The 56571-nt window shown below is 67.6% G+C and carries 54 protein-coding genes, 2 tRNA genes and 2 pseudogenes (1 of these 58 only partly in view); 25 read left to right on the top strand and 33 right to left on the bottom strand.

Annotated elements, in window-relative coordinates; all coding sequences use genetic code 11:
* Window positions 1–393: the start of a mycothiol conjugate amidase Mca gene (mca, locus tag A5709_RS21490; RefSeq protein ID WP_067949961.1), read on the bottom strand. 480 nt of this gene lie to the left of the window's left edge; the window shows 393 of its 873 coding nt (coding positions 1–393); the start codon lies at window positions 391–393; its stop codon lies off the left edge, out of view.
* 115 nt (window positions 394–508) lie between these two features.
* Between mca and A5709_RS21485 the strand changes: the two genes are divergently transcribed.
* Together A5709_RS21485 and greA are read left to right on the top strand one after the other, a co-directional pair.
* Window positions 509–952, top strand: a complete 444-nt coding sequence (locus A5709_RS21485; protein ID WP_067949958.1) for a DUF4307 domain-containing protein — start codon at window positions 509–511, stop codon at window positions 950–952.
* A gap of 213 nt (window positions 953–1165) precedes the next feature.
* A complete protein-coding gene (gene greA / locus A5709_RS21480; protein ID WP_007168983.1) occupies window positions 1166–1660 on the top strand; it encodes a transcription elongation factor GreA in 495 nt (164 codons plus the stop codon).
* Between the two features lie 57 nt (window positions 1661–1717).
* On the opposite strand, the gene A5709_RS21475 is transcribed toward greA, so the two are convergent.
* The 4 genes from A5709_RS21475 to A5709_RS21460 all read right to left on the bottom strand — a co-directional run bounded on the left by A5709_RS21475 (window position 1718) and on the right by A5709_RS21460 (window position 6282).
* Entirely contained in the window at window positions 1718–2878 is a 1161-nt protein-coding gene (locus A5709_RS21475; RefSeq protein ID WP_068122270.1) for a cystathionine gamma-synthase, read from the bottom strand.
* Between the two features lie 48 nt (window positions 2879–2926).
* On the bottom strand, window positions 2927–3637 hold the full coding sequence (locus A5709_RS21470; protein ID WP_067949954.1) for an RDD family protein: 711 nt from the start codon (window positions 3635–3637) through the stop codon (window positions 2927–2929).
* Window positions 3638–3739: 102 nt separating this feature from the next.
* Complete coding sequence (locus tag A5709_RS21465) at window positions 3740–5146, bottom strand: cystathionine beta-synthase (protein ID WP_067949952.1); 1407 nt, start codon at window positions 5144–5146, stop codon at window positions 3740–3742.
* A 68-nt stretch (window positions 5147–5214) separates the two neighbouring features.
* Complete coding sequence (locus A5709_RS21460) at window positions 5215–6282, bottom strand: alpha/beta hydrolase (protein WP_067949950.1); 1068 nt, start codon at window positions 6280–6282, stop codon at window positions 5215–5217.
* 243 nt (window positions 6283–6525) lie between these two features.
* Between A5709_RS21460 and A5709_RS21455 the strand changes: the two genes are divergently transcribed.
* Both A5709_RS21455 and A5709_RS21450 read left to right on the top strand, forming a co-directional pair.
* On the top strand, window positions 6526–7488 hold the full coding sequence (locus A5709_RS21455) for an SGNH/GDSL hydrolase family protein (RefSeq protein ID WP_156673429.1): 963 nt from the start codon (window positions 6526–6528) through the stop codon (window positions 7486–7488).
* A gap of 83 nt (window positions 7489–7571) precedes the next feature.
* Window positions 7572–8789, top strand: a complete 1218-nt coding sequence (locus A5709_RS21450; RefSeq protein WP_067949948.1) for an acetyl-CoA C-acetyltransferase — start codon at window positions 7572–7574, stop codon at window positions 8787–8789.
* Between the two features lie 137 nt (window positions 8790–8926).
* On the opposite strand, the gene A5709_RS21445 is transcribed toward A5709_RS21450, so the two are convergent.
* Window positions 8927–9778, bottom strand: a complete 852-nt coding sequence (locus A5709_RS21445) for a Bax inhibitor-1/YccA family protein (protein WP_067735063.1) — start codon at window positions 9776–9778, stop codon at window positions 8927–8929.
* Between the two features lie 210 nt (window positions 9779–9988).
* Between A5709_RS21445 and A5709_RS21440 the strand changes: the two genes are divergently transcribed.
* Genes A5709_RS21440 through A5709_RS21430 form a run of 3 tightly spaced genes read left to right on the top strand, consistent with a single transcriptional unit; the run spans window position 9989 to window position 13591 of the window.
* On the top strand, window positions 9989–11026 hold the full coding sequence (locus A5709_RS21440; RefSeq protein WP_068122267.1) for an enoyl-CoA hydratase/isomerase family protein: 1038 nt from the start codon (window positions 9989–9991) through the stop codon (window positions 11024–11026).
* Window positions 11027–11040: 14 nt separating this feature from the next.
* Window positions 11041–11823: an enoyl-CoA hydratase gene (locus A5709_RS21435; protein ID WP_068122262.1), complete on the top strand. Its 783-nt coding sequence runs from the start codon at window positions 11041–11043 to the stop codon at window positions 11821–11823.
* A 7-nt stretch (window positions 11824–11830) separates the two neighbouring features.
* Window positions 11831–13591 (top strand): alpha/beta-hydrolase family protein, encoded by a 1761-nt coding sequence (locus A5709_RS21430; RefSeq protein WP_068012274.1) that lies wholly within the window; start codon window positions 11831–11833, stop codon window positions 13589–13591.
* On the opposite strand, the gene A5709_RS21425 is transcribed toward A5709_RS21430, so the two are convergent.
* Both A5709_RS21425 and A5709_RS21420 read right to left on the bottom strand, forming a co-directional pair.
* A complete protein-coding gene (locus A5709_RS21425; RefSeq protein ID WP_068122260.1) occupies window positions 13592–14041 on the bottom strand; it encodes a rhodanese-like domain-containing protein in 450 nt (149 codons plus the stop codon).
* Window positions 14041–14637 carry a cysteine dioxygenase gene (locus A5709_RS21420; protein WP_068122257.1) on the bottom strand — a complete coding sequence of 199 codons (597 nt, stop codon included), beginning with the start codon at window positions 14635–14637 and terminating at the stop codon, window positions 14041–14043. Before A5709_RS21420 ends, A5709_RS21425 begins: the two co-directional genes overlap by 1 nt.
* A gap of 112 nt (window positions 14638–14749) precedes the next feature.
* On the opposite strand from A5709_RS21420, the gene A5709_RS21415 reads away from it, so the two are divergent.
* Window positions 14750–15193 carry a lipoprotein LpqV gene (locus A5709_RS21415; protein ID WP_068122254.1) on the top strand — a complete coding sequence of 148 codons (444 nt, stop codon included), beginning with the start codon at window positions 14750–14752 and terminating at the stop codon, window positions 15191–15193.
* 90 nt (window positions 15194–15283) lie between these two features.
* On the top strand, window positions 15284–16363 hold the full coding sequence (locus tag A5709_RS21410; RefSeq protein WP_068122284.1) for a patatin-like phospholipase family protein: 1080 nt from the start codon (window positions 15284–15286) through the stop codon (window positions 16361–16363).
* A 37-nt stretch (window positions 16364–16400) separates the two neighbouring features.
* Here the strand turns inward: A5709_RS21410 and A5709_RS21405 are convergent, their stop codons facing one another.
* The 9 genes from A5709_RS21405 to A5709_RS21365 form a co-directional block, all read right to left on the bottom strand.
* Window positions 16401–17270 carry a patatin-like phospholipase family protein gene (locus tag A5709_RS21405; RefSeq protein ID WP_068122279.1) on the bottom strand — a complete coding sequence of 290 codons (870 nt, stop codon included), beginning with the start codon at window positions 17268–17270 and terminating at the stop codon, window positions 16401–16403.
* 30 nt (window positions 17271–17300) lie between these two features.
* Complete coding sequence (locus A5709_RS21400) at window positions 17301–18185, bottom strand: class II glutamine amidotransferase (RefSeq protein WP_067949936.1); 885 nt, start codon at window positions 18183–18185, stop codon at window positions 17301–17303.
* 20 nt (window positions 18186–18205) lie between these two features.
* Complete coding sequence (locus tag A5709_RS21395) at window positions 18206–18646, bottom strand: SRPBCC family protein (RefSeq protein ID WP_231987029.1); 441 nt, start codon at window positions 18644–18646, stop codon at window positions 18206–18208.
* Between the two features lie 74 nt (window positions 18647–18720).
* The gene (locus A5709_RS21390) at window positions 18721–20352 is read right to left on the bottom strand and encodes a long-chain fatty acid--CoA ligase (RefSeq protein WP_067945025.1); all 1632 of its coding nucleotides are present in this window, start codon (window positions 20350–20352) and stop codon (window positions 18721–18723) included.
* A gap of 148 nt (window positions 20353–20500) precedes the next feature.
* Window positions 20501–21562, bottom strand: a complete 1062-nt coding sequence (locus A5709_RS21385; RefSeq protein ID WP_068122251.1) for a YncE family protein — start codon at window positions 21560–21562, stop codon at window positions 20501–20503.
* 378 nt (window positions 21563–21940) lie between these two features.
* On the bottom strand, window positions 21941–22684 hold the full coding sequence (locus A5709_RS21380) for a DUF427 domain-containing protein (protein ID WP_082974328.1): 744 nt from the start codon (window positions 22682–22684) through the stop codon (window positions 21941–21943).
* 23 nt (window positions 22685–22707) lie between these two features.
* Window positions 22708–22983: a DUF6295 family protein gene (locus A5709_RS21375; RefSeq protein WP_067945019.1), complete on the bottom strand. Its 276-nt coding sequence runs from the start codon at window positions 22981–22983 to the stop codon at window positions 22708–22710.
* A 12-nt stretch (window positions 22984–22995) separates the two neighbouring features.
* Complete coding sequence (locus tag A5709_RS21370) at window positions 22996–23751, bottom strand: dienelactone hydrolase family protein (RefSeq protein ID WP_068122245.1); 756 nt, start codon at window positions 23749–23751, stop codon at window positions 22996–22998.
* A 60-nt stretch (window positions 23752–23811) separates the two neighbouring features.
* A complete protein-coding gene (locus A5709_RS21365; RefSeq protein ID WP_068122243.1) occupies window positions 23812–24594 on the bottom strand; it encodes a hypothetical protein in 783 nt (260 codons plus the stop codon).
* A 202-nt stretch (window positions 24595–24796) separates the two neighbouring features.
* Between A5709_RS21365 and A5709_RS21360 the strand changes: the two genes are divergently transcribed.
* Window positions 24797–25789 (top strand): chemotaxis protein CheB, encoded by a 993-nt coding sequence (locus tag A5709_RS21360; RefSeq protein WP_067945027.1) that lies wholly within the window; start codon window positions 24797–24799, stop codon window positions 25787–25789.
* On the opposite strand, the gene A5709_RS21355 is transcribed toward A5709_RS21360, so the two are convergent.
* The 5 genes from A5709_RS21355 to A5709_RS21335 all read right to left on the bottom strand — a co-directional run bounded on the left by A5709_RS21355 (window position 25786) and on the right by A5709_RS21335 (window position 28683).
* Window positions 25786–27012 (bottom strand): methyltransferase, encoded by a 1227-nt coding sequence (locus tag A5709_RS21355; protein WP_068122238.1) that lies wholly within the window; start codon window positions 27010–27012, stop codon window positions 25786–25788. The genes A5709_RS21360 and A5709_RS21355 overlap by 4 nt on opposite strands.
* 84 nt (window positions 27013–27096) lie before the next feature.
* Window positions 27097–27462, bottom strand: a complete 366-nt coding sequence (locus A5709_RS21350) for a DUF732 domain-containing protein (protein WP_067945013.1) — start codon at window positions 27460–27462, stop codon at window positions 27097–27099.
* A 35-nt stretch (window positions 27463–27497) separates the two neighbouring features.
* Complete coding sequence (locus tag A5709_RS21345) at window positions 27498–27800, bottom strand: hypothetical protein (protein ID WP_067945010.1); 303 nt, start codon at window positions 27798–27800, stop codon at window positions 27498–27500.
* Window positions 27801–27950: 150 nt separating this feature from the next.
* Window positions 27951–28421, bottom strand: coding sequence for a hypothetical protein (locus A5709_RS21340; RefSeq protein WP_068012266.1), 471 nt, complete (start codon window positions 28419–28421; stop codon window positions 27951–27953).
* 188 nt (window positions 28422–28609) lie between these two features.
* Window positions 28610–28683 (bottom strand) — tRNA-Leu (locus tag A5709_RS21335).
* A gap of 357 nt (window positions 28684–29040) precedes the next feature.
* Here A5709_RS21335 and A5709_RS21330 point away from each other — a divergent pair.
* The 4 genes from A5709_RS21330 to A5709_RS21315 all read left to right on the top strand — a co-directional run bounded on the left by A5709_RS21330 (window position 29041) and on the right by A5709_RS21315 (window position 31935).
* The gene (locus A5709_RS21330) at window positions 29041–29934 is read left to right on the top strand and encodes a PE domain-containing protein (protein ID WP_067947592.1); all 894 of its coding nucleotides are present in this window, start codon (window positions 29041–29043) and stop codon (window positions 29932–29934) included.
* Window positions 29935–29993: 59 nt separating this feature from the next.
* Complete coding sequence (locus tag A5709_RS21325) at window positions 29994–31148, top strand: PPE domain-containing protein (protein ID WP_067947590.1); 1155 nt, start codon at window positions 29994–29996, stop codon at window positions 31146–31148.
* Between the two features lie 161 nt (window positions 31149–31309).
* Complete coding sequence (locus A5709_RS21320; protein ID WP_007771418.1) at window positions 31310–31606, top strand: WXG100 family type VII secretion target; 297 nt, start codon at window positions 31310–31312, stop codon at window positions 31604–31606.
* A gap of 44 nt (window positions 31607–31650) precedes the next feature.
* Window positions 31651–31935, top strand: coding sequence for a WXG100 family type VII secretion target (locus tag A5709_RS21315; protein WP_046182844.1), 285 nt, complete (start codon window positions 31651–31653; stop codon window positions 31933–31935).
* A gap of 77 nt (window positions 31936–32012) precedes the next feature.
* On the opposite strand, the gene A5709_RS21310 is transcribed toward A5709_RS21315, so the two are convergent.
* Window positions 32013–33347: a PPE family protein gene (locus A5709_RS21310; protein ID WP_068122235.1), complete on the bottom strand. Its 1335-nt coding sequence runs from the start codon at window positions 33345–33347 to the stop codon at window positions 32013–32015.
* Between the two features lie 427 nt (window positions 33348–33774).
* On the opposite strand from A5709_RS21310, the gene A5709_RS21305 reads away from it, so the two are divergent.
* The 8 genes from A5709_RS21305 to A5709_RS21270 all read left to right on the top strand — a co-directional run bounded on the left by A5709_RS21305 (window position 33775) and on the right by A5709_RS21270 (window position 44437).
* Window positions 33775–34548, top strand: coding sequence for a response regulator transcription factor (locus tag A5709_RS21305; protein ID WP_067942858.1), 774 nt, complete (start codon window positions 33775–33777; stop codon window positions 34546–34548).
* Window positions 34545–36071: a cell wall metabolism sensor histidine kinase WalK gene (locus tag A5709_RS21300; protein WP_068122232.1), complete on the top strand. Its 1527-nt coding sequence runs from the start codon at window positions 34545–34547 to the stop codon at window positions 36069–36071. Before A5709_RS21305 ends, A5709_RS21300 begins: the two co-directional genes overlap by 4 nt.
* A 166-nt stretch (window positions 36072–36237) precedes the next feature.
* Window positions 36238–36438 (top strand): potassium-transporting ATPase subunit F, encoded by a 201-nt coding sequence (locus tag A5709_RS28540; protein ID WP_068122229.1) that lies wholly within the window; start codon window positions 36238–36240, stop codon window positions 36436–36438.
* Window positions 36438–38108, top strand: a complete 1671-nt coding sequence (kdpA, locus tag A5709_RS21290) for a potassium-transporting ATPase subunit KdpA (RefSeq protein WP_068122227.1) — start codon at window positions 36438–36440, stop codon at window positions 38106–38108. The genes A5709_RS28540 and kdpA overlap by 1 nt, the downstream gene beginning before the upstream one ends.
* The gene (kdpB, locus tag A5709_RS21285) at window positions 38108–40258 is read left to right on the top strand and encodes a potassium-transporting ATPase subunit KdpB (RefSeq protein ID WP_068122223.1); all 2151 of its coding nucleotides are present in this window, start codon (window positions 38108–38110) and stop codon (window positions 40256–40258) included. Before kdpA ends, kdpB begins: the two co-directional genes overlap by 1 nt.
* 1 nt (window position 40259) lies before the next feature.
* Complete coding sequence (locus tag A5709_RS21280) at window positions 40260–41180, top strand: potassium-transporting ATPase subunit C (RefSeq protein ID WP_068122220.1); 921 nt, start codon at window positions 40260–40262, stop codon at window positions 41178–41180.
* A 12-nt stretch (window positions 41181–41192) separates the two neighbouring features.
* Window positions 41193–43760: a sensor histidine kinase KdpD gene (locus tag A5709_RS21275; protein WP_068122217.1), complete on the top strand. Its 2568-nt coding sequence runs from the start codon at window positions 41193–41195 to the stop codon at window positions 43758–43760.
* Entirely contained in the window at window positions 43757–44437 is a 681-nt protein-coding gene (locus tag A5709_RS21270; RefSeq protein ID WP_067942843.1) for a response regulator, read from the top strand. Before A5709_RS21275 ends, A5709_RS21270 begins: the two co-directional genes overlap by 4 nt.
* 34 nt (window positions 44438–44471) lie before the next feature.
* Here the strand turns inward: A5709_RS21270 and A5709_RS28965 are convergent, their stop codons facing one another.
* From A5709_RS28965 to mfd, 9 genes and pseudogenes are all read right to left on the bottom strand, one after another.
* Window positions 44472–44801: a hypothetical protein gene (locus tag A5709_RS28965; protein WP_082953278.1), complete on the bottom strand. Its 330-nt coding sequence runs from the start codon at window positions 44799–44801 to the stop codon at window positions 44472–44474.
* 101 nt (window positions 44802–44902) lie between these two features.
* A complete protein-coding gene (locus A5709_RS21265) occupies window positions 44903–45847 on the bottom strand; it encodes a Ppx/GppA phosphatase family protein (RefSeq protein WP_068122214.1) in 945 nt (314 codons plus the stop codon).
* Window positions 45841–46329, bottom strand: coding sequence for a DUF501 domain-containing protein (locus A5709_RS21260; protein ID WP_068122210.1), 489 nt, complete (start codon window positions 46327–46329; stop codon window positions 45841–45843). Before A5709_RS21260 ends, A5709_RS21265 begins: the two co-directional genes overlap by 7 nt.
* Complete coding sequence (locus A5709_RS21255) at window positions 46322–47011, bottom strand: septum formation initiator family protein (RefSeq protein WP_156673192.1); 690 nt, start codon at window positions 47009–47011, stop codon at window positions 46322–46324. The genes A5709_RS21260 and A5709_RS21255 overlap by 8 nt, the downstream gene beginning before the upstream one ends.
* A 1-nt stretch (window position 47012) precedes the next feature.
* Window positions 47013–48302 carry a phosphopyruvate hydratase gene (gene eno, locus A5709_RS21250; RefSeq protein WP_068122207.1) on the bottom strand — a complete coding sequence of 430 codons (1290 nt, stop codon included), beginning with the start codon at window positions 48300–48302 and terminating at the stop codon, window positions 47013–47015.
* A gap of 68 nt (window positions 48303–48370) precedes the next feature.
* Complete coding sequence (locus A5709_RS21245) at window positions 48371–49099, bottom strand: lytic transglycosylase domain-containing protein (RefSeq protein ID WP_156673195.1); 729 nt, start codon at window positions 49097–49099, stop codon at window positions 48371–48373.
* Between the two features lie 142 nt (window positions 49100–49241).
* On the bottom strand, window positions 49242–50228 hold the full coding sequence (locus A5709_RS21240) for a nucleoside triphosphate pyrophosphohydrolase (RefSeq protein ID WP_068122204.1): 987 nt from the start codon (window positions 50226–50228) through the stop codon (window positions 49242–49244).
* 26 nt (window positions 50229–50254) lie between these two features.
* Window positions 50255–50329 (bottom strand): annotated as a pseudogene (locus tag A5709_RS29295) (hypothetical protein); the annotation flags it as partial.
* Complete coding sequence (mfd, locus tag A5709_RS21235) at window positions 50326–53988, bottom strand: transcription-repair coupling factor (RefSeq protein WP_068122201.1); 3663 nt, start codon at window positions 53986–53988, stop codon at window positions 50326–50328. The gene mfd and the pseudogene A5709_RS29295, both read right to left, overlap by 4 nt.
* A 107-nt stretch (window positions 53989–54095) precedes the next feature.
* On the opposite strand from mfd, the pseudogene A5709_RS21230 reads away from it, so the two are divergent.
* Window positions 54096–54782, top strand: a pseudogene (locus A5709_RS21230) (diaminopimelate decarboxylase); the annotation flags it as partial.
* 69 nt (window positions 54783–54851) lie between these two features.
* Here A5709_RS21230 and A5709_RS21225 read toward each other — a convergent pair.
* Window positions 54852–55445 (bottom strand): TetR/AcrR family transcriptional regulator, encoded by a 594-nt coding sequence (locus A5709_RS21225; protein WP_156673196.1) that lies wholly within the window; start codon window positions 55443–55445, stop codon window positions 54852–54854.
* A gap of 168 nt (window positions 55446–55613) precedes the next feature.
* Between A5709_RS21225 and A5709_RS21220 the strand changes: the two genes are divergently transcribed.
* Together A5709_RS21220 and A5709_RS21215 are read left to right on the top strand one after the other, a co-directional pair.
* A tRNA-Gln gene (locus A5709_RS21220) sits at window positions 55614–55685 on the top strand.
* 131 nt (window positions 55686–55816) lie between these two features.
* On the top strand, window positions 55817–56571 hold a 755-nt coding region (locus A5709_RS21215; RefSeq protein ID WP_156768120.1), incomplete at its 3' end, for an NTP transferase domain-containing protein.

Below are 56571 nucleotides of genomic sequence, written 5' to 3'. Positions count from 1 at the left end.
GTAGGTGGTGATCACGTGCGGCCGGAACTCGCGGACGACGCGCACCAGCGACTCGACCGACTCGTCCAGCGGCACCAGCGCGAAGCATCCTTCGGGGAGCGGGGGCGGTGGGTCGCCCTTGGGCAAGCCGGAGTCGACGAAGCCCAGCCAGGTGTGTTCGACACCGAGGATCTCGGCGGCCTTCGCCATCTCGTCGCGCCGGATCTCGGCAATGTGGCCGTGCACCTCCGGCAGGTCCATCGCCGGGTTGAGGATGTCGCCGCGCTCGCCGCCTGTCAGCGTCACCACCAGCACCCGGTGGCCCTCGTCGGCGTAACGGGCGAGGGTGGCAGCGCCCTTGCTGGACTCGTCGTCGGGATGGGCGTGCACCGCCATCAACCGCAGTTCGCTCACGTGCCCCCTTGTCGGTCTGCTGGTCGCTGGATGCGAACCTATAATTCCAGTTCTTCAGATCGTTGCATGCTGCAGGCCGCTGTCCGGCAGCCGACCACTCCAGGCATACCCAGGCATGACGGAAACTTCCCCTTCGCTTCCGGAGGCCCGCTATGGGCGCGCCGGGCGCCCGCGCGTACCCCGGCGTTGGGTGGTCATCGCGCTGGGCGCGCTGGTGGTCGCGGCCGGCCTGCTGATCGCCGTCGTCGGCTACCACCGGTTGGGCAGCAGTCCCGTGACGGGCACGCTGGGCAGCTATCGGGTCATCGACGACGAGACGGCATCGGTAACGATCAGCGTGACGCGATCGGATCCGTCGCGGCCGGTGGACTGCATCGTGCGGGTCCGGGCCAAGGACGGCAGCGAGACGGGCAGGCGGGAGGTGCTGGTCCCCCCGTCCGATGCGGCCACGGTGCAACTGACCACCACGGTGAAGTCCAGCAAACCCCCGGTGATGGCCGACATCTACGGCTGCGGCACCGACGTGCCCGCCTATTTGCGGCCCGGCGGGACCCCGTAACAACAGCCGAACTGCGAATTTGGGGTCATCAATTGTTTGCGCGGTGGTAACATGGGTGAATGCACGGTTCCTGATGGGACCGTGTATTGCTGCATTAAGGCCGTGAGCAGAACGGATCGGCAGCACACGGGGAGCAGACCCGGATACTCCCGGCGGCGGGGTTAAACAGGCTTACGCGGGTACGCGGAACGACAACATGAGGAGCACGACGAGATGACCGACACTTCGGTGACCTGGCTGACCCAGGAGTCACATGACCGGCTGAAGGCGGAGCTCGATCAGTTGATCGCCAATCGTCCGGTGATCGCCGCGGAAATCAACGATCGCCGTGAAGAAGGGGATCTGCGCGAGAACGGCGGATACCACGCCGCCCGCGAAGAGCAGGGCCAGCAAGAGGCCCGCATCCGCCAGCTGCAGGACCTGCTCAACAACGCCAAGGTCGGCGAGGCGCCCAAGCAGTCCGGCGTCGCACTGCCTGGTTCGGTGGTGAAGGTCTACTACAACGGCGACAAGTCGGACACCGAGACGTTCCTGATCGCCACCCGCCAGGAGGGCGTCAACGACGGCAAGCTCGAGGTGTATTCGCCCAACTCACCGCTGGGCGGCGCCCTCATCGACGCGAAGGTGGGCGAGACCCGCAGCTACGTGGTGCCCAACGGCAACACCGTAGAGGTCACGCTGGTCAGCGCGGAGCCCTACCACTCCTAGCCGGCTAGTCGTGGTGGCGACCCGCATCGCCCGGCTACGCCGCGCTAGCGATCGCCACTAGTCCAGCGCCTGGTCGAGGTCGGCCAGCAAGTCGGCGATGTCTTCGATGCCGACCGACAACCGCACCAGGTCGTCGGGCACTTCCAATTGCGAACCGGCCGTCGAGGCGTGCGTCATGGCGCTCGGGTGCTCGATCAATGACTCGACGCCGCCGAGCGACTCGGCCAGGATGAACACTTCGGTGCGGGCGCACAGATCCTGTGCGGCCTGCCGGCCGCCTCGCATGCGGACCGACACCATGCCGCCGAAGCCGTGCATCTGCCGAGCGGCGATCTCATGCCCGGGGTGGCCGGGCAGACCGGGGTAGAACACGGTGCTCACCGCCGGATGGCCGGAGAGGAATTCGGCGACGGCCGAAGCGTTTTCGCTGTGTCGCTGCATCCGCAGCACCAGGGTCTTCAGGCCGCGCATGGTCAGGTAGGCGTCGAACGGGCTGGGCACCGCACCCGCGCCGTTCTGCAGGAAGGCGAAGGCCGCGTCCAGCTCCGCGTCGTTGGTGATCAACGCCCCGCCCACCACGTCGGAGTGCCCACCGATGTACTTCGTGGTCGAATGCAGCACCACGTCGGCACCCAGCTTCAGCGGCTGCTGCAGTGCGGGTGAGGCAAATGTGTTGTCCACCAAGACCTTTAGCGAGGACCGCGCGCCCAGTTCGGCGAGGGCCGCGATGTCGGCGATGGACAGCAGCGGGTTGGTCGGTGTCTCCACCCAGATCAGCCGGGTTTGGGGCGTGACCGCGGCGCGGACGGCGTCCATGTCGGACAGCGCCACCGGCGTGTAGCTGACGTTCCACTGCGTGAACACCTTGTCGATCAGCCGGAAGGTGCCGCCGTAGGCGTCGTTGGGGATGATCACGTGATCGCCGGGCCGCAGCATCGCCCGCAGCGCGCAGTCGGTGGCGGCCATACCTGAGGCGAACGCGCGCCCGTAGCTGCCCTCTTCGACGGCGGCGAGCGAGGCCTCCAGCGCGCTGCGCGTCGGGTTGCCGGTGCGCGCGTATTCGAACCCGCCGCGCAGCACGCCGACTCCGTCTTGGGCGAACGTGCTGCTGGCATAGATCGGGGCGTTGACCGCGCCCGTCGCCGGGTCCGGCCGGTAGCCGGCGTGAATCGCTTTGGTGGCGAGTCCGGTGAAGTGTCCGGTGTGGTCGTCGCTCATCGACGACCAGCCTAGGTGACGACCGAGTCGGCTACCGCGCCCGCACGGCTAGCTCGGCTGTTGCTCGGTCCCGTCGAGCGGCAGACAAACCGTCGTCATGATCTTGTCCGCCAACGTCTGCCGCTTCGAATCCCACAGCGGGAAAAGGAAACCGATGAAGCAGATGATGGCGTCGACGAAGTGCGCGAGGGAACGCACGATGGACATTCCGAAACCGAGGGGCTGGCCGGTGACCTCGCTGACCACCTTGAACTTCATCACCGATTTGCCGACGCTCGACCCGGTGGTGCCCTGGCGGTAGCCGTAGTTCCAAATCAGATAGATCAGTCCGACCAGCGACGCCAACCACTGCGCGGCCAGGCCGATGGTCGAGTTCTGCGTCACGCAGTACTGGTTGACGGCGTACTGCGTGACATCGGTGATGCACGACGTCTGCTGGGTGGCGACCAGGATCCCGGTCCCGATACCGTGCACGACGGCGTACGGGAGGATGTCGATGATGAACGCCACCAGGCGGGTCAGCCACGGCGTGTAGGACTCCGTCGGCAACGTGCGGATCGCCGGTCCGGGAGGCGGTGGCGCGTACCCACCGGCGGACGGCGGGGGCGGCGGATAGGAGCCGCCGGGCGGCGGCGGAGGCGGCGGATAGGAGCCGCCTGCGGGAGTCGATGGAGGGGGCGGAACGGCCTGCCCACCGGACGACCCGGGCGGCGGCGGAGGTGGTGGATAAGCGTCGCCGGGCGGCGGTTGATCGGTCATGGGCACCCCTTCCACTGCGAACCAGCTGAACCAGGCCGCATTACAGTACCTGAGCGCGCAGCGGCCGGGCGAGACGCGCGTCGCGGCTTGAAGGGGTCGCCGCTAGCGCCGCGCACTTGGTGCGCGGGGGCCGTCCGAGAGGAAACCGAGCAGGTCGTAGCGGGTGATCACCCCGACCGGTTTGCCCTCCTCGACCACCATCAACGCATCCCAGTCGCGCAGCGCCTTGCCGGCCGCGCTGACCAACTCCCCCGCGCCGATCATCGGCAGCGGCGGGCTCATGTGCAGCGAGACGGCGTCGGCCAATTTGGCCCGGCCCTCGAAGACGGCCGAGAGCAGTTCGCGCTCGGAGACGCTGCCGGCCACCTCGCCGGCCATCACCGGCGGCTCCGCGCCTACCACGGGCATCTGGGACACGCCGTACTCGCGCAGGATGCCGATGGCGTCGCGGACGGTTTCGGACGGGTGCGTGTGCACCAGGTCGGGCAGCTCGCCGGACTTGCGGCGCAGCACGTCGCCCACCGAGGCCTGCTCGGTCGAGCCGTCGAGACGGCTGCGCAGGAATCCGTACGAAGACATCCAGGCGTCGTTGAAGATCTTCGCCATGTAGCCGCGCCCGCCGTCGGGCAGCAACACCACGACGAGCGCGTCGGGTCCGGCCTCCTCGGCGACCTTCAGCGCGGCCACCACCGCCATCCCGCACGACCCCCCGACGAGCATCGCCTCCTCGCGGGCCAGCCGCCTGGTCATGTTGAACGAGTCGGAGTCGGACACCGCGATGATCTCGTCGGGCACCGTGCGGTCGTATGCGGCCGGCCAGAAGTCCTCACCGACGCCCTCGACCAGGTAGGGCCGGCCGGTCCCGCCGGAGTACACCGAGCCCTCGGGGTCGGCGCCGATGATGCGAACCTTCCCGCCCGACACCTCTTTTAGGTAGCGGCCCGCACCGGTGATCGTGCCGCCGGTGCCGATGCCGGCGACGAAGTGGGTGACTTTGCCGTCGGTGTCGGCCCAGACCTCGGGGCCGGTGGTGGCGTAGTGGCTGGCCGGACCCTCCGGGTTCGCGTACTGGTCAGGCTTCCAGGCGCCCTCGATCTCCCGGGTCAGCCTGTCGGAGACGCTGTAGTAGCTGTCCGGGTGGTCGGGCGGCACGGCCGTCGGGCAGACGACCACCTCCGCGCCGTAGGCGAGCAGCACGTTGCGCTTGTCCTCGCCGACCTTGTCGGGGCAGACGAACACGCACTTGTACCCGCGCTGCTGTGCCACCAGCGCCAGGCCGACGCCGGTATTGCCCGAGGTGGGTTCGACGATGGTGCCGCCGGGCTTCAGCAGGCCGCTCGCTTCGGCGGCGTCGATCATCCGCACCGCGATCCGGTCCTTCGAGCTACCCCCGGGGTTGAGGTACTCGACCTTGGCCGCCACAGTGCCGGCGCCGTCGGGAACCACGGAATTCAGGCGAACTAGCGGCGTGCCGCCGATGAGCTCACTGATGTGCTGGGCGATCCGCATGCGTTCATCGTCTCAGGCAGGTTCCGGGGGTGCACGACGGCTTCGGAGTTCGCGCCCGACGGGTTGGGCTAGCCGGTGGCCTCACGGATATAGTCGCCGATCTGGCGCAGCGAGCGAACCGCCTCCGGGACCATCGGAGCGGCCAGCTGGAAGTCGTGAATCTGGCCGGGCCACACCCGCACCTCGGCCGGCACACCGACCGCGGCCAGCCGGCTCGCCGCCAGCCGCGCGTCGTGCAGCAACACCTCGGATCCGGACACGTGGATCAGCGTCCGCGGCAGGCCCGGCTTGATGTGCTCGACCGGCTCGTAGATCTCCTCGGGCCGCCCCCCGACTTTGTGCTTTTCGGCCGCGCTCGCAACCAGCGCGGCCAGCGCGTCGAACGCCCGGGCGGAGAACATCGCGTCGGTGTTGATGTTGGGATGGGCCTGCTTGTATTCCTTCGCCAGCTGCAGCAGCGGCGAGATCAATACCAGCGCGGCCGGCTCCTCGCACTCCTCCTGCAGGCGTTGCGCCAGCGCGAGCGCGAGGTAGCCGCCCGCGGAGTCGCCGGCCAGCACGATCTGATCCGGCTCGTATCCGCGCAGCCGCAGCCACTGGTAGCCGTCGTGGCAGTCGTCGAGCGCCATCCCGATCGAATGCTTGGGCAGGAGACGGTAGTTGACCACCAGGATCGGCGCATCAGCAAACTGTGACAGCGCCTCGACCAGCCGACCGTGCGAGTTCGCCCCGCACGTCAGGAACGCGCCGCCGTGAAAGTAGACGACCACCCGCCGGGTGCCGTCCGCGGGCAGCACGCCGGGGGCGCGCACCAGCTGCGCCGACGCGTTGGGCAAGTTCACCGTCTCGCGGACGGTGGCCGTCACCGGGAGCACCACCCGGGCCGCCAGGTCGATGAGGCCCCAGGGCCAGGGGAAGTTGGGGACGTGGCTGCCGACGGACAGAACCGGCCGGACCGTCACCCGCGACGCCAGGTTGGCCACCCGCGCAGCAACGCTGGGCCCGGACTCCAGGACCTCGACCGGGGTGCCATCGCTCATCGCGTACCGGCGCGCCTCGGCGCGACGCGCCTTGAGAACTTGATAAGGACGAAGGGCAGTCCGGGGGGAGCCGGATACCTGACCGGGTGCGCTCATGCTCAACACTTCCTACGTCTTTGTAGTGCGATACAGCATGTGACGAGGCAGCTAAGCGTCTGGTTCAGCGGTTTGCCCAAGGCACTCAGCCGACCCCGCCGACTCAGCTTGACAGGCACTTCTTAAGAGAACATTTAAAAAGCCCGATTCGTTACCAATTTGATTCTTCCCGTGACCACATTGTTGGTCAGCGGACCCCGCAAACATGCAAGCCCATCTAAAATGGACCGCGTGACCATGCGGGTGCCCCGTCGTTCGGCAATCGCCCTGGCCACCGCAGGCGCCCTCGCCTCGACAGGAACTGCCTATCTGGGCGCGCGCAACCTGCTGGCCGGCCAGGCGACGCACGCGCGCACCGTCATCCCCAAGTCGTGGGACATCCCGCCGCGCGCCGACGGCGTGTACACCCGCGGTGGCGGCCCGGTAGAGCGGTGGCACCGCGGCGTGCCGTTCGATCTCAGCCTGATGATCTTCGGCGACTCGACGGCCGCCGGCTACGGGTGCACCAGCGCCGAGGAAGTGCCGGGAGTGCGAATCGCGCGCGGCCTCGCCGAACAGACGGGCAAGCGAATCCGGTTGAGCACCAAGGCAATCGTCGGCGCAACGTCGAAAGGCGTGTGCGGCCAAGTCGATGCGATGTTCGTGGCCGGGAAGCCGCCGGATGCGGCGGTGATCATGGTGGGCGCCAACGACGTGACGGCCCTCAACGGCGTCAGCCAGTCGGCGCAGCGGCTCGGGCTGAGCGTCCGCAAGTTGCGCGCCCGCGGTGCGGTGGTGATCGCCGGCACCTGCCCAGACCTGGGTGTCATCACCGCGATCCCCCAGCCCCTTCGCTCGATCGCACACGAGCGTTGTATGCAACTGGCGCGCGCCCAGGCCGCGTCGGTGCGGGCCGCCGGCGGTATGCCGGTACCGCTCGGGCAGTTGATGACTCCGCAATTCCGGTCGACGCCCCACGTGATGTTCTCCCCCGACGGCTTCCACCCGTCCGCCCCCGCATACGCGATCGCGGCCGACGCGCTGCTGCGTGCGCTGTGCGAAGCGCTGGGCGAGGAGGTCGATCTTCCGCCGCTGGAGTTGGCGGCGTCGACGACCGCGCCGGTGCTCGGTCAGCGCCACACGCGGATCAGCGTTATGTCGCGGCTGTGGCGGCGCCCGGTGCCGGGACCCGCCCCGTCTTCGTGCCCACCGGTCGCCAGCGACTAGATTTGTCCTAGTCCGTCGGCGTCAAGTCAACGGTTTGTGAAGCGAACTCGCCGGAATCCGGAAGGGATTTGAAGGGAACCGTCATGCCTGAAGCCGTTATTGTCTCTGCCGCCCGCTCGCCGATCGGCCGCGCGATGAAGGGGTCGCTGGTCTCCATGCGGCCCGACGACCTGGCCACCCAGATGGTGCGCGCCGCGCTGGACAAGGTGCCCGCGCTCAACCCGCACCAGATCGACGACCTCATCCTGGGCTGCGGCCTGCCCGGCGGTGAGTCCGGCTTCAACATGGCGCGCGTGGTCGCCGTCGAGCTCGGCTTCGACTTCCTGCCCGGCACCACCGTGAACCGGTACTGCTCGTCGTCGCTGCAGACCACCCGGATGGCGTTCCACGCCATCAAGGCCGGCGAGGGCGACGCCTTCATCTCCGCGGGTGTCGAGACCGTGTCCCGGTTCGGCAAGGGCAACTCCGACTCCTGGCCTGACACCAAGAACCCCTTGTTCGACGAGGCCCAGGAGCGCACCGCCGCCGCCGCGGGCGGCGCCGACGAATGGCACGACCCGCGGGCCGACGGCAACGTGCCCGACGTCTACATCGCGATGGGGCAGACCGCCGAGAACGTGGCCATCCTGACCGGCGTCAGCCGCGAGGACCAGGACCGCTGGGGGGTGCGCAGCCAGAACCGCGCCGAGGAGGCGATCAAGAGCGGGTTCTTCGAGCGCGAGATCGTCCCGGTGACCCTCCCGGACGGCACGACCGTCAGTACCGATGACGGCCCCCGTCCCGGCACCACCTACGAGAAGGTCAGCGAGCTCAAGCCGGTGTTCCGGCCCAACGGCACGGTGACCGCGGGCAACGCCTGCCCGCTCAACGACGGCGCGGCCGCGCTGGTGATCACCAGCGACACCAAGGCCAAGGAACTAGGCCTGACGCCGCTGGCGCGCATCGTGTCCACCGGCGTCAGCGGCCTCTCGCCGGAGATCATGGGGCTCGGCCCGATCGAGGCGTCCAAGAAGGCGCTGGCGCGGGCGGGAATGTCGATCAACGACATCGACCTCTACGAGATCAATGAGGCCTTCGCGGTCCAGGTGCTGGGCTCGGCACGCGAGCTGGGCATGGACGAGGACAAGCTGAACGTCTCCGGTGGGGCGATCGCGCTGGGCCACCCGTTCGGAATGACCGGCGCGCGGATCGCGACCACGTTGATCAACAACCTGCAGACGCACGACAAGACGTTCGGGCTGGAGACCATGTGCGTCGGCGGCGGGCAGGGCATGGCGATGATCATCGAACGGCTGAGCTGACCGATCCCCGGAGCTCGCCGTCGAGTGTGCGGCCATGGTCGCGACACGCCGGACAGGCCCGCCCTCAGTGCACACTCGACGCCAACACGAAAAGACCGGCGCGCCAATCGGCGTGCCGGTCTTTTCGTTGAAGAGAACTAGTCGTTCTGCAGATAACTGAGCAGCCGCAGGATCTCGATGTAGAGCCAGACCAGGGTCACGGTCAGGCCGAGGGCGATACCCCAGGCCGCCTTCTCCGGCGCCCCTGCGCGCACCATCTGGTCGGCCGCGTCGAAGTCGATCAGGAAGCTGAACGCCGCGATGCCGATGCAAACCAGCGAGAAGATGATCGCCAGCGGACCACCGCTGCGCAGGCCCAGGCCGGTGCCTCCGCCGACGTGGAACATGGCCAGCACGAAGTTGCCGAGCATCAGGGCCAGCACGCCGAACATCGCGGCGACGAGCATCCGGGTGAACTTGGGGGTGACCCGGATTGCGCCGGTCTTGTAAACCACCAGCATGCCGAAGAAGACACCGAAGGTGCCCATCACGGCCTCCCCGATCAGCACGCCCGCGTTCGCGTGCGAGACCGCGAAGTTGGCGAACACGAACGAGATGGCGCCCAGGAAGAGCCCCTCGAGGACGGCGTAGCTGAGCACGATGGCCGGGCTGTCCTGCTTGCGGCCGAAGGTCGCGACCAGCACCAGCCCCAGACCGCCGAGCGCACCGACCAGGGTCAGCGGCATCGCCAGCGCGAGGTTGGACGCGACCAGGAAATAGGACACCACGGCGGACACCGCCAACACGGCCAGCGTGATGCCGGTCTTGGTGACGACGTCGTCGATGGTCAGCGGACGCGAAGCCCTGGTCTCCTGGTAGGGAGCTTGGTAGGGCGCCGCGTAGGGGTCGGCTCCATAGCCCTGCATCGGGGCCGCGCCCGTGCCGAATTGCGCGTATCCCCCCCGCTGCTTGGGCAACGAACGAAATACCGGGTTGCTTGTCTCCCGCACCGTCGGATCCTCTCTATTGGCTTCGAGCTGTGCGAACACACTCTCAACGATCAGCGTCCCGTCCGAGTTCCCGGCCGACCTGGGCATTTTCCGGTGCCCGCAGCCTTTGCTGTCGTCGCGTTAAAGATAACCCTTACCCGGGGGGATGGCGCCGGTCGTCACGATCTAGATTTTTCGTTCGAGGGTGGACCGGTGATGGGAGGCCAGTGCGTGACCGACGAATCCGATGAGGTTCTAGCCCGCGTCGACGGCAACGTCGGTCTGATCACGCTCAACCGCCCCAAGGCGATCAACTCACTGAATCAGCAGATGGTGGGCGCGCTGAGCGCCATACTCACCCGCTGGGCGGACGACGACGCGGTATCCACGGTGGTGCTCGCCGGCGCCGGCGAGCGTGGCTTGTGCGCCGGCGGCGACGTGGTCTCCATCTATCACAGTGCGCGTAAGGATGGGGTGGATGCGCGGCGGTTCTGGCGCGACGAGTACCTGCTCAATGCCCAGATCGCCGATTTCGTCAAGCCATACGTGGCGCTGATGGACGGCATCGTGATGGGCGGCGGCGTCGGCGTCAGCGCGCACGCGAACATCCGAGTGGTGACGGACACCTCCAAGATCGCGATGCCCGAGGTCGGCATCGGCTTCGTTCCCGACGTCGGCGGGATGTTCCTGCTGTCCCGGGCGCCCGGTGGGCTGGGTCTGCACGCCGCCCTGACCGGAGCTCCGTTTTCCGGAGCCGACGCCATCGCCATGGGATTCGCCGACCACTATGTGCCGCACGACGATCTCGAGGCGTTCACCCGGACGATCGTCGCCGATGGCGTTCAGAGCGCACTTGCCGCGCACGCCGTCGAGCCCCCAGCGAGCGAGCTTGCCACACAACGGGATTGGATCGACGACTGCTACGCCGGCGACACGGTTGAAGACATCGTTGCCAGTTTGCGCCGGCATGCCGCCGCCCCGGCCCAAGACGCCGCCGACCTGATCGGCACCCGCTCGCCGACCTCGTTGTCGGTGACCCTGGAAGCCGTCCGGCGCGCCGCCAAACTCGAGAGTGTGAAAGACGTTCTCATTCAGGATTATCGGGTGTCGTCGGCATCGCTGCGCTCACACGACCTGGTCGAGGGCATCCGAGCACAGCTGATCGACAAAGACCGCAACCCGAAGTGGTCGCCGGCGACGCTGGCCGCGGTGACCGGGGCCGACGTCGAGGCGTATTTCGCCCCGGTCGACGACGACTTGAGTTTCTAGGAAGAGGATTCGCGATGACAGACGCTGCTTACGAAACCATCCTGGTCGAGCGCGACGAGCGCGTCGGCACCATCACCCTGAACCGGCCGAAAGCGCTCAACGCGCTCAACACCCAGGTGATGAACGAAGTGACCAAGGCGGCAACGGAGTTCGACAACGACCCTGGCATCGGGGCGATCATCATCACGGGTTCGGCGAAGGCGTTCGCGGCCGGTGCCGACATCAAGGAGATGGCCGGCCTGACGTACGCCGAGGCATTCGACGCCGACTTCTTCGCCCCCTGGGCCAAACTGGCGGCCGTGCGCACCCCGACCATCGCCGCGGTGGCCGGGCACGCGCTCGGCGGCGGCTGCGAGCTGGCGATGATGTGCGACGTGCTGATTGCCGCCGACACAGCGAAGTTCGGACAGCCGGAGATCAAGCTCGGCGTGCTGCCCGGCATGGGCGGCTCCCAGCGCCTCACCCGTGCCATCGGCAAAGCCAAGGCCATGGACCTCATCCTGACCGGGCGCACCATCGACGCCGCCGAAGCCGAACGCAGCGGCCTGGTTTCGCGCGTGGTGCCCGCCGATGATCTGCTGGCCGAGGCCAAGGCCGTCGCCACCACCATCTCCCAAATGTCACGCTCGGCGGCCCGGATGGCCAAGGAGGCCGTCAACCGCGCGTTCGAATCCACGCTGTCCGAAGGGCTTCTCTACGAACGCCGCCTTTTCCACTCGACTTTCGCGACGGAGGACCAGTCCGAGGGCATGACGGCGTTCATCGAGAAGCGCCCTCCCAACTTCACCCACCGATAGGCATGCGATGAGCGAGCCCGGCACAGCGACGAACACCGAAGCCGGCGGCAACCCCACGGCCGTCACGGAGGAAGCCGCGCGTCCGGATGCCCACCCGCAGACTCGCGAGCCGCAGTCGCCCGAAAAGCCTTGGTGGGTGCGGCATTACACCTTCACCGGCACCACGGTTGGCCTCATCTTCATCTGGTTCTCCATGACGCCGTCCCTGCTGCCGCGCGGCGCGTTGTTCCAGGGGCTGGTCAGCGGCATCTCCGGCGCCATCGGATACGGGCTGGGGGTCTTCGCCGTTTGGCTGTACCGGTACCTGTGGGCGAAGCAGTCCAGTCCGCCCGCGCCGCGCTGGGCGTGGAAGGTGCTGATCCCTATCGGTGCGCTCGGCATGGTGTTGATGGCCGTCTGGTTTCACGTGTGGCAGGACAACGTGCGCGACCTCATGGGTGTACGGCACCTGAAGTGGTACGACTACCCGGTGGCCGCGGGCCTGTCGCTGGTGGTGCTGTTCACCCTCGTCGAAATCGGCCAGTTCATCCGGTGGCTGGTCAGGTTCCTGGTCGGCCAGGTCGACCGCATCGCGCCATTTCGGTTGTCGGCGACCATCGTGGTGGCGCTGCTCGTGGTGCTCACCATCACCGTGCTCAACGGTGTCGTGCTCAAGTCCGCCATGCGCACCATGAACAACACGTTCGCCTCGGCGAACAACGAGATGAATCCCGACACCGCGCCACCGAAGACCCCGCTGCGGTCCGGCGGTCCCGATTCACTTGTCTCGTGGGAATCCCTTGGGCACCAAGGCCGGATCTTTGTGGAAGCCGGGCCAAGAGTTGACCAGCTGGCCGCCTTCAATGGCGCTCCGGCGACCGAACCGATACGGGCCTATGCCGGGCTGAACTCCGCCGACGACATCACGGCGACCGCCGAGCTCGCGGCGCGTGAGCTGCAACGCACCGGCGGGCTGCAACGCGCCGTCGTCGCCGTCGCGACCACCACCGGCACCGGCTGGATCAACGAGGCGGAAGCCGACGCGCTCGAGTACATGTACAACGGCAACACCGCGATCGTCAGCATGCAGTACTCGTTCCTGCCGAGCTGGCTGTCCTTCCTGGTGGACAAGGAGAACGCCCGCCGCGCCGGCCAGGCGCTGTTCGAGGCCGTCGACCGGCTGATCCGCCAGATGCCCGAAGCGCAACGACCCAAACTCGTTGTGTTCGGCGAGAGTCTGGGATCGTTCGGCGGCGAGGCGCCGTTCATGAGCCTGAACAACGTGCTCGCCCGCACCGACGGCGCCTTGTTCAGTGGACCGACATTTCAAAACACCATCTGGACCGACCTGACCTCGACGCGCGACGCCGGTTCCCCGGAGTGGCTGCCCATTTACAACGACGGCAAGAACGTCCGGTTCGTCGCTCGCCCAACGAATTTGGCGCGGCCGAAATCCGCGTGGGACCACCCCCGTGTGGTCTATCTGCAGCACGCCTCGGATCCGATCGCCTGGTGGTCCCCCGATCTGCTGTTCAGCCAACCGGATTGGCTGCGGGAGCGGCGAGGCTACGACGTGCTGCCCGAGACACGCTGGATTCCGGTGGTGACGTTCCTGCAAGTCACGGCCGACATGGCCGTGGCGGTCGACGTACCCGAGGGCCACGGCCACCACTACGTCGCCGACGCGGCCGACGGCTGGGCGGCCGTGCTGTCACCGCCGGGGTGGACGCCCGAAAAAACCGACAAGCTACGGCCACTGCTTCATTCGGACGCCACCTCAACCGGGTAGCTAGAGCCAGCGGCGACCGAGGTCGCCGGAGTTGGCGAGCACTCCCGGGGAGGCATCGAGCGAGCCGGTACCGGAAAGTTGTTCCAGCACACCGGCACCCGCGAGCGCGTGATAGCCGCCGATGACGTCGGTGGCGCGGTGCAGACCGATGTCCAGCAGCGCGGCGGCCGCAAGGCTCGAGGTGTAACCTTCCGAGCACACGATCACCCATTCGACGTCGTCGCCGAGGGCCTCGGGCAGCTTGGCCTCGCTGGTCGGATCGCAGCGCCACTCCAACACGTTGCGTTCGATCACCAGCGCGCCCGGGATCTCACCCTCGCGGAAGCGCTGCGCCTGCGGCCGGATGTCGACGAGCACCGCCCCGCGCCGCAGCGCATCGGGCACCTCGACGGCGGGAAGGCGACGGTAGCGGCGCCGGGCGGATCTCAACACAACATCGATGCGGCTCATCACGGTCCCTCCGGTTGGTCGGTCAATTCGGTGCGCTGGCGGCGCAACCGATTTCGGCCGGTGACCTCGTAGTAGGACATCGCGGTCAGCGGCGGCGAGTAGGCGTGCACGCTGAGTGAAGGCGTCACCGGCTCTCGGGCGGCGCCCGACAGCCCCGAGACGGGCACCGTCACGGGCCGCGGCGCCCACACCACGTCATGCACCCAGCCCAACGGAAACCCGGCCTGATCGCCCGCGTCGAGCCGGCGACGCCGCAGGGCCCGGCCGTCCCAGCGGAATTCGTTGAGCGACCCGGACAGGACCGTCAGAGCGCCGAGGGACCCACCGTGGTCGTGCAGTTCGGTGTGATGACCGGGAACCCAGCTGATCAGCCAGACGTCCAGCTCCTCGTCGCCGTGGATGCGGGTGAACCAGCGGCGCGACTCGGGTATTCCGCCCGGCGGCAGCAGGTGGTCGCAGCGTCCGCTCAGCACGTCGTCGGCGGCCTGGTCGGTGGCGTGCAGGAGGTCGGGGACCCGCAGGCGGGTCGGTCCCGACGCTGGGGACGAAATGGTGCGCGGGCGCAACGCAGCCGGAGCGGCAAGAGGCAAAGACATGGTTGGAGCTCCACAAAGAAGGATCGGACAGGCGGCGGCGTGTTACGGCCGACAACACTCGCAAAATCCGAAGCGCTCCATCACGGCCGCCAGTGTTGCATAGATTGAGAGGATGCGCTGGTGTGGTCAACGGCCCCGGCTGTGGGGCGTGCTCCTGGTGGCGGCGGGCTTCTTGGCGGCCACGGGATGCTCGCCTGACGCCCCGAGCGCTAAGCCCGCGTCCTCATCTCCGCGGCCGGCGGAGCTACCGGTCCGCCCCGGCGCGGCGCCGCCGGGGGCCGTCGGTCTGTCGCCGGCGGGCGTGACGACCAGGGTCGACGTGCCCGCGAATTCGACCGAGGAAGAGTATTACCAGGCCTGTCACGCCGCAAAACTGTGGATGGATGCCCAGCCCAAGACCGGTCAGTCGCTGTTCGAGCCCTATCTGGCGATGATCCAGGCCGCCCCGTCGGGCACCGCGGGCAGCTGGAACGCCCGCTGGGCGGATCTGACACCGGCCCGGCAGGCGGCAGTGATCACCGCCGCGCGCGCCGCCGCCGGCGACGAATGCGGCTAGTCCTTTCGAACTCCTGCGCGATTGAATTCACGGGTACAGAAAGTGCCAACCCGGCCGCTGCAACACCGCTCCGCCGCGCAAAATGAAGAGATGCCGGACGGACCTGGCGGAGTCGGCGCGCGCCGATCGTCACCGACGCGCGTCGCGCTGGCGCTGGGCAGCGGCGGGGCCCGCGGCTACGCCCACATCGGGGTGATCGACGCGCTGCGCGCGCGTGACTACGAGATCGTGGGGATCGCGGGCTCGTCGATGGGCGCGCTGGTCGGCGGTTTGGAGGCGGCCGGGCGTCTCGACGAGTTCGCCGACTGGGCGAAGTCCCTGACGCAGCGCACCATTCTGCGCCTGCTGGACTTCTCGATCAGCGCGGCCGGGGTGATGCGGGCCGAGAAAATCCTGGACGCGGTGCGCGACATCCTCGGCCCCATGGACATCGAGCGGCTGCCCATCCCCTTCACCGCGGTGGCGACCGACCTGTTGACCGGTAAGTCGGTGTGGTTCCAGCGCGGCCCGGTCGACGCGGCGATCCGCGCCTCCATCGCCATTCCGGGCGTGATCGCGCCGCACGAAGTCGACGGGCGGCTGCTGGCCGACGGCGGCATCCTGGACCCGCTGCCGATGGCTCCCCTGTCGGCGATCAACGCCGACGTGACCATCGCGGTGAGCCTGTCCGGCAGCGAGGCGATCGCCAACCGGGAGGGCGAGGCCGGCGTGACCGCCGAGTGGCTGAACCGCATGGTGCGCAGCACCTCCGCGCTGCTCGACACCTCCGCGGCGCGGTCGCTGCTCGATCGGCCGACCGCGCGCGCCGTCCTGGGCAGATTCGGCGCGTCCCCCGCGGAAGCGGAAGGCTGGTCGGACGGTGCGGACGTCGAGGAGCCCACCGCCGGGGATGACGCGGCCGGCGAGCTGGCCGACGCCGCGCCCGAGGTTCCGAAGCTGGGCAGCTTCGAGGTGATGAACCGGACGATCGACATCGCACAGGCCGCGCTGGCGCGCCATACGCTGGCGGTCTACCCGCCTGACCTGTTGATCGAGGTCCCGCGGTCGGTCTGCCGGGGACTGGAGTTCCACCGGGCGGCCGAGGTGATCGCCGTCGGCCGTGCGCTGGCCGACGAGGCCCTGGACGCTTTCGAGAACGAACGAACCGCGCCGCCCGCGACCGAAGCCTGAAACCCGCGCTGCCGCAGCGCGTTACGTCCCCGCTCGATCAGACGCCCAGGAAGCGCGCGACGCCCCGAGCTTCGCGGCGGCCCTGCTCGCGTCCCGCCAATGCCGACGCGACGCGACAGGCGGGGTCCAACGGGTTGGGCCCGAAGGCCGCCAGCGAGTCGGCGTCGGCGAATACCGCGTACGTCGTGCCCGCGAAGGCGGAGATCTCCGCGGCCGGCCCGTCGCCGAACGCCGACGGCGTGTCCACGCCCGATGGCACCAGCACCACCGCCGTGTCGCAGTCGCCTGCCGCGCTGAGGTTGACCGAGCTGGCGATCCCGCCGTCCATGTAGCGGCGGCCAGCGATCGCCACGGGCGGCCACGCCCCGGGTACCGCGCAGCTGGCCGCCACCGCATCGACGAGGTCGACGCCGGATTCGCGATCGAAAACCACCAATTCGCCGGTTTCCACGTCGATCGCGGTGATCCGCAGCGCCCGATCGGGCCAGTGGTGCGACGGTAGGCGCTGGGCGACCACCTCGCGGCGCACCGGCGGTGGAACGGTTTTCGTCGCCAAAGCCACAGCCCCGATCCGCTGCATCTGTTGCCGGGTCTTGTTCAACGGATCCGCAAAGGGCTCCGCCAGGGCCGCCAGGAACATTTCGGTGATCTCCTCGACGTCGACCCCGGAATCGATCTCGGCCGACGATTCGGCGACCTGCCGGTCGAACAGCACGTCGAGCGTGCTGCCGGTGCCGATCTGCGCGGCGACGGCGGCGCCCGCAGAGGTCCCCACCAGCACGTCCGAACCCAGCAACAAGTCGGCCACCGTCGGCGACACATCGGCGATGCCGCGCAAAACGCCTGTCTCCCAGGCTATTCCCGCTATTCCCCCACCCGCCAGCACAAGCGCTCGTCTGGTTGTCACGCCCACCCACTCTGCCAGGCCGGCATTGGGCTAGCGCCGGGCGATCGGCAGCGCGTGCTGCGATTCCTGCGCCCGCGCGCTCAGCTCTTCCCGACGCAGCAAGTGCGCGGGCGGGTCGGGCAGTATCAGACTGCGTTCGACTTGCAGCGCGGCGTCGATATGGAGCAGCTCACCCGGCTCGAGCAGCCGCCAGCGGGGGTCGTCGTCCATGCGTTCGGTGGCGAACACGACCGACGGGCGCGTGCACAGATGTTCCGACCGCGCGTGAATTCGCTTGGTGCGCAGATCGAATTTCGGGGCCTCCGTCGGCGCTTCGGCGGACCGATCCATGACGTAAAGCTCATGGGTTTCGGGATACCGCAGCGCCCACATGTCGGTCGCCGTGCTCAGTAGCACGTTGACCGCATAGATCGGCACATTGGAGGCAAGCCATTTCATCGCATCGGTCAGGCCGGCGGTCACGTCACCGTCGAGTGCCCGGATCGAGGCGGTGACCAACGCGAACACCCGCTCGGAATCGGTGTCGCCCAGGACCAGATCGTCGGTGCCGACCTCGCGGAGCCGTTCATCGAGAGCGTCCAGCCCCTCCAGCACGCCGTTGTGCGCAAAGATCCGGCCGTCCTGCAGGAACGGGTGGGTGTTGCGGACGTCGAGCGCACCGGTCGTGGCGTAACGCACGTGCGCGATGAAGGTGGTGCCGGTCAACTCGTGGGCTTCGGTGGCGAAGGCGGCGTCCTCCCAGGCCGCCATGGGTTGCTTGTCCAGCTGCGGCCGCCCGAGGCCGTCGAAGACCCCAAGGCCAGTGCCGTCCGGGTTCCTTCGGCTCTGATCGGCGAGGCTGTCCGGGGCGTCCAACAACCAGAACGTCGCCGTGCAAACGTCGGTCCCGGCATGCAGCCCGAAAAGTCGACACATGGTCTCGACGGTACCCAGCTTCAGCGGGTCAACACCTCGACGAGGTCGATCAGCACCCGGCGTGCGTAGCGCTTCCACAGCATCCCGAAGAGCGGCAGGCCCGGTGCGGACAGGACGGATTTCGGGTAAATGGCCCAGCGCCAGGTGATCTCGGTGCCGCCAGCGGTCGGGGTAAAGATCCACTCACCGGTGACCGAGCCGACCAGCAGCGCCATCGGACCGTGGATCTGGGTGAGCCGGTAGCCGAACGATCGCGGCGGGTCGACGCTGGTCAGGTCTTCGCGCGCGCTGCCGCCGCCGGCCAGGATGATGGTGCGGCTCTGACCCGCCGCATCCCAGGCGCCGGTCTGGCTCCGCACCTCCTTGATCGGCGGTATCGGCCCATACCACCGGCCGAAGATCTCGGGCAGCGGGATGGGCAGGGTGCCGTGAAACGCCGCGTCGGGCGCGACGGCCACCACGTGCGATTGTTAGACGACGAGGGGCTGGGGCATGAGGCTCCTTCCTGCCCTGGGTTATTCGCGGAGACTCGCCCTCAGTCCCGGGCCTCGACCACCCAGTAGCCATGCTCGGCGTAGCGCGCGCGGATGGCCTTCTTGTCGTACTTGCCGACGCTGGTGCGCGGAATCTCCTCGACGAATGCCCACCGCTCGGGCAGCCACCAGCGAACCACCTTCTCAGCGAGGAACTTTCGCAGGTCCTCGGCGCTGACGGTGGTGCCCTCCTTGGCCACCACGACGGCCAGCGGCCGCTCCTGCCACCGCTCGTCGGGCACGCCGACCACCGCGGCCTCGACCACATGTGGGTGCCCGATCAAGTTGTTCTCCAGCTCGACCGATGAGATCCACTCGCCACCGGACTTGATGACGTCCTTGGCCCGGTCGGTCAGGGTGACGAAACCGCGTTCGTCGAGCCGTCCGACGTCGCCGGTGCGCAACCAGCCGGAGTCGAACTTTGAGTCGTCGGCCGTCAGGTAGTACGAGCCGGCGATCCACGGGCCGCGGACTTCCACCTCGCCCACGGCCTCACCGTCGTTCGGCAGCACCTGGCCTTCGTCGTCGACGATCCGCATCTCCACGCCGCAAACCGGTTGGCCCTGGGTGGCGCGGAACGCCCAGTGCTGGTCCTCCGGGGTTCCCGGCGGGGGCCAGGCCATGGTGGCCATCGGGGACGTTTCCGTCATGCCCCACAATTGCCGGATCTGAACGCCGTGGTTCTCCTCGAAGGTGCGCATCAGCGACACCGGAACGGCCGAGCCCCCGCAGACCACCAGCCGCAACGACGACATGTCGTGGCCGGGTTCTTCCTCCAGCCGATGCAGGACGTCGTTCCAGATGGTGGGCACCGCGCCCGCCACGGTCGGCCGCTGGTCTTCCACCATGCGAATCAGCGACCGCGCGTCGAGGTGGCGGTCGGGCAAGACGAGGTCGGAGCCGGCCATCAGGGCGGCGTAGGGCAGGCCCCACGCGTTGGCGTGGAACATCGGCACGATCGGCAGCACACTGTCGATGGAACCCACGCCGATGCCATTGGTGGTGCAGGCCGCCATGGTGTGCAGGTAGCTCGAACGGTGGCTGTAGACAACACCTTTCGGGTTTCCGGTGGTGCCGCTGGTGTAGCACATCGCGGCTGCGGACTTCTCGTCGATCTGCGGCCAGTCGAACTCGGTGGATTCCCCCGCGAGCACGTCGGCATACCGCAGCACGGTCTTGTCCGACCCCTCGAACGGGGCGATGTCACCCTCCCCCACCGCGATCACGGTGTGCACGGTCTTGAGGTCGCCCAGCACCGGGGCGAGCAGCTTGGCCAGCGACATATCGACCAGCACCACCTGGTCTTCGGCTTCGTTGGCGACGTAGGCGATCTGCTCGGCGAAGAGGCGGATGTTGAGGGTGTGCAACACGGCGCCCATCGACGGCACCGCGAGGTAGGTGGTCAGGTGTTCGGCGTTGTTCCACATGAACGTCGCCACCCGCTGGTCCCCGTCGATGCCGAGGCGGCGCAATCCGTTCGCCAGCCGAGCGGCGTCGTGACCGAGTTCGCGGTAGCTGATCTGCCGATAGCCATCCTCGGTGGCGGTGGTGACCGTGCGCTCGCCGTGCAGACCGCAGCCGTGCCGCATGATCGCGGTGATCGTCAACGGAAAGTCCTGCATCGTGCTGTCCATTGAGGTACCGCCTTTGGATCCCGGCGCAGCGTTCGCCTGATATCAACCGTCGAGACGCGGCGTGGCCGCATCCCGGGCCGGAGGCGATGAGCCGCCGCCGGCAGCCTCCACCCTAAGCCCGAGTTCGGCGCCGGCGTCGGCGATCACCCTAGGCGAGTACGGGTTCCCGCTGAGCCAGTGCGGGCAGCCGAGCGGTCGATGCCTCAGCCGGTCCCCCGCCCGCGGCGATCGGCACGACGGTGACCACTCCGGAATGACCGGCGATGTAGAGATACCTGCCGTCGGAGCTCTCGACCACGCAGGACGGGCCGTTCGCCGCCGCGATGTCGCCGATGACGTCGTGGGTTCGCGTGCAGACCACGGCGACGTGGTCGTCGCTGACCAGGTAGGCGCGGCGGCCGTCGCGGCTGAGCGACAAACGAGTGAGCGGACCGGCGAGCTCGCTGAGCTTGCGGGTCCCGGTGATCTTGCGGGCCCGGGTGTCGATGACGTCGAGCACCGCGCCGACGACGGGGCCACAACTGGCCACATAGGCCGTGGCGCCGTCGTCGCTCAGCGCGACGTCGCGGATCGGCAAACCCAGCTCGTAGGCGCCGACGATGTCGGCCCGCGACCCAGTTTCGATGACGACGAGCTCGCCACCGGACGGCCCGTTGGTGGCCGCGTACAGGTGGCGTCCGTCGGGGCTGAGGCGCACGCAGTCCGCGGTCGTGCCGGGCGTGGCGGCGAGTTCGATTACCTGCAAGTCGTCCGTGGTGGTGTCCACGACCGAAACATCGGCGCCGTGGGCGCCGTTCCGGCTGGCGTAAACGAACCTCCCGTCGGCACTCACGGTCAGATCGCTCACGCTGTCGGCCAGCGGATGGGTCGCGATTCGCGCGTTCGTGGTGAGGTCGACGACGTCGATGGAGTCATACGAGAAGGACGCGGTGCTGATGTAGGCGCGGGGGGAGGCCCCGCCGCTCATGGCTATCGCGAACGGTTCGTTGACGCCGATGGTCTGCACCACCCGACGCGCGTCGGTGTCGATGATCGATATCGTGTCGCGGCCGTGATTCGCCACCACCAGCCGAGTGCCGTCGGGGCTGACGCCGATGTCGCTGATCGGACCGTTTCGCACCGGGATGTGGACGACCGGGGCGTCGTCGAACCTGAACACCCGCTCGTCTCGATCGTCCTGGAAGGCCTTGCGGTCGTTTACACCGCTCACGCTGCACCGCCTTTGCTATGTTGTCGGCGCGGAGGCGAACTCGCCGGGACTTGCGCGACAATTCGGCCGCCGGATCCAGGAGGATCTCAGCACCGAAAGGCGCTGACGCGACTGGTTTTGCGAGTCTACCGGCCGAAAATCGCGTCAAAACTAATGAAGTCCCCCGACGTTAGCTACGTCACCCCGCGCACTCAGGTTCTGCTCAGGCTTTCAATTACGCTGTATCGCAGTCGCTTACCCGTAGCGAAACTGACGCAAACGCGCTTCCGGCGGATTTCGCGTTCGTCGCTAACGTCCCCGGTCAGCGCGGTGGAGTTGTCCGGATTAAGAAATTCTCAGGGTCCGGGGCGCGAAGAGGGAAAGATCACACCGCGTCGGCTAACTGAATTGGGTGCGTGGCCGGGGCAGTGCACCCCCGTCGACGAAGATGTCCAGCTTTTCGTTGTAAAACGCCACCAGACCGGCGATCTGGCCGACCGCGGGCAACGGGTAGTGATACGTCCAGGCCAGGTCCGGATGCAGGGCATCACCCGACCGTACCGACCAGTAACCCGACGTGACGCCCTTGTACGGGCACAGCGTCTGCGTGGAGCTGGGTTCCAGATGCGCGAACGCGATGTCAGTCGGGTCGATGTAATACCTTGTGGGCAAACCAGTTTCGAACAGCAGAACCGGAGACCTGGTGTCGGCCAGCACTATTCCGTCCAGCTCCACCCGAACATGTCGGTGTGAGCGCAGCGCGTCAACCCGCGAATACGGATTGCGCGGGTGGCCGTAGATCGGTTCGTCTTCCTCGAACCACCGCAGCGGATTCCATTCGAATCGCACCATTCCGGCCACCGAGCCGCCACCGTCGGTATCGAACACGCGCGCGGCCGACGGATGGGTCTCCCCGGCACCCACTAGGGAGTGTAACCGCGACGGACCGAATTGCACTTTCTGCGAATAGTTTTCGTCGTGCAGGAACTCCGCACGGACATCGGCCAGCGGGATGTAGTACTGCGGGTAGTACGGGACCTCCCACACATACAGGGCCGCCGTGGTGTCGAAGACCAGCGCGTCCCCGAGGTAGCCACGCACCCGGCGCGGCGCGGGCTCGACCCTGCCGCGCTCAGCGGCCATCTGCGGGTAGTCCCGGTCGGCGGTCACGCCTGGTCCTTGGACGCGAGCCCGGCCGGCGCATGGGCGATCGCCTTGCGGATGGCGTCGGCCAGCGCCAGCGCGCTCTCCTCGGTGAGTTCCAGCGCCACCCGCGCCGACGGCCCGAGTTCGGGGTTGATCACGTCGATGTTGACGGTGTGGCCGTAGGGCGCGTGGACGGGGTGATCGACGTAGACCGTCGCGCGGCTGGCGCCGAACCACCCCGTGGCGCCCTTGCCACTGCCGTCGATTCCGACGTGTTCGGTGAGATAGGTGCACATGGGGAGCGGAACCTAACCTTTCAGCTGGGCGGCGAAGAAGTCGTCGATGCGCCGCCAGCCGTCCACGGCCGCCTCCGGCCGGTAGGCGGGCCGGTCGACGGAGAAGAACGAGTGCCCCGCGCCCTCGTAGGAGTGGAACTCGTGCGGCTTGTTCAGCCTGGTCAGCTCCTCGTCCAGGGCGGCCACCGCGGGCGGCGCCGGGAAGCGGTCGTCGAGCCCGAACAGGCCGAGTAGCGGGCAGCTCAGGTTCGGCGCCAGCTGCAGGATCGGCTTCATGGCCTTGGGCATGCCCTCCGGCGGATCCTCGACGATGAAGGCGCCGTAGCAGTCCACCGCGGCGTCGAACGGCAGCGAGCATGCCGCCAGGTAGGCGTGCCGCCCGCCCGAGCAGTGCCCGATGACGCCGAACTTGCCATTGGCCCCCGGCAGGGAACGCAGGTGCTCGACCGCGCCCGCGACATCGCCGACCAGCCGCTCGTCGGGCACACCGCCGGCGGCCCGTGCCGCCGCCGCGGCGTCGTCGGGCGACGCACCGGGGGCCTCGCGCGAATAGAGGTTCGGGGCCACGGCGTGGTAACCGCTGACGGCGAGCCGACGGACGAACTCCTTGGTTTCGCGGTCGTAGCCGGGCATGTGATGGATCCACACGACTCCGCCGCGCGACCCCTCGGCGAGCGGCATGGCCCGGTACGCCTCAATCTCGTCGCCGCCGTGGCCGGTGATGGTGATGGTTTCCGCCCGGATGGCGTCTGGGCTGAGCGCGTTCATCGCAACTCCTTTGGGGCTCCGTGGTTGGCCGCAACCAACGTATCGGACACCCTCGCGCGTTCAGCGCCGTTTGTCGCGCACCTTGTAGGTCGAGGGCCACGACTTGCGGGACTCATCCCCGGTCAACGGGGTGCCCATGCCCCCGACCTTGACGTTGTAGGCCTCCTTGCCGGGGCCGACCTCCCGGTTCGCGTGTTCCTGGGCGAGGAAGTACAGCTCGTCGATGGTGGCCTCGTCGTACGCGACGAACGAGGTTTCTCGCGCGACATCGTCGATGCCGGCCAGCATCCGCTCGGGCAGGAACCGCGATGCCAGTGCCGCCAGGGCCAATAGCGTGAACGGGATAAGCCAGTAACACACGTACGACAACGGGGTCTTGGTGTCCAGGGTGGTGGCGTCACCGCGCACGATCGGCGGGATCGCCGACGACACCGTCATGCCCGTCGCCGTTCCCACCCAGATCCAGCTCAGGACGCTGACGACCCTTCCGAATAGCTCGGTCTTGGTGACGTCGGCGGGTTGTTCCGCGGCCACGAACGCGCGCACGAACGGCTTGCCGGTCAGCGTTCCGGCCAGGGTCACCACGAGGAACCCGGCAACGCTGAGCGGCAGCATCCACCGCTGGGCGAACCACTCATCCCGCGCGAAAGTCAGACCGGTGAGCACCACAAATACGGCGGCAGAACCGATTTCGAACGTCCGCTCGGGTTTGCCGGTGAGGCTCCCGACCACCATCGCAATGGCTGCGATCGCCAGCCCCGCCAACGCCGAGGCATGGAACGGGACGTTACCGACCAGCACCCAGTAAGCGATCCACGGCGCAAGACCAGACAGCATGCCCACGAGTGGCCAGTGTATGAGTGGCGGTTCCACGCGCCGTCAGCGGCAGGCCCAAAATTTGGTCCGCAGAGCCAAGACGTGAATGGTGCGGCACCTCCCCTCGCTGTGATCGCCGCGCCACCAAGGGTTTCCCGACGCGCCGCCGCGGGCAGGAGAGGGCTTATGACCCTTGGCGTCAGCGCCCATCTGGGTCAAGGTTGAGGCCATGGAACGCGCGGCGACACCGGCCGAAGGCGTGGTGGCGGTCGGCGCATCCGCCGGCGGCATCGAAGCGCTGTGCGAGTTGGCGGCGGGGATGCCGCCGGATTTCCCGTTCGCCGTCATGATCGTCATCCACATGAGCCGGGGCGGGCCTTCCCTGCTGGCCCAGATTCTCGACCGAAGCGGCCCGTTGCCGGCGTTCGCGGCGGTCGACGGCGCCGTCCTGGAGGCCGGGCGGATATACGCCGCCGTACCCGACCACCATCTGCTGGCCCGCGACCACCGGGTGGCGCTGGCGGATGGCCCGTGGGAGAGCGGTCGACGACCGGGGATCGACGCGCTTTTCCGGTCCGTCGCGCTGGACTACGGCCCGCGCGCCATCGGTGTCCTGATGTCGGGACTGCTTGACGACGGCGTCGCCGGGCTGCGCGCGATCAAGGCCAAAGGAGGAATCACCGTGGTTCAGGAACCGACTGACGCTCTGTTTCCCGACCTACCGAAGAACGCCATGAGGGCCGGCGTGGCGGATCACACCGCGACGGCCAAGGAGATCGGTAGCTTGCTGGCGCAGCTGGCCGATCGCGACGTCGAAGAGCCGGCGGCCGACCCGGACGGTCAACTCGAGCTGGAGAATCAGATCGCGATGGACAGCCAGTTCGCCGCGTCCGTGGGTATCGAGGATCTGGGGCCGCCGACCGGGTACACCTGCCCGAGCTGCAACGGCGCTCTGATCGCCGTTAACGACAACGGATACCGCTGCCAGGTCGGTCACGCGTGGACGGCCCAGTCGCTGCTGGTCGCTTACGGCGACGAGCTTGAGGCGGCGGTTTGGGCGGCGATCCGCAACTTGAAGGACACGGCGCGACTGTCCCGCACCCTGGCCGAAAACGCCGAGAGCGCAGCGGATTTGGAAGGCTACACCGCAACGGCCAACCGGGCCGCACACGCGATTGTTGCGTTGCGTCAGGGTCTTCTGACGGCAAAGGCCGACAACTAACGGGATGGGTTGGTGTTCAACGCCATCGCCAGAAAATCGAGGCGCCACAGCGACTGGAACAGCGTGCGCCCGAATTCCCTTACCAGAAGGGCGTTTTCCGGACCGACGTCGCCGCGCTGTGCCACGGACTCGATGATCTCCCGGATCGCGCGACGGCCGTCGACCAGCTGAACGAACGGCAGCTGAGCCGGGTTGAGCTTCAGCTTCGTGCCGGGCAAATGGATCTCGTCGCCGGACAGCAGGCAGGCCGTCCGCAGTAGCGGAACGTAGTCAAGCGCCCCGTCCGTCGAGAAATCGATTGCGTAATGCTCTTTCGGACGTTCCGGGCGGCAGGCGATGAAGAAGTGGGTGGCATTCGCCGGCTGCAGGCGTTCCATCACGGACCAGAGTTTGATGTCGGGTAGTTGGTTCAGCATCGCCTGGAACTGGCTCGCCGGCGCGACGAAGGCGTGCGGATAGTACGGCGTTTTGTGAAACCAGCCCTGGAATGCCAGTCCGGCGGAGCCGACCAGGTCCAGGCATTCTTCGACGGTGTAAGTGCGCTGGCGACTGTGCAGGAAGGTGTCGACCAGGGCACCGTCGGACAGCAGGTCGCGGGCGCCGTTCAGGTAGGGGCGAACCGGGTGGTCGGCGGGCAGCACCGCGATCGCCTCTTTGACCATTTGGACCGAAGTGTCATCCTGCTTCAGCCCGAGGTCGCGGAACGCCGATTCGAGCATGTCGACCCCGATCCGGCCGTACTTCGCGTAAAGCATGACGCCGAGCGCCCCATCAGTGCGCAGGCAGCCGCCAAGCGCTTTGAGCCCGGCCAGTGGGTCCGCCATGTGGTGCAAGACGCCGGTGGACACGATGAGGTCGAAGTCGCGGGACAGCGTCGACACCTCTTCGATGGGAAGCAAATGCAATTCCAGGTTGTCCAGGCCGTGCTCGTCCTTCAAATACTGCTGGTGCTTCAGCGCTGACCGGCTGACGTCGATCGCGATCACCTTGGCGGCGCGATTCATGAAGGCGAAAACGGCCGCCTGGAAGGTGCCGCAACCCGCGATGAGAATGTCGAGGTCCGGCTTGTACTCCCGGTCAGGCCAAAGGACGCGGTGCGCCCAAAATGGATCGAACCAATCCCAGTGATTCTTGGTCCACGCCGCGAGATCGGCTACCGGGGGCGGATACTCCCACCGATCGTATTGACGGGAGACACCGTCACCCCGCGGATCGTCGGTCACTTCGGCGCGGCTCCTTCGCGGTGGGGTCGCGACCAACTTACTGCGCCTCGCGTCGTTGGGCTTGCCGACGGCATGCCTCCGCGTTCACATCAGCGGCGGACCCGGGATCAGCCAGATCAGCGAACTGTCCATCTGCCCCCGGTACTGCGGGCAGTAGGCGGCCACGGAGAGGCCAACGAAGTAGCCGGATTCCCTCCTCGTGAGATCGGTATCGCGCATCACCTTCAACGCCAGAACGCTCGCATTCGCGTTGTTGTCGAATCCCGTGCACACCCGGTGGGCCATCGCGATCGCGGTGTCGCTGTCACGCACTTCGATCCCGTAGTTCACCAACGACGCGATGAAAGCATCATCGACTGGATCTGCTGATGCTGACGCCGAGGAGAACGGCACGGCGGCCAACAGCGGGACAGCACAGATCGCCAACCACTTCCCGAGACGACCGTCCATACCCTCTGCGGTCTCCTTCTGCGCGTCGGAAACGATCAACTCGGCGTCGACAGAGGCACCTTCGCGGCGCTCACAGCCTGCTCGGTCTGTCCGTTCGTCTCCGGCGCGCTTACCGCTCGCATGTCGAGGGGTTGGGTACGCCATCCGGCGTAACCGAGGGCGGCGCTGATCGCGGTATAGACAACGGCCTCCGTCCACATGAAGCCGACGCCCCATTTCCTTCCGAGGAAGATGGGCTCGTCGATGATGCCGGCGGATGCGGCGATGGCGTAACCCGCGTGCGCATAAGCGATTCCGGCGAACGCTCCGCAGAAGAATTTGCTCACTTCGCGATTCATTTCCTCGTCCTCTCTCGGTTGCCGCAAGTCGTGTGATCTCACTGTGGTCCTGCCCTCGAGCTGGAGGTAGGGGCCAAGGTCCTCCCGCGTCGGACCCTTTGTCGCTTCTCCCACACAGCGCGCCGGCAGGCAGGAGCGGCCGGAGCGGACCTATCCCTGCCCGTTGACGATGCGATCGCGGACGGCGGTGGCGGTCGAGAGATGCCCCTCCGCAGAGTTCATGAACTCACCCGCGTGCCGGGCCTCGTTCGCATCGTTGTCCTCGACCGCGGCGACGCAGAAGTGGGACGCGGCGTCGAAATCATCGAGACTGGCTTGCAGTGCGTCGGTGAGTTCTTTGTCGGGGGAAGGCAGATGGCCCTGGAGGAAACTTGCCGCGTCATGGCCCTCGTGGCAGGCCGCTCCCAGACTGGCGTAGTCCTTATTGCCGATGGCATAGGTGGCCTTGCCCATGGCGATACCCAGGTCTTGCATGTGGTCCTCGGTCAGTTGGACCCATCCGCGCACGACCTGAGCGTGCGGCGTTGTAGTTGTGGTCCCGCTGCCGCTGGTGTGTGTTCGTGGCGAGCAGCCGGCGACGAGAAGCACCACTGCGGCGCCCACGATGGCTTGCTTGATCACCGTTGGCCTCCTAAACCCTGTGAACGGTGATCCTTCGCCCCGACCGCGCCCGGCCGACAGGGCACAAAGGCTCTACGTCCACGAGCAGGATGGCCGCGATTCGATCGTGGGCTCAGCGGCGGGGAAACAGGCCGTGGGTGGCGGCTGGCGATTCTCGCACCGTGTGTTCTGACGTGCGCGCACGCCGGTGCCCCCAGTCGGACTCGAACCGACACTGTGCGGATTTTAAGTCCGCTGCCTCTGCCAATTGGGCTATGGGGGCCCGGCGGCGAATGTAGCGCGCCGACGCCGAATCCGGGACATCGCGTCGGTCTCGAAATAGGCGAAATTCGCAAGATGCGCCGCGAGAGCGCCTCAGCTAGGATCCGCGCCCGCGCCGCTTAACCACGGTTTTCCTTTAGGTAACAGATGACACCGCTATGTCGGCCAACGGGGAAGTGTTAAAACTGCCGACCTCATCGTTAAGAAGCCGTAAACGGCTGTAACCCTGCCCCTTTCGGCCGGGAACGTGGACTTGGGGGTCGTTAGTGTTACGCCAACGCACAGGGGCCGTTACGCGAACACTCAGGGTCGATCCACCGCATGGGGGTCGGCCGTTCCGAACAGTAGGGAGCAATCGATGGCATTTTTGACGACACAGACAGAAGAGATGCTAGCTGCGGAGGCGTTGCTATCGGGCATCAATACAAACCTGGCGGCGCAGAACGCGGGCGCCGCGCCGGCGACGACAGCGATCATCCCCGCGGGCGCCGACCCGGTGTCAGCTCAGCAAGCGGCCATCTTCACGGCGTACGGCACCCAGTACCAGGCGATCGCCAGCGAGGCCCAGACGCTGCTGGAACAGTATGCGCAAACGCTGGGCATCAGCTCCGGTAGCTACACAAACACCGAGGCCGTCAACGCGGCCCAATCCGGTATTCAAGCTCTCGATTCGATAAACCCCAGCGCGTCTGCGGGCACAACGGGCTCCAACCCGCTCGACGTCCTCCAGTGGCTCCTCGGCGGCACCGGCAACTACAGCGGCGGCCTCGGTGGACCCTTCAGCCTGTCGGGTAACGGAGCCAATATCGGCAACATCGGCTTCGGCAACTGGGCCTCCGCCGGTTCCGACCTGCTGGGTCTGGCCGGTGGCGGTTTGCTGGACACCTCCGCCGCCGACGCAGCGGGTTCGGCCGCCGACGCCGCTGGCCTCGCCGACAGCACGGCGCCGATGGCCGGCGGCATGGGCATGGGCGGTGTAGGCGCGCTGCCTGCCGCAGGCCTGGGCCAGGCGACCATGGTCGGCAAGCTGTCCGTGCCGCCGACCTGGGCCGGTCCGGCCACCCCCCTGGTCGGTACCAGCGCCGCACCGCTGCAGACCGTGGGCTGGACCGCTGCCGCACCGCAGGCCGGTACGGGAACGATCATCCCGGGCATGCCGGGAATGGGCGCGGCTGCGCGCAACAGCGCCGGCTTCGGTGCGCCGCGCTACGGCGTCAAGCCGATCGTCATGCCAAAACCGGCAACCGTTTAGCCCTTCGGTCAATCCCCACAGACTTCGAATTCCAAAAGACAAAAGGAGCAGGAAACACAATGGTTCTTGACTTTGCAGCAATTCCCCCGGAGATCACCTCCTCGCTCATCTACTCCGGCGCGGGCTCGGCGCCGCTCATGGCAGCCGCCACGGCGTACGCCAACCTCGGTGCCGAGATCAGCACGACGGCGACCCAGTGGGAGTCGATCATCTCGCTGCTGACCAGCGAGCAGTGGACGGGAGGTGGCTCGGCAGCGGCAGCGGCAGCGGCCCAGCCCATCATCACCTACCTGACCGAAACGGCCGCGACACTGGAGCAGGCCAGCGCCCAGGCCATGGCGTCGGCCGCAGCGTTCGATGCGGTGTACGCGGCGGTGGTGCCGCCACCGGTCGTCGTGGCGAATAGAACGCTGCAAGCTTCGTTGTTGCCTTTGGCCATTCTCCCTGGCGTCGCCGCCGAGATCGCCGCGTTGGACGCGGAGTACGCCGAGATGTGGGCCCAAGACGCCGCCGCAATGGCGGCGTACCAGGCGGCCTCGCTCGCCGCCGGGGTGCTGACCCCCGTGACGCCGCTGACGTCGACCACCAATCCGGCGGCGGCCGCCGCGATCGACAACAGCGCCGTTGCCTTCGACGCCACGAACGGCACGGGACAGGGGCTGGCAAACGCTCTGAGCATCCCGGGCTACACACCCCCGCCGATTCCGAGCAGCGCGGGCCTACTGCAGTCGATCGACGGATTCCTCGGCACCCCGTCGGTGTTCAACAGCATCAACGGCGCCGTCAACACCGCTGCATGGTGGGTCTGCAACACCATCCCGACGGCGGTCTCCCTGGGGCACACCTTGGGTTCCGTGCCGTCGATCCCATTCGCCCTAACCGACTCCGTCACGCCTCTCGCCGGCGGCATGGTGCAAGGGACCATGGTGGGCTCGGTGTCGGGTGCGGGAGCGTCGGCCGCGCTGGGCGAGGCTTCCGCGGTCGGCGGGCTGTCGGTGCCGGCCGGCTGGAATGCGGCCGCCCCAGCGTCGCTGGCTTCCTCCACCGCTCCCCTCGAGGGCTCGGGCTGGACGGCGGCGGCCGAGGCCGAGCCCGTCACGGCGATGCCCGGCATGCCGGGGATGGCCGCGGCGGCCAAGGGCGCCGGCGCCTACGGCTCCGGGCCGCGGTACGGCTTCAAGCCGATCGTTATGCCCAAGCAAGTTGTCGTCTGATGTCGGGATTACCGGTACGGGAAATAAGGGGGTACATGTCACCCGTTTGAGGCGATCAGTTAACCGGTAGGCCGTAATCTGTCCATAACGCGGCCACCACCGCATCAATTAGAACTGTTAAGACTTCGACACCGAAGCTTGAAGGATAAGGAGAAAGCAACATGGCAACACGTTTTATGACTGACCCGCACGAAATGCGGGCGATGGCGGGCCGCTTCGAGGTCCACGCCCAGACGGTTGAGGACGAGGCTCGCAAGATGTGGGCATCCTCGATGAACATCGCCGGCTCGGGCTGGAGCGGTCAGGCGCAGGCCACCTCGTACGACACCATGGGCCAGGTCAACCAGGCCTTCCGCAACATCGTCAACATGCTCCACGGAGTGCGGGACGGACTGATCCGCGACGCGAACAACTACGAGCAGCAAGAGCAGGCCTCGCAGCAGATCTTGGGCAGCTAACACTCGAAACCCGCTGTCTTCCAACACTTTAAGGAGCCAAGCAAATGACCATTAACTACCAGTTCGGCGATGTCGACGCCCACGGTGCCTTGATCCGCGCCCAGGCCGCGTCTCTGGAGGCTGAGCACCAGGCCATCGTTCGCGATGTGCTTGCGGCGGGTGACTTCTGGGGCGGTGCCGGTTCGGTGGCCTGCCAGGAGTTCATCACCCAGTTGGGTCGCAACTTCCAGGTGATCTACGAGCAGGCCAACGCCCACGGGCAGAAGGTGCAGAGCGCCGGCAGCAACATGGCCAGCACCGACAGCGCCGTTGGGTCCAGCTGGGCCTGACACCGCGTTTCACCCGAAAGGGCCCGCACACCGTGGTGTGCGGGCCCTTATCGTTTCGAATGCCTTGCGGCCCCGGCTTATCCGGCCACCGGCGAACGCGGGATGAGCGAGGGGCGGAACCCGATGCGGTGAACCGCGCCGTCGGACTCGCGGCCGACCATGGCGCCCAACGGCAGCTTGGAAAGGCCGGTTGCCGACGACGGCGTCGTCGCGGCGCCCCACCCAGCCGGCGCCGTGCTGGCGTCGAGCGCGGCGGGGAGCGGCGTCACCGATGACACCGTGTCGGCCCAACTCGGCGGCACCGACAGGGTCCCCAGCGAGGCCGCCTGGCCCACGCCCGCCGACGCGCCTTCGCCCAGCCCGCCGATCGGACCGAGGGCCCCAAGGCCACCCATGTTCCCCAGCCCTGCCAAGCCCTCGGCACCCGCGGCGCCCTCAATCGAGTTCACACCGGCGAAGTCCAGCGACAGCCCGTACAGGTCGATCCCGATCCCGCCGCCGTCGGCGCCCAGACCGGCACCGTCGGCGCCCAGGCCGGCCACATCGGAGGCCAGCCCGGCCGTGTCGGCTGCGCCGGAGCCACCACCGAGGGCCGCCGCCAGGCCGGACGCGGTGCCCAGGCCGGCGTTCGCGGTCTTGGTGGCGCCCTTGCTCGTATCGGTCAGGCTGGACAGCGCGCTGAGCGGGGCGGACGCCCCCGACGACCCAAGCGACGCCCCGGTACCCATCGCGGCCTGCGACATACCGGAAGTCGATCCCGGGGCCGACAGGCTCTGCAGCGCCTGCGGCACCGAAGACATCAGGTGCGCCGAAGTCGTCTGGGCGGTGCTGCCGGCGTGGGTGCCCATCGCCTGGGTCATGGCGGCGGCTTGGCCCGCCACCCCGCCGGGATTGGTCGTCCGGGGCGGCGGCGCGAACGTGCTGAAGGCCGCAGCGGACGCCGAGCTGGCGGCGTAGGTGTACATGGCGGTGGCGTCCTGGGCCCACATTTCGCTGTACTCGGCCTCGGTGGCCATGATCGCCGGCGTGTTCTGCCCGAGGAGATTGGTGGCGATCAACGCCGTGAGCCGAGCCCGGTTGGCAGCGATGAGCGGCGGCGGCACCGTCATCGCGTACGCAGCTTCGTAGGCCGTGGCAGCGGCGGTGGCCTGGACCGCCGACTGCTCGCACAGCTCGGCGGTGGTCCGCAGCCACACCACGTACGGCGCGACCGCGGCGGCCATCGACGTCGACGTCGGGCCCGCCCACTCCTGCGTCAGGGTCGTGACCACCGATTCATATCCGCCGGCGGCCGAGTTCAACTCGAGGGCCAGTGAATCCCATCCCGCCGAGGCGGCCAGCAGCGTTGCGGGCCCGGGCCCCACATACATCCGACCGGAGTTGACTTCCGGCGGCAACGCGCCAAAATCCATTACTTTCCTTTAACTGGTTGAGTTTGCCGAAGCGGCGGCCGCGGGCATTGAGCCCACGAGGCCGAGCTACGAAAAGCGTTCCAAGCGGCCAATTTTGGTAACGCGAGTCAGGACTCCGTCGTCCCCCGCATCGAGGCTACGCATTCAGCTGTCACCACATTCGGCGAAATGCAGCGCCTTGCAAATAAATCAAACCCGTTCTCGCGCGGGCGGTTTTGTACATATCCCCTGGAATTGCCTGGCAGATCAAACCAACGGCTGTGCTAGCCCCGCCCCTTTGGCAAACCAGCTCGTAAACAAGGCGCCGGATGCGACTCATATAAAACTCATATTTGACTGCCGTCGCGGTGACTTGTCCCGCACCCACATTTGAGTGCCCTATGAACTTCGTGACAGTCAGGTGTGTGCCTTGCCAGAATGTAGGAACATGACCGCAATGTCGGGCTACGCGGGCGGCCAGCGCCCTCGCCAGGCCATCCTCGGGCAGCTGCCCAGGATTTACCGTGCCGATGGATCGCCGATCAGGGTCCTGTTGGTCGATGACGAGCCGGCGCTGACCAACCTGGTGAAGATGGCGCTGCACTATGAGGGATGGGTTGTCGACATCGCCCACAATGGCCGCGAGGCCCTCGCCAAGTTCGACAAGGTCAGTCCCGACGTGCTGGTGCTCGACATCATGCTTCCCGACGTGGACGGGCTGCGAATCCTGGAACGCGTCCGCCAGTCCGACGCTTACACTCCGACGCTCTTCCTCACCGCGCGGGACTCGGTCATGGATCGGGTCACGGGTCTGACCGCCGGCGCCGACGACTACATGACCAAACCGTTCAGCCTCGAGGAGCTGGTCGCCCGGCTACGCGGGTTGCTGCGCCGTTCCGGCCAGCAGTCGCCCCCGGCCGCCGAGACCCTCAAAGTCGGCGACCTGAGGCTCGACACCGCGAGCCGCGAAGTGACCCGCGACGGCACACAGATATCGCTTTCCTCGACCGAGTTCGAACTGCTGCGCTTCCTCATGCGCAATCCCCGCCGCGCGCTGAGCCGTACCGAGATCCTCGACCGCGTCTGGAACTACGACTTCGCCGGGCGCACCAGCATCGTCGATCTCTACATCTCGTATCTGAGAAAGAAGATCGATTCCGGGCGCGAACCGATGATTCACACCGTGCGCGGCGTTGGATACATGCTGCGGCCCCCGGAATGAGCCGAGACCGGGACGCCATGTCCGGGGACCTTCCGCGGTGGCTGCCCCGATCGTTACGCCGACAGCTGCTCTTGGGCGTATTGGCAGTTGTCAGCGTGGTGTTGATGACGGTCGGGATCGTGTCCGTGCTGAGCCTGCGCGGCTATGTCACCGCGATGAGCGACGCCGACGTCGCTGATTCTTTGGACGCGTTGGGCCACTCGTACACGAAATACGTTAGAGGCGAACAGGACCCGGCTGGCGAGGCCAAGCCACTGACTGAGGCGATGCTGCAGTTCACCGATCAGACGCCGGGAAATTTGATAGTGGTGCTGCACAACGGCACCGCGATCGGGTCGGCGGTCTTCTCGGAGGCCGAAGCACGGCCCGCGCCCGCCGACGTGGTCCGCAAAATCGAGGCGCAGTCGTGGGCAAACGGCCCGCCGCGAACCGAAAACCTGGGCAGCCTGGGCTTCTATCGGCTCAAGAGCCACGTCGATGGATCGGATGTGCTGGTCGCCGGGGTGTCGCTGAACCTCGCCGACCGAATCATCGCCCGCAAACAGGTCACCACCACCCTGCTCATCGCGGCGGCGTTGGCGGTCACCGCGGGCCTCACCTTCTGGGTCGTCGGCTACACCCTGCGACCGTTGCGCCGGCTGGCCGGTATCGCCGCGGAAGTCGCCGCCATGCCGCTGACCGACGACGACCACCGAATCAGCGTCCGGGTACGACCGAAGGACACCAACCAGCAGAACGAGGTCGGCATCGTCGGCCACACCTTGAACCGGTTGCTGGACAACGTCGATAGTGCGCTGGCGCAGCGCGCCGAATCCGACCTGCGGATGCGGCAATTCATCACCGACGCCAGCCACGAGCTGCGGACCCCGCTCGCGGCGATTCAGGGGTACGCCGAACTCACCCGCCAAGACAGCTCGGAACTGCCGCCGACCACCGAATACGCGCTGGCACGCATCGAATCCGAAGCCCGGCGCATGACGCTGCTTGTCGACGAGCTGCTACTGCTCTCCCGCCTGGGCGAAGGACAAGACCTGCAAAGCGAGGACGTCGACCTTGCCGACCTGGTCGTCAACGCCGTGAACGACGCGGCGGTCGCGGCACCGACGCACCATTGGGTGAAGGACCTCCCCGACGAGCCGGTGTGGGTCCGCGGGGATCAGGCGCGGCTGCACCAGCTGGTCAGCAACCTGCTCCACAACGCCAGGGTGCACACCCCGCCCGGGGTCACCGTCACGACCGGGATCACCTGCCACCGTGACGGGCCCGAGGCGCCGTACGTGGAACTGACCGTCGCCGACGACGGCCCAGGCATCGACTCGGACCTTCTCCCCCGCTTGTTCGAACGGTTCGCCCGGGCGGACAACTCCAGGCTCAACAGCTCGGGCACCGGGCTCGGCCTGGCCATCGTCAATTCGATCGTCAAGGCCCACCACGGCTCGGTCACCGCCGAATCCAGCGAGGACACAACGGTTTTCCGGGTCCGGATCCCGATGATCGACGGCCCGGGCGCCGAGACCGGATAGTCGCACGGATTTACGCGCGCGGCCGAGCGTTAAGAAACCGTAAAGGCGCCCCGCGACGCCGTTAGGAAAGTGTCAACCAAAGGCCCTAGCCCCGCGGCGCCAACTAATTTCAAGCTGAATTCGCCTCCGAGATAGCGCCGTGGCTGCCTCGACGAGGCCTTTTCGTATGCACGTGAGCGGGGCGGAACGGAGACAAGATGGGCGTGTTGGTGTACATCGTGCTCACGATGGCGATTTTCGCCGTACTGGGCGTGGTGCAGAAGTTGGTCGAGCGGCTGTGAGCTACGAAAACATCGTCGGTTTAGCCCTTTCCGTCCTTCTCGCGCTGTTTCTCGGCGCCGCTCTGCTCTTCCCGGAGCGCTTCTGATGGGCGAAACAACGGCAGGACTGGTTTTTCTCGCCGTCCTCGTCGGGGCGCTGGTCGCGGTGCATGTGCCCCTGGGCGACTACATGTTCCGGGTGTACACGTCGGCGAAGCACGGTTACGTCGAGCGGGTCATCTACCGCTTGACCGGGGTTGACGCGAGCTCGGAGCAAACGTGGGGTGCCTACGCGCGCAGTGTGCTGGCGTTCTCGTCGATCAGCATCCTGTTTTTATTCGTGCTCCAACTCGTGCAGGGCACATTGCCGCTGCATCTGCACGATCCGGCCACCAAGATGACCCCGGCGCTGGCGTGGAACACCGCCGTCAGCTTCGTCACCAACACCAACTGGCAGGCCTATTCCGGCGAAACGACACAGGGCCACCTCGTACAGATGGCCGGCCTCGCGGTGCAGAACTTCGTTTCCGCCGCCGTCGGCATGGCGGTGGCCATCGCGCTGGTGCGGGGATTCGCCCGCACGCGCACAGGCGAGCTGGGGAACTTCTGGGTCGACCTGGTGCGCGGCACGCTGCGCATTCTGCTGCCCATCGCGACCCTGGGCGCGCTCCTCCTGGTCGCGGGCGGCGCGATTCAAAACTTCCACTTGAACGACCAGGTGGTCACCGCACTCAACGGGGCGCAGCAGACGATCACCGGCGGCCCGGTGGCCAGCCAGGAAGCCATCAAGGAACTTGGCACCAATGGCGGCGGCTTCTACAACGCGAATTCCGCCCACCCGTTCGAGAACCCGACCACCTGGACCAACTGGCTGGAGATCTTCTTATTGCTGGTCATCAGCTTCTCGCTGCCCCGCACGTTCGGGCGCATGGTGGGCAGCAGGAAGCAGGGATATGCGATCGCATCGGTCATGGCTTCGCTGTGCGCGATCAGCATGACGTTCATGATGTGGTTCCAGCTGCGGCACCACGGCACGGTGCCGACCGCGGTCGGCTCGGCGATGGAGGGGGTCGAGCAACGCTTCGGCGTCGCCAACTCCGCGGTGTTCGCTGACTCGACGACGCTTACCTCCACCGGCGCGGTCGACTCCTTCCACGATTCCTACACCAGCCTCGGCGGCATGATGACCATGTTCAACATGCAGCTCGGCGAGGTCGCGCCCGGCGGCATCGGGTCCGGCCTCTACGGCATGCTGATCCTGGCGGTGATCACCGTGTTCGTCGCGGGCCTGATGGTCGGCCGCACCCCCGAGTATCTCGGCAAGAAGATCAATCCCCGCGAAATCAAGCTTGCGGCAAGCTATTTCCTGGTCACCCCGCTGATCGTGCTGACCGGAACCGCGATCGCGATGGCGCTACCCGGCGAACGTGCCGGCATGCTGAACTCCGGGCCGCACGGGCTGTCGGAAGTCCTGTACGCGTTCACCTCCGCGGCCAACAACAACGGGTCGGCTTTCGCCGGAATCAGCGTCAACACCACCTGGTACAACACCGCCCTCGGACTGGCCATGGTTTTCGGCAGGTTCCTGCCGATCGTGCTCGTGCTCGCGCTGGCCGGTTCGCTTGCCAGGCAAGGCCAAACCCCGGAATCGGCCGGGACGCTGCCCACCCACCGGCCACAATTCGTGGGAATGGTCGCCGGGGTGACCCTGATCCTCGTCGCCCTCACCTTCCTGCCCATGCTGGCGCTCGGACCTCTCGCTGAAGGAATTCACTGATGACCGCGACCACCGCCGAGCCGACTGAGCAGTCACCGCCCGCCAACTCCCCGAACACCAAACGGGTGCAGGGCGGTTTGCTCGATCCGAAGATGTTGTGGAAGTCGACGCCGGACGCCCTGCGCAAACTTGACCCCCGTACCTTATGGCGCAACCCGGTGATGTTCATCGTCGAGATCGGCGCCACCTGGAGCACCGCGCTGGCGATCATCAACCCGACCTGGTTCGCGTGGTTGATCGTGGGGTGGCTATGGCTCACGGTGTTTTTCGCCAACCTCGCGGAGGCGGTGGCCGAAGGCCGCGGCAAGGCCCAGGCCGAAACGCTGCGCCGCGCCAAGAGTCAGACGTTGGCGCGACGACTCAAGGATTACCGGCCGGGCGCACCGGCCGTCGAAGAAGAGGTCGCCGCGCCGCTGTTGCAGCAGGGCGACTTCGTGGTGGTCGAGGCGGGGCAGGTCATCCCGGGTGACGGTGACGTCGTCGAAGGCATTGCGTCCGTGGACGAATCGGCGATCACCGGCGAGTCCGCACCGGTAATCCGCGAGTCCGGTGGTGACCGCTCGGCCGTTACCGGCGGAACCACCGTGCTCAGCGACCGCATCGTCGTGCGGATCACCCAAAAGCCCGGGGAGAGCTTCATCGACCGGATGATCGCGCTCGTCGAGGGTGCCAACCGGCAGAAGACGCCCAACGAGATCGCGCTCAACATCCTGTTGGCCGCGTTGACGATCATCTTTGTTTTCGCCGTCGCCACGCTGCAGCCGTTGGCGATCTATTCGAAGATGAACAATCCCGGCGTCCCAGACACCCAGGCGCTCAACGCAAACGGTGTCACCGGGATTGTGATGGTGTCGTTGCTGGTCTGCTTGATCCCGACGACCATCGGCGCGCTGCTTTCTGCGATCGGCATCGCGGGCATGGATCGGCTGGTGCAACGCAACGTGCTCGCCATGTCCGGACGCGCGGTCGAGGCCGCCGGTGACGTCAACACGTTGCTACTCGACAAAACCGGGACTATCACGCTCGGCAATCGGCAGGCCGCCGCCTTCGTCCCCCTCGACGGCGTCACCGATCAACAACTGGCCGACGCCGCCCAGTTATCCAGCCTCGCCGACGAAACACCCGAGGGACGCTCGATCGTCGTGTATGCCAAACAGCACTTTGGGCTACGTGCGCGCACTCCCGGTGAACTCTCGCACGCCCGCTGGGTGACTTTCTCGGCGGCCACCCGGATGTCCGGCGTCGACGTCGACGGACACCAGCTGCGCAAGGGCGCGGCCAGCTCCGTCGCGGAATGGGTCCGCGGCCAAGGCGGCAAGGTTCCCCAGCAGCTCGGCGAGCTCGTCGACGGCATCTCGGCGGGCGGCGGCACTCCGCTGGTCGTCGGGGAGAGCCGCGATGGCGAGGCGGCGGTGCTGGGCGTCATCCACCTCAAGGACGTCGTCAAGCAAGGTATGCGCGATCGATTCGACGAGATGCGCAGGATGGGCATCCGGACGGTGATGATCACCGGCGACAATCCCTTGACCGCCAGGGCGATCGCCGATGAGGCCGGCGTCGACGACTTCCTCGCCGAGGCGACGCCCGAGGACAAACTCGAGCTGATCAAGCGGGAGCAGGAGGGCGGCAAGCTGGTCGCGATGACCGGCGACGGCACCAACGATGCGCCGGCGTTGGCTCAGGCCGACGTGGGCGTGGCGATGAACACCGGCACGTCGGCCGCCAAAGAGGCGGGCAACATGGTCGACCTCGACTCCGACCCCACCAAGCTCATCGAAATTGTCGAGATCGGCAAGCAGCTGCTGATCACCCGCGGCGCATTGACCACCTTCTCGATCGCCAACGACATCGCAAAGTATTTCGCGATCATCCCGGCCATGTTCGTCGCCCTCTTCCCCGGGCTGGACACGATCAACATCATGCGACTACACAGCCCCGAGTCGGCGATCCTGTCGGCGGTGATCTTCAACGCGCTCGTGATCGTGGCGCTGATCCCGCTGTCGCTGCGCGGCGTGCGCTACACACCGAGCAGCGCGTCAAAGCTGTTGAGCCGCAATCTATATATCTACGGCCTGGGCGGCATCGTCGCCCCGTTCGTCGGAATCAAGTTGATCGACCTGATCGTCCAATTCGTCCCGGGGATGTCCTGACATGAGCTTCTCGAATTTCGTCCGCATGCACTGGGCGGCCTTACGTACGCTGCTGGTGCTCACCGCGATCACCGGCATCGCCTACCCGCTGTTCGTCTGGCTGGTCGCGCAGATACCGGGGCTGCAGGACAAGGCCAACGGGTCGATCCTGACCGCCGAAGGGAAGCCGCTCGGCAGCCGGCTGATCGGTCAGCTGTTCACCGACAAGGCCGGTAACCCGCTGCCCCAATACTTTCAGAGCCGGCCCTCGGCGGCAGGCAACGGCTACGACCCGTTGTCGTCGGGCGCGAGCAATCTCGGGCCGGAAAGCATCGTCGACACACCCGCCGATCCCGCCCAATTGTCGGCCGGCAAGTCCGCGTCGGATGCCGGATTCAAGCCGAGCCTGCTGACGACGGTCTGTTCACGCAGCGCCGCAGTGGGCCGGCTCGAAGGGGTCGACGGTTCGCGGCCGTTCTGCACGGGCGGGGGCGTGGGTGCCGTCCTGTCGGTGATCGGACCCCGCGACGCCCGGGGGAACGTCGTCCATCCCACCCGGGTGGTCAGTGTCAACGAGCCGTGTCAGGCGGCGACGCCGTTCCTGGCGCTCTACGAGGGTGTGCGGGTCGAGTGCGCCAAGTACGGCGAGGACTACACGATCGGTCAGATCGTGCCCGTCCGCGGCGCCGCACCCGCTAACCCGGCCGTGCCCGCCGACGCCGTCACAGCCAGCGGCAGCGGCCTCGACCCCGACATCTCACCGGCCTACGCCGATCTCCAGGTCGCCAGGATCGCGAGGGCCCGCCATGTCAGCCCCGATCAGATACGTGCGGTGTTGGCGCAGCATCGAAGCGGCCGCACCCTCGGGTTTTTCGGTGAATCGTGCGTCAATGTGTTGCAACTCAACCTGGCACTCGATCACAAATATCCGGTCTCGAGCTAGGGCGATAGGGGGATGATGGTTGACGTGAGTGTCGTTGACCACCGTCCCAAGCGTGGCGAGCTGCGGATTTACCTCGGCTCAGCCCCGGGGGTGGGCAAGACGTACGCGATGCTGGGCGAGGCTCATCGCCGGCTCGAACGCGGAACCGACCTCGTGGCCGGCGTGATCGAGACGCACGGCAGGGCGAAAACGGCTGAGCTGCTTGAGGGCATCGAGTTCGTTCCGCCGCGCTACATCGAATATCGCGGCGGCACCTTCCCCGAGCTCGACGTTCCGGCCGTCCTCGCTCGCAAACCGCAAGTCGTTCTCGTCGACGAACTCGCGCACACCAATACCCCGGGCAGCAAGAACGCCAAGCGCTGGCAGGACGTCGAGGAATTGCTGGGCGCCGGGATCACGGTGATCTCCACCGTCAATGTCCAGCACTTGGAGAGCCTCAACGACGTCGTCGCCCAGATCACCGGTATCGAGCAGAAAGAGACGATCCCGGATTCCATCGTCCGGCAGGCCTCGCAGGTCGAACTGATCGACATCACGCCGGAGGCGTTGCGCCGCAGGCTTTCCCACGGAAACGTCTACGCCGCCGAGCGGATCGATGCGGCGCTGTCGAATTACTTCCGACGCGGAAACCTCACCGCCTTACGAGAATTGGCACTGCTCTGGCTGGCCGACCAGGTCGACACCGCGCTCGCCAAATACCGCGCCGAGAACAAGATCACCGATATGTGGGAGGCCCGCGAGCGGGTCGTGGTGGCGGTCACCGGCGGCCCGGAGTCGGAAACGTTGGTGCGTCGGGCTTCCCGGATCGCTTCGAAGTCCAGCGCCGAGTTGATGGTGGTGCATGTGATCCGCGGTGATGGGCTGGCCGGCCTGTCGGAGGCGCGGATGGCGAAGATTCGCGAGATGGCGAGCAGCCTGGACGCCTCGCTGCATACCGTGGTCGGTGACGACATCCCCACGGCATTACTCGATTTCGCCCGCGAGATGAACGCCACCCAGCTGGTGATCGGCACTTCGCGGCGATCGCGGTGGGGACGGATCTTCGAGGAAGGCATCGGCGCCAGGATCGTCGAGCAGTCGGGGAAGATCGACGTGCACCTGGTCACCCACGAGGAATCCAAACGCGGCTTTCGCGCCTCGTCACTGGCGCCCAGCGAGCGGCGGGTGGCGTCATGGCTGGCGGCCATCATCGTGCCGTCGGCCATCTGCGCGGTGATCGTCGCAGCGCTCGATCCGTATCTGGGCACTAGCGGCGACAGCGCACTGTTCTTCGTCGGAGTGCTGCTGGTGGGACTGCTGGGAGGCGTTGCGCCGGCTGTAGTCTCGGCCGTGCTGTCCAGCCTGCTGCTGAACTACTTCCTGACCGCCCCCCGGCATACCTTCACCATCGCCGAACCCGATGCCGCCGTCACCGAACTGGTGCTGCTGCTGGTAGCGGTCGCGGTCGCCGTTCTCGTCGACGGTGCAACCAAACGCACCCGGGAGGCCCGGCGCGCCTCACAGGAGGCTGAGCTGCTGATCCTGTTCGCGGGCTCGGTATTGCGCGGTGCCGATCTCGAGACACTGCTCGAGCGCGTGCGCGAGACTTACTCCCAACGGGCGGTCAGTATGCTGCGCGAACCCGGCGAGGAGGATCGTTCCGGCGGCAGAAAGGCCGAGGTCGTCGCCTGCGTGGGCAGGGATCCTTGTGCCGCCGTCGATTCCGCCGACACCGCGATCGAGGTCGGCGACGACGAGTTCTGGATGTTGTTGGCCGGCAAGAAGCTTTCCGCGCGCGATCGCCGGGTGCTGAGTGCGGTGGCCAAGCAGGCCGCGGGCCTGATCCGGCAGCGCGAGCTGGCCGAGGAAGCCAGCCGGGCCGAGGCGATCGTGCGCGCCGACGAGCTGCGCCGCTCGCTGTTGTCTGCGGTCAGCCACGACCTGCGCACGCCGCTGGCCGCGGCCAAGGTCGCGGTGTCCAGCTTGCGCGCCGAGGACGTCGCCTTTTCGCCCGCCGACACGGCGGAACTGCTGGCGACCATCGAGGAATCTATCGACCAGCTGACCGCGTTGGTCGGGAACCTTCTTGATTCGTCGCGCCTGGCGGCCGGCGTCGTACACCCCGACCTACGCAGGGTGTACCTGGAGGAAACGGTGCAACGGGCGCTGATCAGCATCGGCAAGGGCGCCACGGGTTTCTACCGATCCGCCATCGATCGGGTGAAGGTCGACGTGGGTGACGCCGTGGCCGTGGCCGACGCTGGGCTGCTGGAACGTGTTCTCGCCAACCTGATCGACAATGCGCTGCGCTACGCACCCGACTGTGTGGTTCGTGTCAACGCGGGACGCGTGGGCGATCGGGTCCTGATCAACGTCATCGACGAGGGCCCCGGAATTCCGCACGGGACCGAGGAGCAGATCTTCGAGGCGTTCCAGCGCCTCGGCGATCAGGACAACAGCACGGGGGTGGGTCTGGGCATGTCGGTTGCGCGGGGCTTCGTCGAAGCGATGGGCGGCACCATCGCGGCCGGTGACACCCCGGGCGGCGGGCTGACCGTGACGGTGGAATTGGCTGCCCCGGAAGCGATAGGTGAGCGATGACTCGGGTGTTGGTGATAGACGACGAGCCGCAGATCCTGCGGGCGCTGCGCATCAACCTGTCGGTGCGGGGATACGAGGTGATCACCGCGTCGAGCGGTGCCGGCGCGCTGCGGGCCGCCGCCGAGCACAAGCCGGACGTGGTGATCCTCGACCTGGGCCTGCCCGACGTCACCGGTATCGAGGTGCTGGCCGGGCTGCGGGGTTGGCTCACTGCGCCGGTGATCGTGCTGTCGGCGCGCACCGACTCGTCGGACAAGGTGGAGGCCCTCGACGCCGGGGCCGACGACTACGTCACGAAACCCTTTGGAATGGACGAGTTTTTGGCCCGGCTGCGGGCGGCCGTCCGGCGCAATGCCGCGGCCTCCGAGCTGGAGCAGCCGGTGGTCGAGACGGAGGCGTTCACCGTCGATCTGGCAGCCAAGAAGGTCACCAAGAACGGCGGGGAGGTCCATCTCACCCCGACCGAATGGGGAATGCTCGAAGTGCTGGTACGCAATCGCGGCAAGCTGGTCGGCCGTGAAGAGCTTCTCAAAGAGGTGTGGGGCCCGGCATACGCCACCGAAACGCATTACCTGCGTGTCTATTTAGCGCAGTTGCGACGCAAACTCGAGGACGACCCATCGCACCCCAAGCACCTGTTGACCGAGTCGGGCATGGGTTATCGCTTCGAGGCGTGAGCTCCCACGCCGCGGTGGGCGGCGGTCACATCTGTCACGTGCGCCTCCATGCCGGAGCATTCGACAAATTGCCCGCCTCATAGCGACAACGCGCCGCCTCACGCAGAGCCAGCACGCGCTGATGGATTCGGTATTCGGTAGAGCGCGGGATCACCCTCGACGCGTACCGGCCGCGGCCGACGCGACGCACCCTGTCTCGGCCGATCTCCCAACGCAAGGCGTCCGAAATGACCTTCGAGGCCCTACCGGGAACGTGAAAACCATGCCGGGTGAGAGCCTCGATCATTTCGCCGATGGTTGCTGGCCCATTGTGCGCGAGGTATGTCGTGAGCACGTAACGCAGTTCGATTCCCTGAAGATTCATCGCCGCACCATCGCATACCGGTCTGACATCCCGAGTTTGTCGCTATGAGGCGGGCAAATCGTCGAATGTCCCGGCGCGATGACGCAAGTGACTGCTGTGACCTACTGCGCAATCGACAGCACGATGCCGTCCAGGATGTCACGCTCGCTGACGGTCAGCTCGTCGATGCCGGCACGGGTGCGCAGCTCGCGCGCCAGCTCCTCCACGACGATCGCGCCCCCGCCGATCACGTCGGCACGCCCTTCGTGCATCGGCGGGAGCGCCGCACGCTCGGATCGGGACATCGCGATCAACCGCTCGCACACCGCCAGCAGATCGCCGCCGGGGACGCGCGAAAGATGAATGGCCGCAGAGTCATACGCCGTCATGTTGTGGGCCAGCGCGGACAGCGTCGTCATCGTGCCGGCCAGCCCCACCCACGTCCGCGCCCCTTCCACCGGCACGACGCCCAGCGCGACGTCAAGACCCTCGCGCACCACCGCGCGGGCCGCCTCCACCTCGTCGGGCGTCGGCGGGTCCGAGTGCAGGCAGCGTTCGGTCAGCCGGACACAACCGATGTCGGCCGAGTAACTCGCCACCACCTTGTCGCCGCCTACGACGATCTCGGTAGAACCGCCGCCCAGGTCCACGACGACGAAAGGCCCTGCCGCAGGATCTAATTCGCCGACGGCTCCACGGAAGGAAAGGGCGGCCTCCTCGGCGCCGGTGATCACCTCCGCCACCGCGCCGGGCACCACGGCACCCAACACGTCGGCCGACATCGCAAAGAAGACATCACGATTGGCGACGTCGCGAGCCGCCGACGTGGCCACCATCCGCACCCGCTCGACGCCATGGCGCTCGAGCAGCGACGCGTAATCGGTCAAAGCGTCCCGGGTCCGGGCGATCGCTTCCGGCGCGAACTGGCCCGTCGCGTCGACGCCCTGTCCCAGCCGCACGATCCGGGTCTCCCGATGCACGTCGCGCAGCCGGCCGTCGGCCACATCGGCGATCAACAACCGAATCGAGTTGGTGCCGCAGTCGATTCCGGCGAGCCTGCTCACCATTGGCCCGCCACCAAAACGCCCGCCATGGCGGGTTCGGGGGCCAGGATCGCCAGCGCCTCATCACCGAGCGGATTGCAGCCGGGTCCCTTGGCCAGCGAGTGCGCGATCAGCACATGCAGGCACTTGACCCGGTCCGGCATTCCGCCACCGGAAAACGTTGTCCCCAGCGGCTCGATCGCGTCTCGTTCGGCCAGATATGACTCATGCGCTCGCCGGTACGCGGCCGCCAATTCCGGGTCATGCCGCAGCCGCTCGGTCATCTCACGCATCAAGCCCGTCGTTTCCAGCCTGCTCGCGGCCGCGGTCAACACCGGATGTGTCAGGTAGTAGAGCGTCGGAAACGGTGTCCCGTCAGGAAGTTTCGGTGCGGTCTTCACCACGCCGGGCTCGCCGTTGGGGCAGCGGTAGGCAATCTCGAGGACGCCGCGCGGCTCACGCCCGAGCTGACGCGCCACGGCCTCCAGGTCGTCACGATCAACCACCGGGCGCCGTGGGGTTCGGCGGGCCCGGCGGAACGGGACCGGCTGGGCCCGGTTCCGACGGGGCGGGCGGGACTTCGGCCGGGGGAACATTCGCCGGCGGCAGGTGCGGCGCGTCGGCGATGGTGTGCCAGAGCGACGTGTACCAGGGATCGCCGTTGGCCGGTTTCGCCGCCTGGCTTCCCGGCTCGGAAGGTGTCGCCGCGGTCGGCGGAAGCTGGACCTGGAACGGGATGTCGCCCGGCTTCACGAACCCGAGCCGCTCGCGGGCCTGCGCGGCGATGTAGGCCGGATCACCGAGTTTCGCCTTCTTCTGCTCGAGTTCGGCGATCTGAGCGCGCAACGCGGCTTCGCTTGCCATCAACTGATTCATCTCCGTGCGCTGCGCGAAGTAGGTCCGCACCGGGCCGGCGATGGTGAGCGTCAGCACGCAGACGACCGCGGCGAGCACCGCCGCCCGCCGCGCGGTGAAACCCAGCCGCTGCTCGGAGCGCTGTTCGACCGATTCGACCGCCTGGCGCTTGATGGGCTCGACGACATGCTCGGCCGACCGTGCGCTGGGCTGCTTCCCGGTTCGGGACGGCTTGGAAGAGGGCTTGGCCGTGCGGCGGCGCCGAACCGAATCCCCGGCCTTCCCCGGACGCGATGCCGGGGAGCGCCGTTTCGGATCCGGCTTGGCGGACAAGCTATTTGGCCTCCGGCGCATACCGCGGGAACGCCAGATCGCCGGCGTAGCGGGCGGCGTCGCCCAGCGCTTCCTCGATCCGCAGCAGCTGGTTGTACTTGGCGACGCGCTCACTGCGGGCGGGTGCGCCGGTCTTGATCTGCCCGCTGCCGACGGCCACCGCCAGATCGGCGATCGTGGTGTCTTCTGTTTCGCCGCTGCGATGGCTCATCATCGTGCGGTACCCGCTGTGATGCGCCAGCGCGACCGCGTCGAGGGTCTCGGTCAGCGTGCCGATCTGGTTGACCTTGACCAGCAACGCGTTTGCCACGCCCTTTTCGATACCCTCTTCCAGGCGCTCGGGATTGGTGACGAAGATGTCGTCGCCAACGATCTGGACGCGGTCGCCGATCGCCGCCGTCAGCGCCGCCCAACCTTCCCAATCGTCTTCGGAGAGCGGGTCTTCGATCGAGATCAGCGGGTAGGAGCCGAGCAGGTCGGCATAGAACTCCGTCATGTGGTCGGTGCTGCGGGTGCTGCCCTCGAAGATGTATCCGGTGCCCGCGTTATAGAACTCGGTGGCCGCCGCGTCGATGGCCAGCGCCACATCGGTACCGAGCTTCAGACCCGCCGAGTCGATGCCCTGGCAGATTAGGTCCAGGGCCGCTTTGGTGTGGGCCACGTCCGGGGCGAACCCGCCCTCGTCACCCAGGGCCGTGCTCAACCCCTGCTTCTGCAGCACCGATTTGAGTGAGTGGTACACCTCGGCGCCCCAGCGCAGCGCCTCACTGAAACTGGGGGCGCCGATCGGCGCCACCATGAACTCCTGGATGTCGACAGCGGTGTGGGCGTGCGCACCGCCGTTGACGATGTTCATCATCGGCACCGGCAGGATGTGGGCGTTGGGTCCGCCGACATAGCGGAACAGCGGCAGCTCAGCCGAGTCGGCGGCCGCTTTGGCGACGGCCAGCGACACGCCCAGTATTGCGTTGGCGCCCAGCCGGGACTTGTCCGGGGTGCCGTCCAGGTCGACCAGCGCCTGGTCCACCAGTCGCTGGTCGTCGGCGTTGAGCCCGATCACCGCAGGGCCGATCTCGTCGAGGACGGCTTGCACGGCCTTTCGCACGCCCTTGCCGCCGTAACGCTCACCGCCGTCACGCAACTCGTGGGCCTCGTGCTCACCGGTCGACGCGCCGGACGGCACCGCCGCGCGGGCGAAGGTCCCGTCGATCAGGGCAATCTCGACCTCGACCGTCGGGTTGCCGCGGGAATCGAGGATCTCGCGGGCCCCGACCTGCTCGATAATCGGCACTGAGTTTCTCCTTGCGTCGTAGCTGGTGCCGGCCTCGCCGCCGTTAGCGTAGAGCCTGGTACATCCTGCTACAGCGGGTGACCGGCCGCATAAGCGGTCGCCCAGTCGCGCACCGCGCGCGCGTAGACGCCGGAATTGTTGTAGGCCCGCAGCGCGGTTATCCAGCCGCGCGGCGTCGCTAAATCCTTTCCCCGCCAACACAGGTAACCCGCGGCCGCGAGCGCGGCGTCGTCGATGTTGTCGGGGCTTAGGCGGCCGTCGTTGTGGGCGTCGACGCCGTACAACCGCCAGGTCTCGGGGATGAACTGCATCGGCCCCATGGCCCGCACCACCCCGTCGTCGTCCGTCACCGGTTCCTCGCTGTCGACGATGCGCAGAGTGCCGCCGCTGCCGTCCAGGCGGACACCGCGAATGGGCGGGCTCACGTCACCGTTGGGCGCCAGCCGCGCGCCGCGATAGGTGCCGTGGTGGCTCTCGACCTGCCCGATGCCCGCCAGTGTGGTCCACGCGATATGGCACTTCGGGTTCTCGACCTCGGCGACCCGGGCGGCGTACGCGTAGGCCTCCAGCGCGATTACCGGGATCTCCAGGGTCGTGGAGCGCTGTTCGGCCCAGGCCCGAAGCTGGTCCGCGGGCCGACCGCTGGCGTGCGTGTCCACCGGCGGCACCGGAGCGCCGGCAGGCGGCGGGACGCCCTCCGGGATGAACAGGCTGAGCTGCCACGTGCAACTGGAGGCCAGCAGCATCGCGGTCGCGCCTATCACGGCGGCCGCGCGCAACCAACGCCTCGGCGACACCATGCTGGTTAAAGCTCCCTCGATTCCCCTGCACCAACTTCCGCACAACCATCGTCCCATGGGTTGCGGTGCTGCCCGGGCGTATCGGGGCTCGAGCGCGGGATTTCGGCCAATTATCGGTTAGCTGACGCAGCTTTGGCGGTCAGGCGTCATCGGCAACCGCACCCCCAGCAGGCTCGTCGACCACCTCGTCCGACGGCCAGTGCTCACGCCACTCCTCTTCGGTGACCTCGCCGAGCGGGGCGACGTCGAATTCCTCCGGAACATCCGCGCCGCGGCGCGTCGCGGCGATCGCCCGCTCGACCGCCCGGACCGTGTCCACGAACTCCAGAACCGCCGTGCGCAGCGCGCTTTCCGCGTCACCGTCGGCCGACACCGCGATGGAGGTGATCTCGGCGGGAATGAGATCGGCGGGCAGGCCGGCCTTCTCGGCACGCTGAATCACCTTCTGAGCCAACGCCAACGCCGGCTGCCCGGTATGCACCTCGTCCATCACGTATTTTCGCGGCTTTTCGGCCGCCTTGCGCTCTTCCCATTGGGCCAATTGCTCTTCGAGTGAAATGGTCTGACCCGCAAGCACACCCGGAACCCGATTGCCCAACTTTCGCATCAGCGTGACGGCGACGTCATCGATGGTGAAGGGGAATTGCGGGGCGTCCTCCGCGATGCGCGCGTGAAAGAGCACCTGCAGCAACACGTCGCCGAGTTCTTCGCGCAGCTGGTCGGCGCTGCCGCTGCGGACCGCGTCCAGCAGTTCGTAGGTCTCCTCCAGCAGGAACTTGCGCAGCGAGTCGTGGGTTTGCTCACTCTCCCACGGCCCGGCGGTGCGCAGCTTGTCCATCATGGCCACCACGTCGACCAGTCGTTCGCCGCGCGGCGTCTCCGGCGCGGAAATCAGCCGGGCGCCGGCCGCCAGCCGGGCGGTGACGGCGGGATGCTCGGGATCCGAGGACAGCAGCACCGGCGCCGGATCGTCGGGGTCCCCGGCGTGCACCGGACGCGCAGCGGGCAGCGACCACGGCACCGCGACGGGCATCTCCTCGGTGTACTGCACTTCACCGCTGAGGTGTTCGATGGCCTCGACCGGCACCAGCGACGGGCGGCGCGGGTCGAACAAGACGACGATCATGAGCGTCGCTCTCCCCCGCGAGCGGGTGGTGCCCCCACCCCATCGCTTCGTCCCCCGCAAGCGGGTGGTACCCCCACTGCATCGTCGCCGCCGCGGATCATCGCGCCTGTCGCTCCTCACTGGCCATCGCTGCAGGTGAACTCGTTATACCAATATCGGTCTGGGGTTTACCTTGCAGCGCCGTCACCAGGTCGGCCACCATCTGCACCAGCTCGACGTCGCGGATGCGCGCCGCACCGACACCCCCGGCCCGCGGGATGGGCACCTGCACCGTGGAGGTCGTGGCCCGGTAGTTCGCGGCGGGATACATCCGCTTCAGGCGCACCTGGGCCGAATCGGGCAGTGTTATCGGCGACAGCCGCACGGTCGCCGCGGACGGGGCCGACACCTCGGTGATGCCGGCGGCCCGGCACAGCAGCCGCAACCGCGCGACCGCCACCAGGCGCAGGGCCGGCTCGGGCAACGCACCGTAGCGGTCGACGAGTTCCTCGATCACGGCCGCGATCTCGTTGTCCGAGCCCGCCGCGGCCAGCCGCCGATAGGCCTCCAGCCGTAGCCGGTCGCTGGCGATGTAGTCCGGCGGCAGGTGGGCGTCCACCGGCAGGTCGATCCGCACGTCCTTGGGCTCCTCGGCGGTGGTGACGGTCTGGCCGTCGGCCGCCGCCCGGTAGGCCTCCACGGCCTCGCCCACCAGTCGCACGTACAGGTCGAATCCGACCCCGGCGACGTGCCCGGACTGCTCGACGCCCAGCACGTTGCCGGCGCCACGGATTTCGAGGTCTTTCAGCGCGACCGCCATGCCCGCGCCCAGCTCGTTGTTCTGCGCGATGGTCGCCAACCGGTCGTAGGCCGTCTCGGTCAGCGGGGCGTGCGGCGGATACAGGAAGTAGGCGTAACCCCGCTCGCGGCTGCGCCCCACCCGGCCACGCAGCTGATGCAGCTGCGAAAGCCCGAAGGTGTCGGCGCGCTCGACGATCAGCGTGTTGGCGTTGGAGATGTCCAGCCCGGTCTCCACGATCGTCGTGCACACCAGGATGTCGTACTCGCGGTTCCAGAACCCCTGCACGGTGCGTTCCAGCCGCTCCTCGGGCATCTGCCCGTGCGCGACGACCACCCGCGCCTCCGGCACCAGCTCGCGGATCCGGGCCGCCGTCCGGTCGATGGAGCTCACCCGGTTGTGCACGTAGAAGACCTGCCCGTCGCGCAGCAGTTCGCGCCGCAAGGCGGCGGCCACCTGCTTGTCGTCGTGCGGCCCGACATAGGTCAGCACCGGATAGCGCTCTTCGGGCGGGGTCAGGATCGTCGACATCTCGCGGATCCCGGCCAGGCTCATCTCCAGCGTGCGCGGAATCGGCGTGGCGCTCATGGTCAGCACGTCGACGTGCGTCCGCAGCGACTTGATGTGCTCCTTGTGCTCGACGCCGAACCGCTGCTCCTCGTCGACGACGACCAGGCCCAGGTCCTTCCAGCGCACCCCGGTCTGCAACAGCCGGTGCGTGCCGATCACCACGTCCACCGACCCGTCGGCCAGGCCCTCGATCACGGCGCGGGACTCGGCGTTGTCGGTGAACCGGGAGAGCCCCTTGACGGTCACCGGGAACCCGGCCATGCGGTCGGTGAACGTCTGCAGGTGCTGGTCGGCCAGCAGCGTGGTGGGTACCAGCACGGCGACCTGCTTGCCGTCCTGGACGGCCTTGAACGCCGCCCGCACCGCGATCTCGGTCTTGCCGTAGCCGACGTCGCCGCAGATCACCCGGTCCATCGGGATCGGCTTCTCCATGTCCGCCTTGACCTCGGTGATCGCGGTGAGCTGGTCGACGGTCTCGGTGAAGCCGAACGCGTCCTCCATCTCGGCCTGCCACGGGGTGTCGGGCGCGAACGCGTGCCCGGCGCTGGCCTGCCGTTTCGCATACAGCGCGACCAGCTCGCCGGCGATTTCGCGCACGGCGCGGCGGGCCTTGGTCTTGGTGTTGGCCCAGTCGCTGCCGCCCAGCTTGCTCAGCGCGGGCGCCTGCCCGCCGACGTACCGGGAAAGCTGGTCCAGCGAGTCCATCGGGACGTAGAGCTTGTCGGACCCGCCGCCGCGCTTGCTGGACGCGTACTCCAGCACCAGGTACTCGCGCCGCGCGCCGCCGACCGTGCGCTCGGTCATCTCGACGAACCGGCCGATGCCGTGCTGGTCGTGCACCACCAGGTCGCCTGCCGTCAGCGCCAACGGATCGACGGTGTTGCGCCGCTTGGCCGCCAGCCGCTTGCCCTCGACGGCGGTGGCCCGGCTGCCGGTCAGGTCGGTCTCGGTGATGACGACCAGGTTGGCGCCGGGGATGACGACACCGTCGTGCAGCGGGCCCTTGAGGACGCTGACGATCCCCGGCTTGAGCGTGGTGTCGGCCGCGCCCGGTTCCAGCATCGCGGCGGGGGTGTCGGAGTCGGCCAACCGCTCGACGACCCGGTGGGCGGTGCCCGCGCCGGGGGCGACGACCGCGGCGTAGCCACCGGTCGAGACGTGCGCGCGCAACATCGCGAAGATCCCATCGATGTCGTGCTGATGCCCGCGGGCCGACGGCGCCGCGCGCACGTCGAGCTCCACGGCCGACTCGTCGGACAACTGGCTCAACGTCCACCAGGGATGACCGGACTTCGCCGCCGCGGCGCGCACGTCGTCCAGTTCGGCGAACCCCGACCCGCCGAACTGCTCAACGTCGACGGGCGCGTCGGTGCCCAGCGCCGCGACGGACCACGACGCCTCGAGGAACTCGCTGCCGGTCTTGATCAGGTCGGCGGCCCGGGTGCGTACTTTTTCGGGGTCACACAGCAGCACCGGCGTGCCCTCGGCCAGTTGGTCGGTCAGCAGCACGTGTTCGCCGGGCCGTAGGACGGGCAGCAGCGCCTCCATGCCGTCGACCGCGATGCCCTCGCCCAGCTTGGCCAGCATGTCGGTAACGCTGCCGGTGATGGCGGGCTGGGTCCCGGAGTGCCGGGCGGCCAGCGCGGCGGCCCGCTCCCGCACGTCGTCGGTCAGGAGCAGCTCGCGGCAGGCCACCGCAATCACGGTTTCGACCTCGATCTCGGGTATCGAGCGCTGGTCGGCGACGGCGAACATCCGCATCTCGCTGACCTCGTCCCCCCAGAACTCGACGCGCACCGGGTGCTCGGCGGTGGGCGGGAAGACGTCGAGAATCCCGCCGCGCACGGCGAATTCGCCGCGCCGGCCGACCATGTCGACCCGGGTGTAGGCCAGCTCGACCAGCCGGGCGACCACCTCCTCGAAGGCGATCTCCTGGCCGACGGTGAACGTGACCGGCTCGACGAGGCCCAGCTGCGGCGTCATCGGCTGCAGCAGCGAGCGCACCGCGGTCACCACGACGCGCAGCGGTGGACCCAACCGCGCGTCGTCGGGGTGAGCCAGCCTTCGCAGCACCGTCAGCCGGGCGCCGACGGTGTCGACCCCCGGAGAGAGCCGCTCGTGCGGCAGGGTCTCCCAGGACGGGAAGGCCGCCACGGCGTCGCCGAAGACGCCGCGCAGTTCGGCGGTCAGGTCGTCGGCTTCACGCCCGGTCGCGGTGACTACAAGCAGAGGACCCAACCGCTCCAGCGCGCTGGCGACGAAGAGCCGTGCGCTGGCTGGACCCACCAGGTGAAGCTCGGCCGGTCGCTCGGCCGCGCTTTCGATCAGTTGCTGGAAGGTCGGCGCGGTGAGCGCCAATTCAACGAGCCCCGCGATCGGGGGTTCTGGGCTAGCAGGCCCCGGTGCGGTCATGATGAATCCATTCTAGGGGCGCCAGAATTCGTCAATTTCGAGCCCGGCGCCGTCAAGGGATCGTTAGGAAAGCCGTCTGCGGCCCCGCGCGGGCGCACGTTGGATTCATGACTTTGCTGGACCTCCTGCCGTCCCTGGGCCACCCGGCGCCGCTGCTACGCGCCGGTGCCAGACTGCACGCCCCGGGCGGTGTCGCCGACGAGTCCGATTTCCGGGATCGCGCCCGCCGTTGGCGCAAAACGTTGCGGGGTGCACGCGTCGTCTACTTCGGAAGGTCGCCGCTGACCACCGAAGTCGCGCGCAGGGCGAGCGAAGAGGGCCTCGGCATCGGCGTCCGCTCGGCCGGCGAGTTGGCGGTCGCCCTCGCCGCGGGGGCGGACCCGGCGCGCATCGTCGCGCACCCGGGATCGCCCGACATGTTGCGCGACGCGGTGGGCGTCGGTGTCGGGCGCATCGTGCTGGACTCGCCCGTCGCGGCTCCCCACGTCGCCGGCCAGCGACGGCGGGGCCCGGCGCGGCCCACCTTCGACCTCGTGGGCCTGCACTGCCGACTGGATTCTGGGGCACCCGGGACCAGCTACGGCGAGGCGATCCGCCGGACGATCGCCGCCATGGCGGACGTCCGCGCCCGGCACGGCCTCATCCTGACGGAAGTGCACGTAGGCGGTGACCAGGCCCGCCCGTACGTTGCCGGCGATTGGAAACTCGGTCTCGACGAGCTGGCCGCCGTCATCGAGGAGGCGCTCGACGAAGCTTGCGCCGCGGAGCGGTTTCCCCGGCCGGTCGTCGCGGTAGGTGTGACGCTGACCGAGTGAACCTGCTGGACGGGAACCGCCCCGAACGTCACGCCGCCGGACGAGTCTCTAGCCGTCCTGCAGCCGGGGGTCGGCTTCCAGGTGGGTCAGCCCGTTCCACATCAGGTTGACCAGGTGCGCCGCGACCACTTCTTTCTTGGGCTCGCGCGTATCGAGCCACCACTGCGCCGTCATCGACACCGAGCCCACCAGCGCCTGCGCGTACAGCGGCGCCAGCTCGGGGTCGAGGCCGCGGCGGGCGAAGTCGCCGGCCAGGATGGAGCTGACCTGGTTGACGGCGTCGTTGAGCAGGCTGGAGTAGGTGCCCGAGCTGATGGCGGCCGGTGAGTCGCGAATCATGATGCGGAAGCCGTCGGTGCGCTCTTCGACGTACGTGAGCAGCGCCAGCGCGACCCGCTCGACCCGCACCCGCGAACGGTTGTTGGTCAACGACGAGGTGATCCCGTCCAGCAGCGCCGACATCTCGCGGTCGACGACCACGGCGTAGAGCCCCTCCTTGCCGCCGAAATGTTCGTAGACGACCGGCTTGGACACGTTGGCGCGTAGCGCGATCTCCTCGATGGAGGTGCCCTCGTAACCGCGCTCGGCGAATAGCGAGCGTGCGATGCCGATGAGTTGTTGCCGGCGCTCGGTACCGGTCATCCGGGCGCGCGGCGCGCGCGCCTCTTTGTCCGGCTCCTTATCGAGAACAGCCACGTCAATCAGCGTATAGGGTCGCCCGCACCGAACCGCGCCTCTTTCCCTCGGCGCCGCGATCCGCCCGCACACCGTCTAAAGTCTGTTGGTGGCGCTGGCCCATGGGGCTTGCAATCCGTCGTGGTGTAATCGGCAGCACCTCTGATTTTGGTTCAGATAGTTCAGGTTCGAGTCCTGGCGACGGAGCTTGGGCCCCCGCGGTCGGCGAGGCGACATGAGATCGCCCAGGGCGCGGTCTTTGCGTCAACATCAGGTGAAGTGCCACGCTTGACGGCGGGTCGTCGTGCCAACGCGCACGCCGGGGTTGAGGAGAGTTGATGGCGTCTCGTGGTGATACCGCGGTCCTGGTGCTCGCGGCCGGGCCCGGCACCCGGATGCGGTCGGACACCCCCAAGGTGCTGCACACGATCGGCGGTCGCAGCATGCTGTCCCACCTGCTGCACGCGATCACCAAGGTCGCGCCGCAACACCTGGTCGTGGTCCTGGGCCACGACCACCAGCGCATCTCCCCGCTGGTCGCCGGGTGGGCGGACGACCTGGGGCGCGGCATCGAGGTCGCCCTGCAGGACCGCCCGCTGGGTACCGGCCACGCGGTGCTGTGCGGCCTGTCGGCGCTGCCCGACGACTACGCCGGCGTGGTCGTCGTGACCTCCGGTGATACGCCGCTGCTGGACTCCGACACCGTGGCCGACCTGATCGCGACCCACAACGCGGGATCGGCCGCCGCGACCGTGCTCACGACGACGCTCGCCGATCCCACCGGGTACGGCCGCATCCTGCGCACCCAGGACAACGAGGTCACCGCGATCGTGGAACACGCCGACGCGACACCCTTCCAGCGTGAAATCCGCGAGGTCAACACCGGCGTCTACGCCTTCGACGTCGCGGCGCTGCGCTCCGCGCTGAGCCGGCTGAGCTCCAACAACGCCCAACAGGAGCTTTACCTGACCGACGTCATTTCGATCCTGCGCGGCGACGGGCAGGCCGTCCACGCCCAGCGCGTCGACGACAGCGCCCTGGTCGCCGGCGTCAACAACCGCGTCCAGCTCGCGGAGCTGGGCGCCGAACTCAA

This window comes from Mycobacterium sp. E1386, from assembly GCF_001672745.1.
In the GTDB taxonomy this organism is placed as follows: Bacteria; Actinomycetota; Actinomycetes; order Mycobacteriales; family Mycobacteriaceae; genus Mycobacterium.
The sequence above is the reverse complement of the archived record's forward strand: the minus strand, read 5'-3'. Positions and strand labels throughout refer to the sequence as shown.

What these genes read in the sequence shown, in the direction of transcription:
- A5709_RS21370 (WP_068122245.1), bottom strand. Translation starts at nt 23,751, where the DNA reads ATGAACGCGCTCAGCCCAGACGCCATCCGGGCGGAAACCATCACCATC.
- A5709_RS21270 (WP_067942843.1), top strand. Translation starts at nt 43,757, where the DNA reads ATGACTCGGGTGTTGGTGATAGACGACGAGCCGCAGATCCTGCGGGCG.
- kdpB (WP_068122223.1), top strand. Translation starts at nt 38,108, where the DNA reads ATGACCGCGACCACCGCCGAGCCGACTGAGCAGTCACCGCCCGCCAAC.
- A5709_RS21300 (WP_068122232.1), top strand. Translation starts at nt 34,545, where the DNA reads ATGAGCCGAGACCGGGACGCCATGTCCGGGGACCTTCCGCGGTGGCTG.
- A5709_RS21460 (WP_067949950.1), bottom strand. Translation starts at nt 6,282, where the DNA reads ATGAGCGCACCCGGTCAGGTATCCGGCTCCCCCCGGACTGCCCTTCGT.
- A5709_RS21360 (WP_067945027.1), top strand. Translation starts at nt 24,797, where the DNA reads ATGGAACGCGCGGCGACACCGGCCGAAGGCGTGGTGGCGGTCGGCGCA.
- A5709_RS21465 (WP_067949952.1), bottom strand. Translation starts at nt 5,146, where the DNA reads ATGCGGATCGCCCAGCACATCAGTGAGCTCATCGGCGGCACGCCGCTA.
- A5709_RS21380 (WP_082974328.1), bottom strand. Translation starts at nt 22,684, where the DNA reads ATGGCCGCTGAGCGCGGCAGGGTCGAGCCCGCGCCGCGCCGGGTGCGT.
- A5709_RS21430 (WP_068012274.1), top strand. Translation starts at nt 11,831, where the DNA reads ATGAGCGAGCCCGGCACAGCGACGAACACCGAAGCCGGCGGCAACCCC.
- A5709_RS21435 (WP_068122262.1), top strand. Translation starts at nt 11,041, where the DNA reads ATGACAGACGCTGCTTACGAAACCATCCTGGTCGAGCGCGACGAGCGC.
- A5709_RS21390 (WP_067945025.1), bottom strand. Translation starts at nt 20,352, where the DNA reads ATGGACAGCACGATGCAGGACTTTCCGTTGACGATCACCGCGATCATG.
- A5709_RS21345 (WP_067945010.1), bottom strand. Translation starts at nt 27,800, where the DNA reads ATGAATCGCGAAGTGAGCAAATTCTTCTGCGGAGCGTTCGCCGGAATC.
- greA (WP_007168983.1), top strand. Translation starts at nt 1,166, where the DNA reads ATGACCGACACTTCGGTGACCTGGCTGACCCAGGAGTCACATGACCGG.
- mfd (WP_068122201.1), bottom strand. Translation starts at nt 53,988, where the DNA reads ATGACCGCACCGGGGCCTGCTAGCCCAGAACCCCCGATCGCGGGGCTC.
- A5709_RS28965 (WP_082953278.1), bottom strand. Translation starts at nt 44,801, where the DNA reads ATGAATCTTCAGGGAATCGAACTGCGTTACGTGCTCACGACATACCTC.
- A5709_RS21280 (WP_068122220.1), top strand. Translation starts at nt 40,260, where the DNA reads ATGAGCTTCTCGAATTTCGTCCGCATGCACTGGGCGGCCTTACGTACG.
- A5709_RS21325 (WP_067947590.1), top strand. Translation starts at nt 29,994, where the DNA reads ATGGTTCTTGACTTTGCAGCAATTCCCCCGGAGATCACCTCCTCGCTC.
- A5709_RS21225 (WP_156673196.1), bottom strand. Translation starts at nt 55,445, where the DNA reads ATGACCGGTACCGAGCGCCGGCAACAACTCATCGGCATCGCACGCTCG.
- A5709_RS21420 (WP_068122257.1), bottom strand. Translation starts at nt 14,637, where the DNA reads ATGTCTTTGCCTCTTGCCGCTCCGGCTGCGTTGCGCCCGCGCACCATT.
- A5709_RS21320 (WP_007771418.1), top strand. Translation starts at nt 31,310, where the DNA reads ATGGCAACACGTTTTATGACTGACCCGCACGAAATGCGGGCGATGGCG.
- A5709_RS21470 (WP_067949954.1), bottom strand. Translation starts at nt 3,637, where the DNA reads ATGACCGATCAACCGCCGCCCGGCGACGCTTATCCACCACCTCCGCCG.
- A5709_RS21305 (WP_067942858.1), top strand. Translation starts at nt 33,775, where the DNA reads ATGACCGCAATGTCGGGCTACGCGGGCGGCCAGCGCCCTCGCCAGGCC.
- A5709_RS21400 (WP_067949936.1), bottom strand. Translation starts at nt 18,185, where the DNA reads ATGTGTCGACTTTTCGGGCTGCATGCCGGGACCGACGTTTGCACGGCG.
- A5709_RS21475 (WP_068122270.1), bottom strand. Translation starts at nt 2,878, where the DNA reads ATGAGCGACGACCACACCGGACACTTCACCGGACTCGCCACCAAAGCG.
- A5709_RS21275 (WP_068122217.1), top strand. Translation starts at nt 41,193, where the DNA reads ATGATGGTTGACGTGAGTGTCGTTGACCACCGTCCCAAGCGTGGCGAG.
- A5709_RS21425 (WP_068122260.1), bottom strand. Translation starts at nt 14,041, where the DNA reads ATGAGCCGCATCGATGTTGTGTTGAGATCCGCCCGGCGCCGCTACCGT.
- A5709_RS28540 (WP_068122229.1), top strand. Translation starts at nt 36,238, where the DNA reads ATGCACGTGAGCGGGGCGGAACGGAGACAAGATGGGCGTGTTGGTGTA.
- A5709_RS21330 (WP_067947592.1), top strand. Translation starts at nt 29,041, where the DNA reads ATGGCATTTTTGACGACACAGACAGAAGAGATGCTAGCTGCGGAGGCG.
- A5709_RS21450 (WP_067949948.1), top strand. Translation starts at nt 7,572, where the DNA reads ATGCCTGAAGCCGTTATTGTCTCTGCCGCCCGCTCGCCGATCGGCCGC.
- A5709_RS21240 (WP_068122204.1), bottom strand. Translation starts at nt 50,228, where the DNA reads ATGATCGTCGTCTTGTTCGACCCGCGCCGCCCGTCGCTGGTGCCGGTC.
- A5709_RS21350 (WP_067945013.1), bottom strand. Translation starts at nt 27,462, where the DNA reads ATGGACGGTCGTCTCGGGAAGTGGTTGGCGATCTGTGCTGTCCCGCTG.
- A5709_RS21485 (WP_067949958.1), top strand. Translation starts at nt 509, where the DNA reads ATGACGGAAACTTCCCCTTCGCTTCCGGAGGCCCGCTATGGGCGCGCC.
- A5709_RS21375 (WP_067945019.1), bottom strand. Translation starts at nt 22,983, where the DNA reads ATGTGCACCTATCTCACCGAACACGTCGGAATCGACGGCAGTGGCAAG.
- A5709_RS21315 (WP_046182844.1), top strand. Translation starts at nt 31,651, where the DNA reads ATGACCATTAACTACCAGTTCGGCGATGTCGACGCCCACGGTGCCTTG.
- A5709_RS21310 (WP_068122235.1), bottom strand. Translation starts at nt 33,347, where the DNA reads ATGGATTTTGGCGCGTTGCCGCCGGAAGTCAACTCCGGTCGGATGTAT.
- kdpA (WP_068122227.1), top strand. Translation starts at nt 36,438, where the DNA reads ATGGGCGAAACAACGGCAGGACTGGTTTTTCTCGCCGTCCTCGTCGGG.
- A5709_RS21415 (WP_068122254.1), top strand. Translation starts at nt 14,750, where the DNA reads ATGCGCTGGTGTGGTCAACGGCCCCGGCTGTGGGGCGTGCTCCTGGTG.
- A5709_RS21410 (WP_068122284.1), top strand. Translation starts at nt 15,284, where the DNA reads ATGCCGGACGGACCTGGCGGAGTCGGCGCGCGCCGATCGTCACCGACG.
- A5709_RS21265 (WP_068122214.1), bottom strand. Translation starts at nt 45,847, where the DNA reads ATGGTGAGCAGGCTCGCCGGAATCGACTGCGGCACCAACTCGATTCGG.